The organism is Actinomycetospora sp. NBC_00405 (genome assembly GCF_036044095.1).
GTDB lineage: Bacteria > Actinomycetota > Actinomycetes > Mycobacteriales > Pseudonocardiaceae > Actinomycetospora > Actinomycetospora callitridis.
This window is the reverse complement of record NZ_CP107938.1, coordinates 4,483,043-4,540,146: the sequence shown is the minus strand read 5'-3', so window position 1 is coordinate 4,540,146 and position 57,104 is coordinate 4,483,043. Positions and strand designations below refer to the sequence as shown.

The following is a 57,104-nucleotide window of genomic DNA, read 5'->3' as shown; positions in this document are numbered from 1 at the left end:
AGGCGTCCGGCCGTCCCGACGGACCTGGACGAGTGAGGGCCGATCACCGCGCGAGGGTTCGAGAACGTCGTTTCCGCTGCTCAGCGCAACGCACGCGATTGAGCACCGCCAGGGCTCCCCGACACGCCGGAGCGACGCGCCGATCACCCGTATGACGTTGCGTAGCAGGGCGTCACCGTCCGCTGACCATCGTGCAGCGACGAGGAAACGGGTACCAAACACTCGCAGCACCGGAGTACCTACTCCCGGTGTGCACGACCGGTGCGGTGGGACCGAGCGCTCCCTGATTCACGGCTCGATCCCGCCGCGTGCCGCACGGTTCCCCGTGGGCCCCGACGGGACGCCACCCAGGCCTCCCGACCGCACGGAGAGGAGGCCACGACGTGTCGATGGCCGTGGTCATGTCCGAGATGCCCGACCTCTGGCGCAAGGTGCTCGCCGAGCACGTGCCGGACCCTCAGGGGAACTGTCGCGAGTGCTACCACGCCGGCGGTCGGGCCAGCTGGCCGTGCCAGACCTACCGCATCGCCGAGGAGGCGAAGTGGGTCGCCGAGGGCGGTCTGCCCGGCACCGGGCCGCACGGCCCCGGCCCGAGCCGCACCCGGCTCAGCCCTCCGGAGCCCCATGCCGCGCGCCGGGATGACCCGCTCGAGGGCCCTCTCGAGAGCACCGACGCACCGAGCTCGACCCCGAGTTCCACCCCGTTCCCCGCGACCGGGGGCTGGCGCTCGCCGTCGACCGGCTCCACGCCCCTGCCCTGGCTGACCGGTGAGAGCATCCCGGACGACCACCGTCGGTTCGCGGGCGACCCGCTGGCCTCCGGACCGATGCCGGCCGCCCGGGACGACGCCACCGGGGAGCGCCCCTACGGCTCGACGTTCGACGCGCCCTACGGCGCCTCGTTCGGCATCGACGACCGGCCCCGCGCCGCGCACTAGGCAGCGCACCCGGGCGCGTCGCCGGCCCCGGAGACAGGAAGGCCCCCGGAGCGCTCCCTCCCGCACCGGCGATGCCGGGCGGTCGGGCCCCGACTGGACGAGGGTCGGGGAACTCCGGGGGCTGGTGTCCTGCCTGGATTCGCTGGCCGCCCTGCCGCAGGATCATCGCCTGCGGACCGGCCACTCCACGGCCTTCGAGCAGCTAGCTGACGGACACCTCACGAGTCCTGTCGTTCTTCAACGCTGGACCACCTCCTCTCCCGTGTACCGACCACGCTAGGCGCGCTTCGATCACCTCGCAAACGGCTTCCGGCACGTTCCTTGACGAGCAACCGATAGGTTGCCTATGGTAGGACAGGCAACCGCAGGGTTGCCTGATCGGAGGCGTGATGGACGAGGTGTTCCGCGCACTCGCCGACCCCAGTCGACGGGCTCTGCTCGACGCGCTGCACGCCCGCGGCGGCCAGTCGCTGCGGGAGCTCGGCGAGGGTCTGGAGATGTCCCGCCAGGCCGTCGCCAAGCACCTCGGGGTGCTCGAGACCGCGGGTCTCGTCGTCACCTCGTGGCAGGGGCGGGAGAAGCACCACCACCTCAACGCCGCGCCGATCAACGACGTCGCCGACCGGTGGATCCGGCGGTACGACCGGGCGCGGGCGCAGACCCTCGCCGACCTCAAGCAGGCACTGCAGGAGAACTCCGAGGAGACCGAGATGTCCGACGACTTCGTCTACGTCACCTACATCCGCACGACGCCCGAGAAGCTCTGGCAGGCGCTCACCGATCCCGCGTTCATCGCGAAGTACTACGACGGCGGCGGTCCGACGTCGGACTGGGCGGTGGGCTCGAAGGTCCTCTGGTCGATGGGCGGCGAGGAGCCGAACGACTGGGACCAGCACGTCCTCGAGGCCGATCCGCCCCGGCGGCTGTCCTTCACCTGGCACAACTACCAGCCCGAGATGCAGGAGATGTTCGGCTGGAGCGACGAGCGCCTGGCCGAGCTGCAGCAGGAGAAGCGCTCGAAGGTCACCTTCGACATCGAGCCGGCGGGGCAGGCCGTGAAGCTGACGGTCACCCACGACGACTTCGTGCCCGACAGCGAGATGCTCAAGGGGGTCTCGGGCGGCTGGCCGGCGATCCTGTCGAACCTCAAGTCGGTGCTCGAGACCGGCGAGGCCGTGGTGACCGACTGAGCGCCGGGTCGAGGAAGCGGATTTCCTGGCGTTGAGTGCCAGCGAGGACGCAGGGCTTGCACTCGGAGAGTGCTGACTGACTAGCCCCGAGAACGCCAGGCGGCCAGGTCGTCGACGGAGCGGGTGTTGACGATCCGCTCCACCGGCACCTCGCACTCCTCCGCGCGCTCGCAGCCGTAGGGCTGCCAGTCGAGCTGGCCGGGGGCGTGGGCGTCGGTGTCGACGACGAACTCGCAGCCCGCGGCGAGGGCCTGGCGCAGCAGGGGGCGCGGCGGGTCGAGGCGCTCCGGGCGCGAGTTGATCTCGACCGCGACGCCGTTCTCCACGCAGGCGTCGAACACCGCCTCGGCGTCGAACGTCGAGGGCGGGCGGGTGCCGCGGCCCCCGGTGACCAGGCGCCCGGTGCAGTGCCCGAGCACGTCGACCAGCGGGTGCGACACCCCGGCGACCATGCGGGCGGTCATCACGTCGCTCGGCGCCCGCAGCTTGGAGTGCACGCTGGCGACGACGAGGTCGAGCTCCTCGAGCAGGTCGTCGGGAGCGTCGATGTCGCCGTCCTCGAGGATGTCCACCTCGATGCCGCGCAGGAGGCGGAACGGCGCCAGCTCCTCGTTCACCGCGGCGATGACGTCGAACTGTCGGCGCCGGCGCTCGGGCGTGAGGCCGTTGGCGACGGTCAGGTTCTCGGAGTGGTCGGTGAGCACCATCCACTCGTGTCCGAGGTCGCGCGCGGTACGAGCCATCTCGAGGATGTCGCTGCCGCCGTCGGACCAGGTCGAGTGCGTGTGGCAGTCGCCGCGCAGCGCGGCGCGGAGGCCCGTCCCGCCCGCGACGGGCTCCGTGTGCCGGCTCTCCAGGTCGGACAGGGTCGCCGACGTCCCGCCGTCGAGGACCTCGGTCACCACCGCCGCCGTCTTCTTCCCGACCCCCTTGAGGTCGGTCAGCGTGCCGGCCCGCGCGCGAGCCGCGACGTCGTCGGGGTCCAGCTCGGCGAGCCGCTCCGCCGCGGAGCGGTAGGCCTTCACCCGGTAGGTCTCGGCCCGCTCACGCTCGAGATAGAAGGCCACGGCGCGCAGTGCGGCGATCGGGTCACCGTCGACGGGAAGGGCGGTCACGTGGTCAGGGATACCCCACCCGAGGCGGTCGTGGGCCGCGCCACCACGCACAATCGGTGGTGAGCACTGTGATGGAGGTGGTCTGCTCGTGCGGGTGACCGGAGTCGGGCACGCGGGGATGCATTTCGAGACGACGGGCGGCAGCGTGCTGTGCGACCCGTGGGTGAACCCGACGTTCTTCGCGTCGTGGGTGCCGTTCCCGGACAACACCCAGCTGGACTGGGACGCCCTCGGGGACTGCGACTACCTCTACGTCTCGCACCTGCACCGCGACCACTTCGACGCGGTCAACCTGCGCGACCACGTCTCGAAGGACGCCCGCGTCCTGCTGCCGGACTACCCCACCGACGAGCTCGAGAACGAGCTGCGCGCGCTGGGCTTCCGGCACTTCGTACGCACCGAGAGCGGTGTCCCGCAGGAGCTCGACGGCGGCCTGCGGTTCATGATCACGTCGTTGAAGGGGCCGGGCGACGGCCCGATCGGCGACTCCGCGCTCTCCCTCGACGACGGCACCGCGCGGATCGTCGACCAGAACGACGCGCACCCGCTGGACATCCCGAAGCTGCTGGAGTTCGGCGCCTACGACGCGCACTTCACGCAGTTCTCCGGCGCCATCTGGTGGCCGATGGTCTACGACCTGCCCAAGGCGGCGAAGCGTGAGTTCGCCCGCCGCAAGCGCATCGGCCAGGAGGACCGGGCGATGCGCTACATCCGCGAGGTCGGCGCCCCGCACATCTTCCCGACGGCCGGCCCGCCCTGCTTCCTCGACGACGAGCTGTTCCAGTGGAACGGCCTGGGCTACGAGGGCGTCGAGGACGAGTCGATCTTCACCGACCAGTGGGAGTTCCTGGGCCGGATGCGGGAGCTCGGTCACGACGCCGGGAGCGACCAGCAGGGCCACCTGCTCCTGCCCGGCACGACCGCCGAGATCGGCCACGGCACCGTGGACGACCTCGCGCACCCGATGTCGGACGCCGACATCGAGACGATCTTCCTCGACAAGGAGCGCTACCTGCGCGACTTCGCCGAGCGCGCCCGGCCGGCGATCGAGGCCCAGAAGGCGCAGTGGGCGGCGCCGCAGCCGGACATCCTGCGCCAGCTCAAGGAGTGGATCGAGCCGCTGATGAAGCGCGCCGACCACATGTGCGACGGCATCGGCGGCCCGGTCCGGATGGACCTGCACGGCATGCCCGACGACACCCCCGGGGTCGACGAGGACGGCACGCTGTCGCTGGCGTTCGACTTCACCGCCCGCGAGATCCGCGTCTACAACGGCGAGCAGGCCCGCTACCGCTGGGGCGTGCCGGCGACGCTCGTGCAGACCAACATCGCCACCGGCGAGGTCGACTGGTCGAACTCGCTGTTCCTGTCGGTGCGCTTCACCGCGACGCGCGTCGGTCAGTACAACGAGTACCTCTACACGTTCTTCAAGTGTCTGTCCGAGGAGCGGATGGACTACGTCGAGAACTGGTACGACACGCAGAACGACGACGGTCGCGACATCGAGCTCGACGGCTGGGCGGTGCAGGCGCGCTGCCCGCACCTGTCCGCGGACCTGTCGAAGTTCGGCGCCGTCGACGGCGAGGTGCTCACCTGCACGCTGCACAACTGGAAGTTCAACCTCCGGACCGGTCGGTGCCTGACGTCCGCGGGGCACGAGATCCGGGCGCACAAGCTGGGAGACTGAGGTCGTGCTCCGCATCGGTCCCCTCGAGCTGCCGACGCCCGTCGTGCTCGCGCCGATGGCCGGCATCACCAACGTGGCGTTCCGCCGCCTGTGCCGCGAGCAGGGCGCGGGGCTCTACGTCTGCGAGATGATCACCGCGCGGGCGCTGGTGGAGAAGCACCCCGGCACCGCCGAGATGATCGCGTTCGACCCGGACGAGACCCCGCGCTCGATGCAGCTCTACGGCGTCGACCCCGTGACGATCGGCCGCGCGATCGACCGGATCGTCGACGAGGACCTCGCCGACCACGTCGACCTCAACTTCGGCTGCCCGGTGCCCAAGGTGACGCGACGCGGCGGCGGGGCGGCGCTGCCCTACAAGCGGCGGCTGTTCGAGTCGATCGTGCGGACGGCCGTCGCCTCGGCGTCCCGCGGCGGGCTGCCGCTGACGGTGAAGATGCGCGTCGGCATCGACGACGACCACGTGACGTTCCTCGACGCCGGTCGCATCGCCGCCGCCGAGGGCGCCTCCGCCGTCGCCCTGCACGCGCGCACCGCGGCGCAGCGCTACTCGGGCCACGCCGACTGGGACCGCGTCGCCGAGCTGCGCGAGGCGGTGCCCGCGGACGTGCCGGTGCTCGGCAACGGCGACATCTTCGCCGCGACCGACGCCGTGGCCATGATGGAGAAGACCGGCTGCGACGGCGTCGTCGTCGGGCGCGGCTGCCTCGGGCGGCCGTGGCTCTTCGGGGAGCTCGAGGCCGCGCTGGCCGGTCGCCCGATCCCCACGCCCCCGCGCCTCGGCGAGGTCGCGGCGGTGATGCGGCGCCACGTGGAGCTGCTGATCGCCCACCACGGCGAGCGCAAGGGCGTGCGTGACTCCCGCAAGCACATGTCCTGGTACCTGCACGGCTTCGCCGTCGGCTCGGAACTGCGCCGCGAGCTCGGGATGATCGACGGGCTGGAGCGTCTCGACGCGCTGCTCGCGCAGCTCGACCCCGACCTGCCGTTCCCGCCCGACGCCGACGGTCCGCGCGGTCGGCAGGGCTCGCCCGGGCACGTGACCCTGCCCGAGGGATGGCTCGACGACCCCGAGGACGACACCGTCCCGGCGGGCGCCGACGTCATGCACTCCGGCGGCTGACCCCCTCACCGGACGCTACTCCCCGTATCGAGGCCCGGCATCACGTCGATCACACGTCACGGCCGGCATGCGCGTGTCCGCCACGACCACCGTCGCGGGCGACTCAAGGTGGGCCGAACGTGTCGGCACGGGATCCGTCTACGCAGCGTCACGTGCGCCGACCGAGCGAAGTTGTCGGCGTCGCGGCGAAGGACCGTTACAGAACCATGATCGAGGGCGACACTAGAGGCAGGGACGGAGGTGATGTGTGTGCGCTTGGCCGGGCTGCTGCCGAGACGCGGGACCGTGGCGACGACGACCGCGGAGCCGGTGCTCGACACCGGGGTCGCGACCCCCGCCGCACACCCCACCCCCGACGAGGGCACCGTCACCTGCGGTTTCCCCACCTCCCCGATCGTCGGGCTCGATGCGGCGCCCTCGGTCACACCATCGGGGGCGCCGACCGTCGCCGGCCGGTCCGACCAGGCGCGGGCCCACGAGGCGGCCGCCGAGGTCCTCGCCGACCGCGGCGACTGGCGCCGCGCGTACCAACATCTCAAGGCCGCCGTCTCGCTCGTGCGGGACGAGCGGACGACGCCGGACGAAGTGCCCGATCAGTTACGCCTCGAGGTCGATCGTCTCCGTCGCGAGCGCGCCGAGGCCCGCGAGCAGAGCCGTCGGGACAGCCTCACCGCCACCTGGAACCGCCGCTACCTCGACGAGCGGCTGAGCACGCTGCGTGGTGACGGTGGCGACTCCCCCGCCTGCGTGGCGCTGGCCGACGTCGACCACTTCAAGGGCGTCAACGACACGCACGGCCACGCCGTGGGCGACCAGGTGCTGCGCCGCCTCGTCGACCTCATGAACGAGGAGCTGCCCGCCGAGGGCTTCTGCGCGCGCTACGGCGGCGAGGAGTTCGCGCTCGTCCTGCCCGGCCTGGCGCCCGCCGAGGCGGTGCGGGTGTGCGAGGAGGCCCGCGCGCGGGTCGACGCGTACCCGTGGCACGAGCTCGCCGACGACCTGCGCGTCACGGTCAGCGTCGGCGTCGCGTGCCTCGACGCCGGCGCACACCCCGGCGCGCCCGGCCTGGACGCCGCCGACGCCCTGCTCTACGTCGCCAAGCGCGCCGGCCGCAACGCCGTGGCCTACCGCGACGCCGACGACGGCACCGTGCGGCTGGCCGGAGCGGCTGCCGCCCGTCGCGGGATCGCCACCGCTGCCCGCGGCGCGTTCCCGACGTCCTGACGGCCTCCGACCGCTCACCGGGCACCGCCGCGTCCGGGGGCCGGCCGGATCGCCCGTCCGCGGCGCCGCTGAGCCGGACCTGAGCACAGCAGTGCCCGAACGGGTGTCCCGTATCGCCCGGTCGTGTGGCGACCGTTGTGCTCCGGTCACCGCGTGGCGTAACGGCCCCGGAACCGTCGGGGTCCGTCCCGGCCGTAGTATCCCGCTGCTGACCAGCACGTGTCCGGGCTGCCCGCCCGAGATCATCAGCCACGAGGAGATGCGTGACCGACGACCGCGCCGGCGACCCGGCCCGGGGCTCCCGCCCCGGGGCTCCCGGGTCCGACGCGGTCCGCTCCCCCGCGGCGCGCTCGGGCCCGGCGTCGGCGCCGTTCCGTATCCCCGTCGCGACGCCGACGGCCCAGGCCGGCCGCCGCCCGACGATGGTGCCGCTGACCCGCAAGCGCGGGCCGCGTCTCGGTCTCCGCCCGCCCGGCGCCGGGCTCGTGACCGCGCCGTCCGCGCTCCCCACCTCGCCCGGCACCCCGTCGGCGGGCATCCCGTCGCCTGCCGCGGCGAAGGCGCCGTCCACGCGGGGTCCGGTCGACGCGGTGACGCTGCCCGCGGGGCGCATCCCGGCGCGCGCGGCGCCGCCTCCGCAGACGGGACCCCCGCCCAGTCCCCCGGTGGCGCCCGCGCCCCGGCGCCCGTCCACCCCCGCCGTCGTCGCGACCACCGTCGCGCCCGTCCCCCCGGCCCGTCCCGACGTCGCGCGGCCTGTCGACCCGCCTCCCCCCGAGGAGCCGGACGAGCCGGAGGCGGACGAGCCCCGGGCCCCCGAGCCCGAGGCCGCCCCCGCGGAGTCGCCCGCGGTCCGTCACGTCCGTGCCGCGGCGGCGACGAGCGAGGCCGCGCCGCGCCGCCCGGCCGCCACCGAGGCCCGCGCGGGCGAGACCGAGTACGCCGCCACGTCGGCGGTGCTCGCGTCGGTGGGCAGCCGCTTCACGACGTGGCGACGACGGTGGACCTGGCGCCGGACGGCGAGGCTGCTCACCGCGACCTGCGCGGTCCTCGTCGTGGTCGTGTGCGGGCTCGGGTGGGGCGCGGCGTCGTGGGTCGAGGCCGCGGTGCGCCAGATCGGCGCGCTGGACCCGAACTCGTCGGCCATCCAGAACGCCGCTGCGCAGGCCGGCGACCAGAACTTCCTCGTCGTCGGCTCGGACAGCCGCGCCGGCGCGCCCCCGTCGGAGGACGCAGGCGACACCGCCGGCGTGCCCGGGGCCCGCACCGACACGATCATGGTCGTGCACGTCCCGGAGGACCGATCGACGGTCACGGTGGTGTCGTTCCCCCGCGACCTCGAGATCACCCGACCGGCCTGCGAGCGCTGGGACCCCGTCTCCGGCGCCTACTCGCCGCAGATGCTGCCGCCGACCCCGCGCGTGAAGCTCAACTCGGCCTACGCCGCGGGCGGGCCGCGCTGCGTGACCCGCGCGATCCAGGAGCTCTCGGGCCTCGCGATCAACCGCTTCCTCGGCATCGACTTCCAGGGCTTCCAGGGCATGGTCGACGCCGTGCGCGGCGTGCCGATCTGCGTGGAGCGCCCGGTGCGCGACTCCGTGCTCGGCACCGTCATCCCCCAGGCCGGGCCCACCGTGCTGAGCGGGCAGCAGGCGCTCGACTACGTCCGCGCCCGCCACGTCGAGGGCGACCCGTCGAGCGACTACGGCCGCATCCAGCGCCAGCAGCGGTTCCTCGGCGCGCTGCTGCGCTCGGTGCTCTCGGCCGGCACGCTGCTCGACCCCAGCCGTCTCGAGGGGCTCGTCGAGGCCGTCTCGCGCTCCACGTTCGGCGAGAACATCGGCTCCGACCAGCTGCTCGCGCTCTCACAGTCGCTAGGCAGCCTGGACCCGCGCACGGTCAGCTTCGTGACGGTGCCGACCACCGGGCTCGCCAACGACCGCGGCAACGAGGTGCTCCGCCGCGGCGACGAGCGGGCCATGTTCGACGCGATCATCCGCAACGACCCGCTGCCCGGCAGCGGCGCGCCGGCACCCGGCGTGCCGGCCGCGCCCGTGCCCGCCCCGGCACCCGCCGACATCCGGCTCGTGGACGCCCGCTCACCGGCCGAGGACCTCGGTGACGACGGGGGCGACGACGAGGGGGAGGACGGCGGCGACGGGGGCGGCGACGAGGGCGGGGCGTCGGACGGCCCGTCGGCCGAGCGGGTGGCGGATCGTCTGCGCTCCGCCGGCTTCGTCGTGACCAGCGACGACGGCGGCTCGTCGTCGGGCGGGGGCGGGACGACGATCCGCTACTCGCCCGACCAGGCCGCCGCCGCCTCGGCGCTGGGCGCGGCCGTGCCGGGTGCGCGTCTCGAGCCCGGCGGCGCGGGGCGCAGCACGCTGACCCTGACCCTCGGCGACGACTTCGACGGCGACGTCCGCTCGGACGCCGCCCCGGACGGGGCGACGCCTGCCGCGCCGGTCAACCCGACGATCACGGCCGCCGACGCCACCTGCGCCTGACCCGGTCGCGTTCATCCCTGGTTCATGCCGTCGTCGGACGGGCGACCGGCCGTCCGCGTACGTTGCGCGACATGCGCACGGCCTACAACGAGAAGCTCGCCGCCCTCTCCGAAGAGCTCGCCGAGATGTCCCAGATGGCCGGCGAGGCCATGAAGAAGGCGACGACCGCCCTGCTCGAGGGCGACCTCGACCTGGCCGAGGAGGTCATCTCCTCCGACACGAAGATCGACGCTCTGCGCAGCCAGGCCGAGGAGCAGGCGTTCGGTCTGCTCGCCCTCCAGGCGCCGGTGGCCGGTGACCTGCGCTCGGTCATCGCGGCGATCCACTCCGCGGGCGACCTCGAGCGGATGGGTGACCTCGCCCTGCACGTCGCCAAGGCCGCGCGGCGTCGTCACCCGGCCAAGGTGCTGCCCGAGGACGTCGCCCCCTACTTCGCCGAGATGGGCCGCGTGGCGCTCGACCTGGCCCAGGACGCCCGCCAGGTGATCCTCACGCGCGACGTCGAGCTCGCCTTCACCATGGAGTCCGACGACGACGCCATGGACGACCTGCACCGCCACCTGTTCACCCTGCTGCTGAGCAAGGACTGGCCGAGCGGTGTCGCGCCCGCCATCGACGTGACCCTCCTGGGCCGCTTCTACGAGCGCTTCGCCGACCACGCCGTGGCCGTTGCCCGCCGCGTGGTCTTCATGGTCACCGGCAAGATGCCCAACACGCCCGAGGCCTGACCGACCGGCCGCGCACACACGAAGAGCCCCTCCCGCAGCCTGCTGCGGGAGGGGCTCTCGTGCTTGCCGACCACCGGAGCGCGCCGGAGGTCGGTAGACAGCGCGACGAAGGAGCGCTGTCTACCGCATCTCCTTGGCGCGACTAACCGAAGCGGCCGGAGATGTAGTCCTCGGTGGCCTGCTCGCGCGGGTTCGAGAAGATCTTCTCGGTGTCGTCGATCTCGACCAGCTTGCCGGGCTTGCCGGTGGCCTCGAGGTTGAAGAAGGCCGTCTGGTCGCTCACCCGCGCCGCCTGCTGCATGTTGTGGGTGACGATGACGATCGTGTACTCCTTCTTGAGGTCCCCGATGAGGTCCTCGATCGCCAGCGTCGAGATCGGGTCGAGCGCGGAGCACGGCTCGTCCATGAGCAGCACGTCGGGCTGGACGGCGATCGCGCGGGCGATGCACAGACGCTGCTGCTGACCGCCGGAGAGGCTACCGCCCGGCTTGTCGAGGCGGTCCTTGACCTCCTGCCAGAGGTTCGCGCCGCGCAGCGAGGCCTCGGCGACCTCGTCGAGCTTCTTCTTGTCGCGCACGCCCTGGAGCTTCAGGCCGGCCACGACGTTGTCGCGGATCGACATCGTCGGGAACGGGTTGGGGCGCTGGAAGACCATGCCGATCGTGCGGCGCACGGCCACCGCGTCGGCGCTGCGGGCGTAGATGTCCTCGCCGTCGAGCAGCACCTCGCCGACGACGCGGGCCCCGGGGATCTCCTCGTGCATCCGGTTCAGCGTCCGGAGCACGGTCGACTTGCCACAGCCCGACGGGCCGATGAACGAGGTGACGCTGCGCGGCGACACCGAGAGGTTGACGTCCGACACGGCGTGGAAGTCGCCGTAGAAGATGTCGACGGCCTTCAGGTCCAGTCGCTTGGCCACGGTGTTCCTCTACTTCGAGATGGCGGAGAAGCGCGACACGACGCTCGCCCCGAGCTGCAGGATCATGATGATGAGGATGAGCGTCAGCGCGGCGCCCCAGATGCGGAACTGGCCGGACGGCTCCGGGTTCGAGAGCTCCGAGAACATCAACAGCGGCAGCGAGGCCATGTTCCCGGAGAACGGGTCGAAGTTGATGGACTGCGAGTAGCCGACGAGCACCAGCACCGGCGCCGTCTCGCCCATGACGCGGGCGAGCGCCAGCATCACGCCGGTCACGGTGCCCGACAGGGCGGTGGGCAGGACGATCCGCAGGATCGTCTTCCACTTCGGGATGCCGAGGGCGTAGGCCGCCTCGCGGAGCTCGTCGGGCACCAGCCGCAGCATCTCCTCGGTGTTGCGGATGACCACCGGGAGCATGAGCAGCACCAGCGCCAGCGACACCATGAAGGCGCTCTGCTCGGCGCCGAGGATCGAGATGAACGCCGCGAAGATGAACAGCGCGGCGACGATCGAGGGCACGCCGGCGAGGATGTCGACCATGAAGCTGGTGGTCTTCGCCAGGCGCCCGCGGCCGTACTCGACGAGGTAGATCGCGGCCAGGATGCCGATCGGCACGGCGATGACGGCCGCCAGCGCTGCCTGGATCAGCGTGCCGTAGATCGCGTGGTAGACGCCGCCGGCGTACGACTCCGGCAGCACTCCCGACAGCGACTTGCCCCACCAGTCGGAGGACAGGATCGCGCCGATGCCGCGGACGACGACCGTCGCGAGCACCCACACGAGCGGCACCAGGGCGATGACGAACGCGAGCCCGACGAGGAACGTCGCGACGTTGTTCTTGATCTTTCGGCCGGTGCTCGGGGCCTGGAAGGTCGGCGTGGTGGCGGGGCGCTCCGGGGAGCTGAGGCCGGTCGCGGTGCTCATCACCCGTTCACCTTCCCGCCGGCGACCACGCGGGCGATCGCGTTGACCACGAATGTCAGGACGAACAGGACCAGGCCGGCGGCGATGTAGGCGCCGGTGGGCAGCGGCTGGCTGAACTCCGAGGCCGCGGACGCGATGAGCGAGGCGAACGTGTAGCCGCCGTCGAACAGGCTGAAGCCCGACGGCGTGGTGGCCGCCCGGATGACGATGAGGACCGCGATCGTCTCGCCGAGCGCGCGGCCGAGGCCGAGCATCGAGCCGGCGATGTAGCCGCTGCGCCCATAGGGCAGGACGGCCATGCGGATGACCTCCCAGCGGGTGGCCCCCAGCGCCTGCGCCGCCTCGATGTGGAAGCGCGGGGCCTGGGAGAACACCTCGCGGGTGACCGCGGTGATGATCGGCAGGATCATCACGGCGAGCACGACGCCGCCGGTGAAGATCGTGCCGGTGAGGACGGGCAGGTTGCCCGGCGCGAACAGGAAGAACCAGCCCAGGTTGGTGCTCAGCCATATCGCGATCGGCAGCAGGGCCGGCGCGAGGACCGCGATGCCCCAGAGGCCGTAGATGATCGACGGCACGGCGGCCAGCAGGTCGATCACGTAGCCGAACGGGCGCGCGACCCGCTTGGGCGCGTACTGCGTGAGGAACAGCGCGATGCCCAGGGCGATCGGCATCGCGAGGACCAGGGCGAACAGCGACGACAGCAGCGTGACCACGAGCAGGTCACGGATACCGAAGTTGAGGTTCGCCGGGTCGCGGGTGTCGAACACCGGCGAGGTCAGGAAGTTGGCGTTGTTCGCCAGCAGGGAGGGCACCGCCTGCACGAGCAGGAAGAGCCCGATCGCGGCGATGGCCGCGACGACGAGGAGGCCGGAGCCCGAGGTCAGCCCCCGGAAGATGCGTTCGCCGCGTTTCGGGGTGGCCCCTCGGTCCGTCCCTCCTCTACCGGGGTCGGTGTCGGTCACGGTGTCCAGGGTGGCCGACCCGGCCGCGGAACCCTCGTCCTGAGGGTCTCGCGGTCGAGCCGCCGTGGTGCGTTCGGTCACAGCCGGGGTTCCGTCCGCCTCGTCGTCGCCGGGCAATCGTGTCGCCGGTCCGTTACTGGATGGCGTTGACCGCGGTGGTCATCCGCTGCTTGAACTGCTCGGGCAGCGGGACGTAGCCCGCCTCCGGCAGCGCCTGCTGCGCGCCCGGGGAGAGCGCGGTCTGCAGGAACGCCCGGACCGCCGCGGCGGTCTGGTCGTCGGCGTAGTTCGAGCAGACGATCTCGTAGGTCGCCAGCGCGATCGGGTACGCGCCCGGCGCGCTCGCCTGGTAGAGGCTGTCCAGGTTCAGCTTCAGGTCGTTGCCCTGGCCGCTGACCTGCACGTTGTCGACCGCGGTACCCACGGACTGGGGCGTCAGCGCGACCGGCTGGCCGCCGCCCGAGTTGATGATCTGCGCCGAGCTGAGGCCGCCGCGCTCGGCGAACGAGGACTCGACGTAGGTCACCGAGTTCGGGGTGTTCTTGGTGGCGTCGGCGACGCCCTGGCTGCCTCGGGCACCGGCGCCGACACCGCCGTTGAACGTCTGGGCGGCCTCCTTGCCGTACGCGCCGTTGGAGGCGGCGACCAGGTACTTCTGGAAGTTCTCGGTGGTGCCCGACTCGTCGGAACGGAAGTTGACGATGATCGGGGCGGCCGGCAGCTGCTTGCCCGGGTTGAGGGCGGCGATCGCCGGGTCGTTCCAGGTGGCGACCTGGCCGTTGAAGACGCGCGCGGCGGTGGGGCCGTCGAGCACCAGGTCGGTCACGCCGGGGACGTTGTAGGCGATCGCGACGGGCCCGAAGACGAGCGGCAGGTTCCAGGCCGGCGAGGCGCAGCGCTGCTGGGCCCGGGTGGTCTCGTCGCCGTCCTTGAGCGCGGAGTCCGAACCGGCGAAGTCGGTCTGCCCGCCGAGGAACTCGTTGCGCCCCGCGCCCGAGCCGCTCGGCGTGTAGTTCAGGGTCTGGCCCTGGCAGGTCTGCTGGTAGGTCGCGACGAAGCGCGTCATGGCGTTGTTCTGCGCCGACGACCCGCTGGAGCGCAGGTCGGGCTTGCCGCCACAGGTGACGCCCGGTGCCGCGGACACCCCGCCGCCACCGGCGTTCTCGTCACTGCCGCACGCGCTGAGCACGAGCGCCGATGCGGCGATCAGCCCGATCGCCGCGACGCGTCGCTGATACCTCACAGAAGATTCCTCCGTGTCCGTCCGCCCACCTCCGCGTGGGCACGTCGCAGCGCGGGGTCGCACCACGCCCACGGAGGCTAAGCAGGCCGGATGGACGCTCGGAGCGCTCGGGATGAACGAGGGATGAACGCATCCCGGGAACGTCGCCCGGAGGGCTGAGCGACTGCGACGCCGGTCACTCTCGGCGATCAGCGCTGGTAGGAGACGTCCACCGCGTCGCGCTCGAAGCCCAGGCGGCGGTAGGTCGCGATCGCCGGGGCGTTGTCGCCCTCCACGTACAGGATGGTCGTGCGCAGACCGCGATCGCCGAGATGGTGGAGCCCCGCGAGGGTGAGGGCCCGGCCCAGACCGCGCCCCTGCGCGCCGGGGTCGACGCCCACGACGTACACCTCGCCCAGCGGCTCGGGCACGGTCTCGGAGACGGCGTGCACCTTCGTGAAGTGGAAGCCGAGCAGGTCGCCGGTCGCGGTGTCCCACGCCAGCAGCACCCCGTCGGCGTCGAACCAGGACTCCGCCTCGATCGCGGCGACGTCGCCGGTCGTCCAGCCGCTCTGCTCGGGGTGCCAGGAGAACGCGCGGTTGTTGACGGCCACCACGGCGTCCTCGTCACGCCCCACCCGCAGCGGGCGGATCGCGACGCCGTCGGGCACGACCAGCGCCGGCAGCGGCGGGGCCTCGTGCCCGGGGGCGGGCCGGCGCATGCGCCACAGCTCGCGGGCGCGCCGGCGGCCGGCCCGCTCGGCCAGGCGCGCGGCGCCCGGGTGGTCGCCGTGGGCCCAGAACCGCGCCACGGGCGACTCCTCGAGCACCGCGTCGACCACTGCGGCGCCGACCCCGCGGCGACGGTGGGCGGGGTGCACGGAGAGCTCGGCGACCGGGTCGTCGAGGTTCTCGCCGTCGAGCAGGGCGTGCCCCACCAGGTCGTCGCCGTCGCTCACGAGCAGGTGCCGCGTGCTGGGGCGCCCGCCGTCGACGATCGCGTCGAGGTCGCGACGCGCGGGCTCGGCGTAGGCGTCCACCCCGTCGGCCGCCGCGACCGCGGCGACCAGGGCGTGGACGTCCTGCGCCTCCTGCGGCGTCACCGTCGCCACCCACCGGCTCTCCAGCACGGCGGTGACCGTAGCGCTCCTCGCCTCAGACGCCCCGGGCCCACGCAGCGGGACGCACCACACGGGCGTCGTCCCAGGACCCGGCCGACCGCGGGACCGGCGTGGCGGGGGTGCTCCGGGGGCTCGTGGCCGGTGCGTCCTCCTCGGCGTCGTCGGACTCGTCGGCCGAGGTCTGCGCCGTCCCGAGCACGCCGCGCATGGGGCGGACGAACTTGTAGCCGACGTTGCGCACGGTGCCGATGAGCTGCTCGTGCTCCGGGCCGAGCTTCGCCCGCAGCCGCCGGACGTGGACGTCGACGGTGCGGGTGCCGCCGAAGAAGTCGTAGCCCCAGACCTCCTGGAGCAGCTGCGCGCGGGTGAAGACCCGACCGGCGTGCTGGGCGAGGTACTTGAGGAGCTCGAACTCCTTGTAGGTGAGGTCGAGCGGCCGCCCGCGCAGACGGGCGGTGTAGGTCGCCTCGTCGATCACGAGCTCACCGAGCACCAGCGCACCGTCGGCACCGGAGCCGTCGGAGGCGCGCTTGGCCCGCAGCAGGCGCAGCCGGGCGTCCACCTCGGCCGGTCCGGCACCGGGCAGCAGCACCTCGTCGACGCCCCACTCGAGGGACACCGCCACGAGGCCGCCCTCGGTGAGGATGGCGATCACCGGGACGTCCAGGCCGGTGGAGCCCAGCAGACGACAGAGGCTGCGGGCGGCGGCGAGGTCGTGCCGGGCGTCGACCAGCACGGCGTCGTGCGGGCCGGCATCGAGCAGGGCCGCCACCTCGGGGGCGGCGGTCCGGAGTCCATGGGGTAGCAGGGTCAGCGACGGCAACACTGACGTCGGCTCGGGGTCGGCGGTGAGCAGCAGCAGCTCCACGCGAATCTCCCTCCGCGATCGTGGGGTGGACCCTAGACCAGTTCACCGCGCCGTCACCCTGCCGAGCGTTCCATGTCACGTCGGGTCCGCAAGCCCGTCGGCCCCGGGAAAGTGCCGGTCAGGGGCCACATGCCCGCCGATCCGGTGAGGCGGACCGCGGGCTACGCTGCGTGAGCGGGACAGGTCGTGCGGGGCGGGGGAGGATTCCGGGTGTCGGGCTGGGTGCTGGTGGCCGCCGCCGCGGCCCTGGCGGTGGTGCTCGTCGCGGGGCTCGTCCTCGCGATCGTCCGGCTCCGGCGCTCCCGCCGCGCGCCGATGGCGGCCGGTGGGCCCACGCCCGTCCCGTCGGCCCCCGACCCGGGTCCCGAGGGCACGCGCCGCGACCTCCGCCCGGTGGGCCCGCAGCGACCGGGCGGTGCCGTGACCGGCGTCCTCCCGCGCGACCTCGCCGGCCCACCCGGCGGGCTCGCGCTGCTGCAGCTGTCATCGCAGTTCTGCGCCGACTGCCGCGCCTCCCGGGCCGTGCTCACCGACGTCGCCGGCGAGCACCCCGGGCTCACGGTGCGCGAGGTCGACGTCGCGATGCGCCCCGAGCTCGTGCGGCTGCTGGGGATCCGCCGCACCCCGACGACGCTCGTCGTCGACCCTGCGGGGGTCGAGCTGGCGCGCCACGTGGGGGTGCCCCGACGGGCCGATCTGCTGGACTCGCTCGCCCCGTGGCGTCGCACCGGGTGAGCGCGCTCCACGAGCGTGTGACGTCACCCTCGGGCGACGCCCGATTCTTCGGTAGCGTGGCGCGCGTGGACGGCGGGCTCACCCAGCGACGCGTGGTGGACCTGTGCCGTGTGGACTCCAGCCTCTGTTGCTGACCCGGCCCCCGGACGACTCCGCGCCCGGACCGCCCACCTGACGTCCTTCGCAGTGTGATCGCGGGTCCTCGGCTGTTCGGGGTCGCCGGCGGGGATCCCGTCGTGAGAACCACCAGAAATCCGCAAGCACCCGAGGAGCAACACACATGAGCCGCCAGGACGCCCTGGTCAGTGCCGACTGGGCCGAGCAGAACCTCGACGCCCCCAACACGGTCTTCGTGGAGGTCGACGAGGACACCACCGCCTACGACGGCGGGCACATCCCCGGCGCCGTCAAGCTCGACTGGAAGACGGAGCTGCAGGACCAGGTCCGCCGCGACTTCGTCGACAAGGCCGGCTTCGAGAAGCTGCTGTCCGCCAAGGGCATCGGCAACGACGACACCGTCATCCTCTACGGCGGCAACAACAACTGGTTCGCGGCCTACGCGTACTGGTACTTCAAGCTCTACGGCCACCAGGCCGTCAAGCTGCTCGACGGCGGCCGCAAGAAGTGGGAGCTCGACGGGCGCAAGCTCGACACCGAGGTCCCGCAGCGCTCGCAGACCTCCTACACCGCGAAGGAGCAGGACACCTCGATCCGCGCGTTCCGCGACGAGGTCGTCAACGCGATCGGCACCAAGAACCTCGTCGACGTGCGCTCGCCCGACGAGTTCTCCGGCAAGCTCCTCGCCCCGGCGCACCTCCCGCAGGAGCAGGCGCAGCGCGGTGGCCACATCCCGTCGGCGCTCAACGTGCCGTGGTCGAAGGCCGCCAACGAGGACGGCACCTTCAAGTCGGACGACGAGCTGCGCAAGCTCTACGAGGAGCAGGGCCTCGACTCCTCGCGCTCGACCATCGCGTACTGCCGCATCGGCGAGCGCAGCTCGCACACGTGGTTCGCGCTGCACGAGCTCCTCGGCGAGACCGACGTCAAGAACTACGACGGCAGCTGGACCGAGTACGGCTCGCTGATCGGTGTGCCGATCGAGACGGGGCCCGGACAGAGTGGGAGTGGTTCCTGATGTGCGGAGCGCCCGAGCAGACCGCCGAGCTGCCCGCCGGCACCGACCTGAGCAAGGAGTCGGTGCTGGTCGGGAAGGTGACCAACGGCGGCTCGCCCGTCGGCGGCGCCTACGTCCGGCTCCTCGACGGCACCGGTGAGTTCACCGCGGAGGTCGTGTCCTCGGCCTCCGGCGACTACCGGTTCTTCGCGGCCCCGGGCACCTGGACCGTCCGCGCGCTCTCGCGCGCCGGCAACGGGCAGTCCGAGGTCACCGTCGGTGGCCCGGGCCTGTTCACGACCGAGGTGTCCGTCGCGGCCTGAGTGTCAGCGGCGTGCCCCGATCGGCGTGCTCCGTCCGATCGGACACCCCAGTGTCCGTATCGGTACGTCGATCACTCGTGACGACCCTCCGCCCGCTCGTCCCGCCCACCGCGACGGGGCGGGCGGGCGGTGGTCGTTAGGGTGGGCCGGTGGCGTGGTTCTACACCGTCCTGCTCGCTGCGTGCAGCGCCGGAATCCTCGGCGCCGGCGTCGTGCTGACGCGGCGGCTCTTCCGCGACGAGGCACTCACCGGCGAGGAGGAGCGATGAGTTCGTCCATCAACCCCGACGAGGCCGACCTGCCCGAGGGCAGCAGCGGCAACGAGGCGATCCGGGCGGCCGCGGAGCGCGCCGAGCGCACCCGGGGCGCCAACGTGCCCGGGTGGGACGACCTCCCGGTCCCGAACGACACCGCGAACCTGCGGCTCGGCCCGGAGCTGAACGACGCGCTCCTGGGCCTGCTGCCGCTGGTCGGGGTGTGGCGCGGCGAGGGCGAGGTCGTCTACCCGACGATCGACGGCCCCTTCCACTTCGGGCAGCAGATCACCGTCGCGCACGACGGCAGGCCGTTCCTGTCCTGGGAGGCCCGCTCCTGGATCCTCGACGGGCCGGGCGGGGCCGTGGTCCGTCCCGCCGCCCGCGAGGTCGGCTGGTGGCGCGCGCAGGAGGACGGCACGCTCGAGCTCCTGCTCGCCCACCACACCGGGATCATCGAGCTCTACTACGGCGAGAGCCGCACGCAGACGTCCTGGGAGCTGCAGACCGACGCGATCGCCCGGACCTCCACGGCGAAGGAGGTCAACGGCGCGACCCGGCTGTACGGCATCGTCGACGACGGCGACCTCGCCTACGTCGAGGAGCGCGCCATGGAGGGCCAGCCGATGCAGCCGCACACGTCCGCGCGGCTGCAGCGCGTCGTCGGCTGAGCCCCACCCGCCCGTGGACGTCCGGCCCGTCGGTCCCGAGGCACTGCTCGTCGACCTCGACGGGCTCGCGGCCGTCGACGCGGTCGGCGCGGCCCTGCGCGGCGCCCTGGCGCGCGGCGAGCTGCCCGGCGTCGTCGACGTCGTCCCCGCGGCCCGGACCGTGCTGGTGACGGCCCCGGGCGCGCCCGACGCCCTGCCCGCTGTCCGGGCGCTGCTCGAGGGGATCGACACCACGGCCCCGCGCGGCGACCGCGACGCGGGCAGCGTCGAGCTGCCGGTGCACTACGACGGCGAGGACCTCGAGCTGGTCGCCCGGGACGCCGGCTGCTCGGTGGACGAGGTCGTCGACCTGCACACCGGCGCCACGCTCACGGTGGCCTTCGGCGGCTTCGCGCCCGGCTTCGCCTACCTCGCCGGGCTCCCCGAGGCCCTGCAGCAGCCGCGTCTGGACACCCCGCGTCCGCGGATCCCGTCCGGCTCGGTGGGGGTGGCCGGCGAGTTCGGCGGGGTCTACCCCCGCACCTCGCCCGGCGGCTGGCGGCTGCTGGGGCGACTGACCGACGACGCGCCGACATTGTTCGATCCCGACCGCGACCCGCCCGCGCTGCTGGTGCCGGGGACGACGGTGCGCTTCCGGGACGCGGGGCGACGATGAACGGGGAGTCCGGGAGCCGGGAGCTCGTCGTCACCGAGGTCGGTCCCCGCGCCCTCGTGGTGGACCGCGGGCGGCCCGGGTGGGCCCACATCGGCGTCCCCCCGGCCGGCGCCCTGGACGGACCCGCGCACGCGCTCGCGCAGCGGCTCGTCGGCAACCCGCCGGAGGCGGCCGGGCTGGAGATCCTGCTCGGCGGGCTCGCGCTGCGGGCCTCCGCCGCGACGACCGTGGCGCTCACCGGCCCGCCCGGCGGGCTGGTCGTGCGGACCGGGGCCCGCGAGCGTGTGGCGGCGTCGCACCAGCCCGTCCACGTGCACGCCGGCGACGTCCTCGTCGTGCCCGCGCCGACCAGCGGCCTGCGCGGCTACCTCGCCGTGAGCGGCGGGGTGGCGGTCGAGCCCGTCCTGGGGAGCCGCAGCGCCGACACGCTCTCCGGGCTCGGGCCGGCGCCGCTGGAGGTCGGCGCGCGGCTGCCGCTCGGCCCGCCCACGTCCACCCCGCCCGTCGGCACCGGGGCGGTCGGCGTGTCCGCGGCGCCGGACGCCGTCGGGATCCGGCTGCACCTGGGCCCGCGCGCGGAGTGGGTCGACGACGCGGCGGGACGGCTGCGCGGGGGCACGTGGACGGTGGGCCCGACGAGCGACCGGGTCGGGGTGCGCCTGGAGGGCCCCGCGCTCGAGCGGGCGGAGGCGTTCCGGGGCGTGGAGCTGCGCAGCGAGGGCCTGGTGGGCGGCGCGGTGCAGGTGCCGCCGGACGGGCAGCCGGTGGTGTTCCTCGCCGACCACCCGACGACCGGGGGCTATCCCGTGGTCGGCGTCGTGGAGCCGGCCGAGCTACCGGCGTTCGCCCAGCTCCGCCCCGGCTCGTCGGTGCGGTTCGTGCCGCTCGGGGGCTGATCGTCGGGGAGCAGCCCCAGACGCCGGGCCACGAGCGCCGCGAGCCGGGACTCGTCGACCCCGACCAGGCGGGCGACCTGGCTCGGGCTCAGCCCGGCCCGCAGCAGGGCCGTGACGTCGCCGTCGGAGGCCGTCGAGCCGGCGTCGATGTCCGCGGCGGAGAGGGCCGCCACCGCGGCCTCGGGGTCCCCGAGGAGCACCGCGAGCAGCCGGTCCTTGGCCGACTCGGTGTCGGGGCCGGTCTCAGGGTCGGTCTCGGGCCCGGCCTCGCCGTCCGCCGCCGCCGCGTGCCTGGCGCGGTGCGGTTCCTCCGGCGGAGTGTCCTCGGCGACCCCGGCCCGCACCGCGCCGACGTCGAGGGGATCGGTCGGCGGGTCCGAGTACGTCGCCAAGGCCGTCGCGTCCGGCGCGTCGTCCAGGTTCGACACCGGCGAGCCCGCCGTACGTGCATCTGCCGCTGGGCGGCGGCGCGCCGTGGCCGGGTCGCTCCACGCCGCCTCGGGGTCCGGACGGCCCGATTCGAGCGCCGGGGGCGGCCACGCCGCGGCGGCGGCCGCCCGGCGGGCCCGACGGCGCCGGGCCGACGACACCACGATGAGCACGATCGCCACGACCAGCAGGACGGCCGCGAGCACGATCCACGTGATCGGGGACTCGAGCACGCGCATGAGTGGGCACGGTACGCCGTCCGGCCGCGACACGCGGCGTCATCCGGTCACCGACGGTCTCACGAGGCCCCGCGCCCGTCACCCGTCTGCCGCACGCTCCGGCGAGGACGGCGCCGGACGCGCCGCACTCGCGGCGGGCTGGGTGCCCTCCGTGACGTCGACCTGGGACTCGGGGGACTCCGGCGTTCCCGGCTCGTCGGTGGCCTCGGTGGCCTCGGTGCCGTCGGTGCCGTCGGTGCCGTCGGTGCCGTCGGGCTCGACCGCGGCGTCGACCGACACGGTGTCCGCGGCGGTCGCGTCGGCGTCGACCGGGTGGGCGACGGGATGCATCGTCGGCTGGTCCAGCGACCCGGGCGCGAACCCCGGAGGCCCGCCGTACGGCCCGGGCGGCCGGTGCCCCGGGCGCGGCGGACCGGGCGGCCGGGCGGGACCGCGCCACGGCCCGCCGGGCCCGGGACGGGGTGGCGCGGGCGGCGCCGCGGAGGGGCGCGTCGGGCCGGAGACGATGTCGTCGAGCCGCCCGCGCAGGCGGACGAGCTCGTCGACCACCGCGTCACGCTGCGCCCGCAGCTCCGCGAGGGCGGCGCGCGACTCGGCGTGCTCGGCGAGCAGCGACTCGGCGGCCTTGCTGCGCACGAGCTGGGCCTCCTGCTCCGCGGCCTGCAGGATGCCGCGCAGCCGGTCGTTGAAGGCGCCGACCATGTCGGGGCTGCCGGGCGCTGCGTCGCCGGTCTCGTGCTGGTCCCCGGCGGGCGCGCGGCGCGCCTCGGGGACGGTGTCCGAGACCGGCCCCTCCAGCCCCGAGGACGCCGGCGCCTCGGGGGCGGCGCTGCGCCGGCGCTCGCGCACGGCGAGCTGGGCGCGGAGCTGGGCGTTCATCCGGCGGAGGCCGGCGACGTGCTCGTCGACCTGCCGTCGGTCGTATCCCCGCAGCACGACGTCGAAGTGCGGGCCGGGACTGTCCTCCTCGATGCCGGACAAGTCCAGATAGTGCTCGGCGTCGGGCGGTGTGCGTCCCTGCTCACCGGTCGTCATCGTCACCTGCCTGCAGCCGGGGTCCACGGAGCGCGCCGGGTGTCGGGCGCAGAACCCTCCCGATCGTAGGGACCGCCGCCCGCCGACGCACGGAGCCGCCCCCGCCCACCCGGGGGTTCCCGACGCGTGCGAGGCCTACCATCGACCGGGTGGACACCGAACTGCGGCAGACGCTGCATCGCCGTGGCCTGCGCATGACCCCGCAGCGCCAGCTGGTGCTCGACGCGGTCACCGAGCTGGGCCACGCGACGCCGGAAGCCGTCTGCACGCGGGTGCAGGAGACGGCGCCCGCGGTGAACATCACCACGGTGTACCGCACGCTGGACCTGCTGGAGCAGCTCGGCGTCGTGAAGCACACCCATCTCGGGCACGGCGCGCCGACGTACGCGACGTCCGAGCACGAGCACGTCCACCTGGTCTGTCATCACTGCGGCGCGGTCGACGAGATCGACGTCGACGCGCTGGAGGCCCTGGCGGAGTCGCTGCGCGCGTCGCACGGCTTCCGCCTGGACGCCACCCACGTCGCGCTCTCCGGCACCTGCCGGGCGTGCGCCGACCGCGCCGACGCCGAGCTCGCGAAGGACGCGTAGTGACCTCTCCCCTGACCCCGTCCCCGACGTTCGACGAGCCGGGCGCGGTCGCCCCGCAGCCCCCGATGGGTCCCGACGGCGACGAGGGCCCCGACGGTGACACCGACGCCGGCCCCGACGCCGCCGTCCCCGCCCACTTCGGCGACCCGTTCGGCGAGCAGCGCGCGCTGATCCGGCGCGCCGGCGTCGTCGACCGCTCCCACCGCGGCGTCGTGCGCGTCTCCGGTCCCGAGCGGCTGAGCTGGCTGCACCTGCTGCTGACCCAGCAGGTCGCCGACCTCGGCGAGGGCGCCGGCACCGAGACGCTGGTCCTCGACGCGCAGGGCCGCGTCGAGCACCACGCGGTGCTCGCCCACGTGGACGACACGGTGTGGTTCGACGTCGAGCCCGGCCGCGCCGCGCCGCTGGCGGAGTACCTGGACCGGATGCGCTTCTGGTCGCAGGTCACCGTGGCCGACGAGTCGGACGACTGGGCGGTCCTCTCGCTGGTCGGCCCCGAGATCGACGAGGTGCTCACCGCCGCAGGCGTCGTGGCCCCGCACGGCGACCACGCGTGCGCGGCCCTGCCCGACGGCGGCATCGTGCGGCGCATGCCGTGGCCCGGGCCGGGACCCGAGGCGGCCGTCGACCTGATCGTCCCGCGCGCCGAGCTCGGCTCCTGGTGGTCGCGGCTGCGCGGCGCGGGCGCCCGCCCCGCCGGGCACGACGCCTTCGAGGCGCTGCGGGTCGGCGCCGTCCGGCCCCGCCTCGGTCTCGACACCGACGAGCGCGCCATCCCCCACGAGATGGGATGGATCGGCGGCGCGGTCCACCTGCACAAGGGCTGCTACCGGGGCCAGGAGACGGTCTCGCGCGTCGCGAACCTGGGCCGCCCGCCCCGCCAGCTGGTGCTGCTGCACCTGCAGGCCGGGGACGACCCGCTGCCCCCGCCCGGAACGCCCGTGCTCGCCGCCGAGGGCGGCCGGTCGGTGGGGCGCATCGGCACCGCCGTGCGTCACCACGAGCTCGGCACGGTCGCGCTGGCCCTGCTCAAGCGCTCGGCGGTCGCCGCCGCGTCGGCGGACACGCCGCTGTGGGTCGCGGCCGAGGGCGAGCAGCAGGTGCCCGGCCCCGCCGCCGTCGACCCGGACTCGATCCCGCCGGACACGGGCGAGCCGCCCGGCCGCGCGGCGATGCGCCGCCTGCAGGGGTGACCCTGCTCGGTCCGTCCGACGTCGCCGCGGCCGCCGCGGTGCTCGAGGGCGTCGCGGTGCGGACGCCGGTCCAGGAACTCGCGCCCGGCTTCGCGGTGAAGCGCGAGGACCTCCAGCCGATCGGCGCGTTCAAGCTGCGCGGCGCCTTCCACGCCGCGAGCCGCCTCGCACCCGAGCGCCGGGCGGCCGGCCTCGTCACCCACTCCTCGGGCAACCACGGCCGCGCGCTGGCCTGGGTGGCGCGGAGCCGCGGTGTGCCGTGCACCGTGGTCGTGCCGGACGACGCGGTCGAGGCCAAGGTCGAGGCCATGGCCGCGCTGGGCGCCCGGCTGGTGCGCGTGGCCGCCGACGAGCGCGAGTCGGCCGCCGAGGCCGCGGTCGCCGAGACCGGCGGAACGCTGATCCCGCCGTACGACCACCCGGACATCATCGCCGGTCAGGGCACCGCGGGCGCCGAGATCCTCGCCGACCGCGCGGGGGTGGAGCAGGTCGTGGTGCCGATCGGCGGCGGTGGACTGATCAGCGGGATCGCCGCCGCGCTCCGCGGCTCCGGGGTGCGGGTGATCGGCGCCGAGCCGGCCCTCGCGGGCGACGCCGCCGCCAGCTGGCACGCCGGCGAGCGGCAGCGCTGGCCACGCGAGCAGGTGGCCCGCACGGCCGCCGACGGCCTGCGCTCGACCGCGCTGGGCGAGCTGACCTGGCCCCACGTGCGCGACCTGGTCGCCGACGTCGTCACCGTCGACGAGGACGCCATCGCCGACGCCACCCGCCGCCTGCACGCCGTGGGCGTGCCCTGCGAGGCGAGCGGGGCCGTCGCGACCGCGGGATGGCTCGCCCTGCCTCCCGGCGACCGTGACCGGAGCACGGTCGCGGTGGTCAGCGGCGGCAACGTCGACCCCGCCTGGCTGGCCGGGGTCCTCGCCGACCGGACGCCGGTGCCGACGTTCGGGTGAGGCCCGTGCCCGTCGCCGACCGGCGCACGCGCCGCACGCACCTCTCGACGCGCCGACCCGCCTGCCGCGTGACAGCGGACCCCCTGGTCGCGCACCATGTGAAGCCATGATCGAGTTCCGGCAGGGCGGTCGCCGACGCCTCGACCGCGTGCTCGACCCCGCCTTCCTCGCCGACCTGGCGACGTGCCCGATGGACGACGCCCGGGCCAAGCGCGACGACGCGGCGCAGGAGGAGACGGACCTCTCCTACCTGCGCCGGCTCCTGCACGCGCGCATGGACATCGTCCGGTTCGAGCAGCGACGCCGGGCGGCCGCCGCCGAGGGCGAGGAGGGTCCGTCGCTCGTGGACGAGCTCCCGCGCATCCTCGCCGACAACGCGCTCGGCCCGGCCGCGGGCCGCGGGCGTCACCACACGGTGCAGCCCTCGCGGGCCGAGTCGCACCGCCGGCACGTCGAGGCACTGCTCGCCGACACGGGTCTCTCCGACGTCGCGACCCTCTCCGACGACGACCTCACGGCCGCCGCCACCGCGTACGCGGAGGAGGAGCGCTCGGTCTCCGAGCACCGCAGCATGGTCCAGCAGGTCATGGACGCCTGCAACGACGAGCTCGGCCGGCGCTACCGCGACGGCTCGGCGTCGGTGGACGACCTGTTGCGCAAGGAGATGCAGTAGACGACCGCCGGAGCGCGCCGGAGATCGGTAGGCAGCGCGACGCAGGAGCGCTGACTGCCGCATCTCCTTGGCGCGGCTGACTAGTTGGCGCGCTGGTGGGCCGCCCGGCTCGCCCAGAAGTCCCGCAGACGCCGGTAGCTCGCCATCGCGCGCTCGGCGTCGCCGCCCCGCAGCGCCTCGAGGGCCTCGGTGACGTCCTCGGCCGACGTGTCCGCGGCGAGGGTCTGGTCGTCCATGAGCGTCACGAGGCCGCCGTAGTCGAGCTCGACCAGCGAGCCCGGGTCGAAGTGCCGCAGCCACCGCGCGGTGTCGCGCAGGACCTCGGCGGGGCCGTCGTCGCCGAGCGTCTCGGTGAGCAGGTCGGCGGCCGCGTCCGCCCGCGTGAGCGCGTCACCGACCGGCACGCGCCAGTAGCAGCGGCGGGCCGGCGCCTCGGGCGCGGTGACGGCGTCGTCGCTGGGCAGGACGAGGATCCGCTCGGCGGGGTCCACCAGCGCGAACCACGGCAGCGGCACCGTCCAGTTGGCCGACACGATGTGCGTCGCGGACTCCCCGAGCTCCGCGACGGCGGCCTCGGCGCGCGAGCGCACCGCCGACTCCTCGGTGGCGAGCGCCGCCGAGCGCAGGATCGGCACCTCGCTGGTGAGGAACCCGACGAGCGCCGCCGCGGCCCGCGGGCGCGTCTCGAGCGGGCAGACCAGCGTCTTCGGCCCGACCGGCTCGCCCCCCGTGCCCCCCGGTCCCTCCGCGAGCAGCACGTCGGCCGGCCCGTCGAGCGGGGTGCCGTCGGCACGCTCGCCCGGCAGGAGCCGGGACGGCACGGCCAACTGTGCGCGGAGACACACTTCGCGATCGCGACGGCCGGCGTCGAGCACCGGGACCGCCCCGCGGGCCAGTCCGGCTCGCACCCGCGCGGCCAACGGGGCCTTCAGCGCCCCCAACGGCTCGTAGACGCGCAGGTAGCAGACGAAGGGAGCGGGCACGGCCGCCGATGGTGCCATGTCACGTCGCGACCCCGATCGGACACACGGTATTGTCGTGGGTACGAGAGTTACCTCAGATTTCAGGGGGCCGTCGGAGATGCTCCGGCCGCCCCCGCCCTGTGCGAGGGGGTCCAGACATGGGACGCGGACGAGCCAAGGCCAAGCAGACGAAGGTGGCCCGAGAGCTCAAGTACAGCTCCCCGAACACGGACTTCGACGCGCTGCAGCAGGAACTGGGCAGCGGCGACGACCGGTTCGCCGCCCGACGCTCCGACGACGACGAGCAGGTCGACGCACGCTGGGGCGAGTACAGCTACGACGAGCGTTGACGGCTCTGTAGGACCGTCGATCGTCGCCGGCCGACCACACGGCCACACCACGGTTCGACCCGCTCCGGACGGCACGCTTCACCGCCGCCCGGGCGGGTAACCGCGCGCCATCGGCCGCTCGACCACGAGCGGCCCGGCGTGCGAGGAGCGAGGCGTGACGAAGGCGTTCAGCAAGGGCGACGACGTCAAGTGGAACTGGGGTCCGGGCCAGGCCGAGGCCACGGTCTCGGAGGTCCACACCGAGCGCGTCGAGCGCACCATCGACGGCAAGAAGAAGACCCGCAACGGCACCGACGAGAACCCGGCCTACGTGCTGGAGCAGTCGAACGGCCAGACGGTGCTCAAGCTCCACTCCGAGCTGATGCCCGACTGACCGGGGCGACCGGCGGAACGCGCCGGAGGTCGGTAGGTACGCCGCGATATCCGATTCAGTACGCCGATGGGGAGCGCTGACTGCCGCACCTCCTCGGCGCGGAAGGCTAGAAGCGGGGATGGTCACCGCGGAGCAGGGCGTGCCCGGCGTCCGGGGCCGCGTCGTCGGCCTCGGTGGTGGGGCGCACCTCGCCGATCACCCACGACGGCACGTGCTTGGCCGTGAGGACGGCCATGGCGCGGTCGACGTCGTCGGGCGGCAGCACCGCGATCATGCCGACGCCCATGTTGAAGGTGCGCTCCATCTCGTCGCGGGTGACGCGTCCCCGCGAGGCGATGAGCTTGAACACCGGGGCCGGGGTCCAGCTCGAGCGGTCGAGCTCGGCGGTCAGGCCGGCCGGCAGCACGCGGGCCAGGTTGGCGCACAGGCCGCCGCCGGTGACGTGGGCGAACGTGCGCACGTCGGTCTCGGCGGCGACGGCGAGGCAATCGCGCGCGTAGATGCGCGTGGGCTCGAGCAGCTCGTCGCCGAGCGTGCGGCCGAACTCCTCGACGTGCCCGTCGAGCGACATCCGGCCGATCTCGAGCAGCACCTGGCGGGCCAGCGAGTAGCCGTTGGAGTGCAGGCCGGACGAGCCCATGGCCACCACGGTGTCGCCGGGGCGCACGCGGTCGGGCCCGAGCATCCCGTCCGCCTCGACGATCCCGACGCCCGTGGCCGAGAGGTCGTAGTGATGGGGCTCCATGACGCCGGGGTGCTCAGCGGTCTCGCCGCCGAGCAGGGCGCAGCCGGCGAGCCGGCACCCCTCGGCGATGCCCGAGACGATCTTCTCGACCTTCTCCGGGACGAGCTTCCCGATCGCCAGGTAGTCCTGCAGGAACAGCGGCTCGGCGCCGCAGACCACGAGGTCGTCGACGACCATGGCCACGAGGTCGCGGCCCACGGTGTCGTGGCGGTCTGCGGCCTGGGCGACGGCGAGCTTGGTGCCCACGCCGTCGGTCGACGCGGCGAGCACGGGCTCGCGGTACTTGCCCGCGCGCAGCGCGAACAGGCCGGCGAAGCCGCCGATGCCGCCGAGGACCTCGGGGCGCGAGGTCGACTTCGCCAGCGGCTTGAGACGGTCGACGGCCCGCTCCCCCGCCTCGACGTCGACCCCGGCGGCCGCGTAACTGGCCTGCTGGCCCGCGAGCTCGGGTGCCGTGTCGTCGGGGGCGTGGGTCATCGGTGGAGTTCCTCGCAGAGCGGGAGTAGGCGGGGGTGAGGGCCGTCAGGGACGGCTGAGCGCGTCCTCGGCACCGTATCCCGGCGTCCCGAGCGGCATCCCGGTGCCGTTCGAGCGCCCGTGCTCGAACACGACGGGTCCGCCCGATCCGCCGTCGCCGCAGCTCGCGCCAGTGACGTCCTCGAGCAGGTGCTTGCCGACCATCGCCTCCTCGGGCAGCGGGATCGGGTACTCGCCGGAGAAGCACGCCGTGCACAGTCGCGAGCGCGGCTGATCGGTGGCCGCGATGAGGCCGTCCTGCGAGATGTAGCCCAGGCTGTCGGCGCCCACGGAGCGGCGCACGCCCTCGTCGTCGAGGCCGTTGGCGATGAGCTCGGCCCGCGAGGCGAAGTCGATGCCGTAGAAGCAGGGCCAGCGCACGGGCGGGCTCGCGATGCGGACGTGCACCTCGAGCGCCCCGGCCTCGCGCAGCATCCGCACGAGCGAGCGCTGGGTGTTGCCGCGGACGATCGAGTCGTCGACGACGACGAGGCGTTTGCCCCGGATGACCTCGCGCAGCGGGTTGAGCTTGAGCCGGATGCCCAGCTGGCGGATCGTCTGCGAGGGCTGGATGAACGTGCGGCCCACGTAGGCGTTCTTGACCAGGCCCATGCCGTACGGGATCCCCGAGGCCTCGGCGTAGCCGACGGCGGCCGGCGTCCCGGATTCCGGGACGGGGATCACGAGGTCCGCCTCCGCCGGGTGCTCGGCGGCGAGGCGGCGCCCGATCTCGACGCGCGCCGAGTGCACGCCACGGCCGGAGATCGAGGTGTCCGGGCGGGCGAGGTAGACGTACTCGAAGATGCAGCCCTTGGGCTCGGGCGCGGCGAACCGTGAGCTGCGCAGGCCCTCGGCGTCGATGGCGATGAGCTCGCCGGGCTCGACCTCGCGGACGAACGACGCCCCGACGATGTCGAGGGCGGCGGTCTCGGAGGCGACGACCCAGCCACGGTCGAGACGGCCCAGCACGAGCGGGCGCACGCCGTGGCGGTCGCGGGCGGCGTAGAGCGTGGTCTCGTCGCAGAAGGCGATGCTGAAGGCGCCCTGGAGGTCGGGCAGCAGGCGCAGCGCCGCCTCCTCGACCCCGAGGTCGGCCGCCGCGTCGGCGAGCAGGCCCGTGACGACGTCGGAGTCGGTGGTGGCGCCGACGAGGGCCGACGAGCGCCGATTGCCGCCGCCGTGCCCGTTGCGCGGGCCGCCGTTCACCGCGAGGGCGGCGTCGCGACGCCGCACCAGCTCGGCGGTGTTGACGAGGTTGCCGTTGTGCCCCAGCGCGAGGCCGGTGCCGGCCGCGGTGGTGCGGAACGTCGGCTGGGCGTTCTCCCAGGTGGGGGAGCCCGTCGTCGAGTACCGCGTGTGGCCCACGGCGAGGTGGCCGCGCAGGGACGAGAGCGTCTGCTCGTCGAAGACCTGGCTGACCAGCCCGAGGTCCTTGAAGACGACGATCTGGCGACCGTCGCTGACGGCCATGCCCGCGGCCTCCTGGCCGCGGTGCTGGAGGGCGAAGAGCCCGAAGTAGGTGAGCTTCGAGACCTCCTCGCCGGGCGCCCAGACGCCGAAGACGCCGCACTCCTCCTTGGGCCCCTCGTCGTACGCGGGGGCCTCGGGGGGTGTCGAGGTGGATGACGTGGGCCGTGAATCAGGTCCGGCTGGGTCCACCGGGACGGCTCCTTGTCGACGGTGATGCCACGAGTCGTGCCGCTGACAACCCTACGCGCCCCGACCGTCCCGGCGGGGCCCTGCGCGCCGTCGGGGACGCGATCCCGCTCTCAGCCCGGCCGGCCTCGACGGTGAGGCGTTGGTCAGTTCGCCCAGCGGCTCTCCGCGGCGCAGCATCGTGGCGACGTCCCCGGCGGGCAGCGCGGGCGCGAACAGCCAGCCCTGCCCCTCGTCGCACCCGAGCTCGCGCAACCGCGCGGCCTGCGCCGCGGTCTCGACGCCCTCGGCGGTGACCGTCAGGTCCAGCGCGTGACCGAGGTCGACCAGCGTCCCGACGATCCGCTCGTCGACCTCGTCGTAGAGCTCCTCCTCCCGCAGCCCCTCGCCGAACGACCCGTCGAGCTTGATCACGTCGACGGGGAGTTTGCGCAGGTAGGAGAGGTTGGAGTAGCCGGTGCCAAAGTCGTCGACGGCGATCCGGACGCCCATCGCCCGCAGCCCGTCGAGGGCCTTGAGCGGGGCGCCCTCGTCGGTGGTGAGCGCCCGCTCGGTGAGCTCCACCTGCAGGCGGTCGGGGGGAAGGCCGGTGCGGTCGAGCAGGGCGGCCACCTCGGCGACAAGGCCCGGCTCGTGGAGCTGGCGCGGGGCGACGTTGACGCTGACGAACGGGGCCGCCGACCCGAACTCGGCGTGCCAGTCGCGGGCGTCGCGGCAGGCGGTCTCGAGCACCGAGCGCCCCAGCGGCACGATGACCCCGGTCTCCTCGGCGGGCCCGATGAACAGCGCGGGCGAGAGCACGCCGAGGCGGGGGTGCTGCCAGCGCACCAGCGCCTCGACGCCACGGACGCGGTGGTCGGACAGCGAGACCAGCGGCTGGTAGAGCACGAAGAACTCGTCGTGCGCGACCGCCATGGGCAGGGCGGCGGACAGCGTGAACCGCGCGGTCTCGGCCTCGTCGCGATCCGGGTCGTGCACCGCCCAGCGGCCGCGCCCCTCCGCCTTGGCCGTGTAGAGCGTGATGTCCGCCGCGCGCATGAGCTCGCTGGCGGTGGTGTCGGTGACGGCCTGCTCCACGACGCCGATGCTCGCGCCCACGGCGAGCTCCTGGCCGGCCAGGCGCAGCGGCGGGGCGAGGGCCGCGAGCACGCGGTCGGCGAGGCCCACCAGGCGGTCGACGCCCTGGGAGTCCTCGACCAGCACGACGAACTCGTCGCCCCCTGTGCGAGCCACGAGCTCGCCCTCGCCGGCGCAGGCGCCGAGGCGGCGGGCCACCTCCTGGAGCATGAGGTCGCCGATGTGGTGGCCGAGGCTGTCGTTGATGGTCTTGAAGCCGTCGAGGTCGAGGTAGCAGACCCCGACCCGGCGCGTGGACTGCGGCCCGGCGTCCGCGAAGACCCTCTCGAGGCGCTCGGTGAACCGCGCGCGGTTGGCCAGCGTGGTCAGCGGGTCGTGATACGCCTGATAGGTCAGGTGCTGCTGCAGGCGGTGCCGCTCGGAGACGTCCTCGAGCATCGCCAGCTGGTAGGACGGCCTGCCCTCCTCGTCGCGCACCAGCGAGAGCGTCAGGTGCCCGACGATCACCTCGCCGTCGCGGCGGAAGAAGCGCTTCTCGATGCGGAAGTTGTCCAGCTCGCCGCGCAGCAGGCGCTCGTAGAGCCGCCACACCGCCGGGGCGTCGTCGGGGTGGGCCAGCTCGCCGACGGTGAGTGTCCGGAACTCGTCGGCGGTGTGCCCGAACATCCGCGTCATGGCCGGGTTGACCTCGAGGATCCGCCCCTTCATGTCGCCGAGGCCGATCCCGATCGCGGCCTCGTGGAACATCGCGCGGAACCGGGCCTCGCTGGCGTGCAGGGCCTGCTCGGTGTGCTGGCGCGCGACGAGCACGGCCCGCCGGATGGCCTCCTGCTCGTCGAGGGTGCGGTCGCGCAGCGTGGCGGCGTAGCCGGCGGCGAGCGCCCCGGTGAGCGCGTGCACGGCCGGGAGCACCTCGGGGCCGTAGAGCACGGGCAGCCGCTCCGCGAGCAGCACCACCGTGCGCTCCAGCGTCGAGGGGCCCGTGAAGTGCGCCGCCACGAGGCGCCGGCCGACCTCGGCACCCACCTCCGGGCGGGGCGGCTCGGCGCGCACGGCCTCGACGACCAGGCCGGCGAGCTCGAGCAGGTGCTCCTGCAGCTCGTCGGCGGCCATCGGCACGTAGCTCGTGCCCTCGACCTCCTCGGCCCACCGGGCGGCGAGCGCGTCGAGCGTGTCGCGGTCCGGGGCCGCGGGCCCCGCCGCCCGACGCTCAGTCACGACGACCCACGGCGGCGTGACCGGTGAACCGTTCCGGGTTCTCCAGCGGCGCCGACGGGTCGTCGGGACGCCACTGCGGGAGGTACACGATCCCGGGCTCGACCAGGGTGAACCCCTCGAGGAGCCCGGCGACCTCGTCGCGGGAGCGCATGGTCATCGGGGTGGCGGTGCGGCGGTAGAGCGCCCGGTGCTCGTCCGCGCGCTCCGGGGCGCCGTCGGCGCTGGCGTGGCTGAGGACCAGATAGCTGCCCGGCGCCATCGCCTCGCGGTAGCGGGCCAGCACCTCGCCCGGCCGCCGGTCGTCGCCGACGAAGTGCAGCAGCGCGACGACGAGCACCCCGACCGGGCGGGAGAAGTCGATCAGCGAGCGCGTCACCGGGTCGTCGAGCACGGACGGCGGGTCGGTGAAGTCGGCCTCGACGACGCCCGTGGTGGGGTCGTCGGCGAGCAGGGCCCGGGCGTGCGCGACGGCGATCGGGTCGATGTCGACGTAGACGACGCGGGCCTCGCCCAGCGCGGCCTGGGCGACCTCGTGGACGTTGCCGGCCGTGGGGATGCCGGACCCGATGTCGAGGAACTGGTCGATGCCCTGCGCGGCGAGGTGGCGCACGGCCCGCCGCAGGAACGCCCGGTTGGCCTGCATGATGCGCGGCAGCTCGGGCCAGTCGGCGACCGCGCGCGCCGCCATGTCGCGGTCGGCCGAGAAGTTGTGCAGGCCACCGAGGTAGTAGTCGTACACCCGGGCCGCACTCGGCCGGTCGACGTCGATCTCCTCGGGAGCCCAGCTCGGCCGCTGCACCCGGTCCCCTCTCCGTCGACCGCCACCGCTCGTGTCGGTCACGTTCCGGTCATCGGGATGATACGGGTGCTACCGGGTCGGCTCAGTCGTTCTCACACCTTCGATGCACGTCCACCACCGGGAGCCATCGGGCGATGTCCGCCGCGCGGTGCCCCGACGCCGTCACGCGATCGGCCGCGGCGTCCCACGTCGTCAGGCCGAGAGCGAGGGCCAGCCACGTCGCCGGGTCGGTCTCGACGACGTTGGGCGGCGTGCCCCGGGTGTGGCGCGGGCCCTCGACACACTGCACCGCGCCGAACGGCGGCACGCGGACCTCCACCGAGTGGCCGGGGGCGTGGTGCTCCAGCGTGCGCAGCGACGAGCGCACGGCGGCGGCGAGCGCGGGACGCGGCGGGCGCTCGACGCCGTCGGGGTCGCGGACCCAGCCGGCGACCGCCAGTAGGTCGGCCCGCACCTGCGCGGGGTCGGGGGCTCGTCGGGGCACGGTCGTCCAGGGTAGCGACGGCGGGGGCACCGGAGGGGCGGCTTGCGGTGGTCGAGCTGCGGTGGTCAACCAGCCCAGGTGGTCGGTGTCGATCTCCCAGGTGACCGGTGGGCTCGTCGACCACGGGACGGTGCCTGCACCCTGCGCGGCTACGGTGCCGGTCCGTGCCGCGCGTCCGCTCCCTCGTCCTCGCCGGGTTCCTCGGGTTCGCCGCGGTGCAGGCCCGCCGCCTGTGGCTCGCCACGACCATGGAGGCCGATCACGCCGCCTACTGGCGCCGGCGCGGACGCAGCCCCGGGGACGTGCTGCTGGTGGCGCTCGGCGACTCGCTGGCCCAGGGGCTCGGCGCCGTGCACCCGGAGCGGTCCTGGGTGGGCCGGCTGGCCGACGCGATCGAGGCGCGCGACGGGGTGCGTGTGCGCGTGGTGAACCTGGGCGTCGTCGGGGCGACGGCGGCCGAGGTCCTCGCCGAGCAGCTCCCGGTCGTGCCCCCGGAGGCGTTCACCGACCCCACGGCGATCCTCGCCCTCGCCGTCGGCACCAACGACGCCGCCCAGGACGTCCCGGTGCAGGAGTACCGGCGCGACCTCGAGGCCCTCTGCGCCGCCCTGCCCGCGGGCGCGCTCGTGGCCGACGTCCCGGACCTCCAGCGGGGCGTCGTGCGCGAGCGCGGGATGCGCCTGTCCGCCGTCGCCCGCGAGGTCGTCGCCGCCCACCCGGAGCTGCGGCCGGTGGCACTCGAGGCCGCGACGCACCGGATCCGGCTCTGGGAGGCGGGGCCCGACCTCGCCCACCCCAACGGCCGCGGCTACCGGCGCTACGGGCGCGCGTTCGTCGAGGCGCTGGGCGAGCGAACGGGGACTTCGCGCGCGTAGAAGCAGCGAACGGCCCGTTCGCTGCACCCGCCGCTCAGTCGAGCGCCGCCGGGAGGGTGGCCTCGGAGAGCGCGCGGAGCTCGGCGAGCGGGAGCGGGTCGACGCCCTCGATCTCGAGCACCTCGCCGCCGACCTCGCCGAGGCGCGCGGCCGCCTGGCCGGCGTCGGCGCAGCGGCGGGCGAGCTCGGCCTCGTCGCCCGGGGCGACGGTGACGAGCATCCGCGCCCCGGTCTCGGAGAACAGGACCGCGGCGGGGTCCAGGCCCGGCGCCGGGGGCAGCGTGACCCGCGCGCCGCAGCCGGTGGCCAGCGACGCCTCGACGAGGGCCTGCGCCAGCCCACCGTCGGAGAGGTCGTGGGCGCCCGAGAGCAGGCCGTCGGCACCCGCCGACGCCATGAGCGCGGCGAGGCGCGACTCGGCGGCGAGATCGACCCGCGGGGGCCGCCCACCGAGGTGGTCGTGCACGACGCCGGCCCACGCCGAGCCGTCGAGCTCGTCGCGGGTCTCGCCGAGCAGCCAGACCGCATGGCCCTCCGGGCCGAGGCCGTGGCGCACCGCCCGCGTGACGTCGGTGAGGATGCCGAGCACGCCGACCACCGGCGTCGGCAGGATCGCCGCGCTCCCGGTCTGGTTGTAGAAGCTGACGTTCCCGCCGGTGACGGGCAGGCCCAGCGCCGCGCAGGCGTCGGCGAGCCCTCCGACGGCCTCCGCGAACTGCCACATGACGGCCGGGTCCTCGGGCGAGCCGAAGTTCAGGCAGTCGGTGACCGCGACCGGGACCGCGCCCGAGGACGCGACGTTGCGCATCGACTCCGCGAGGGCGAGCTGGGCCCCGGCGCGCGGGTCGAGCTGGCAGAAGCGGGCGTTGGCGTCGATCGACACCGCGACCCCGCGACCGCTCGCCTCGTCCACGCGGACCACGCCGGCGTCCGCGGGCGTCGCGGAGGTCGTGTTGCCGCGGACGTAGCGGTCGTACTGCTCGGTGACCCACGTCCGCGCGGCGAGCGCAGGCGACGCGACGAGATCACGGACCTGGGCAGCGAGCTCGGCGGGCGCCGACGGCCGCGCGCGGCCCCCGACGCCGTCCGCCTGCAGCGCGTCCTGCCGGTCGGGGCGGGCGTAGGGCCGCTCGTACACCGGGCCGTCGTGCGCGACGGTGCGCGGCGGGACGTCGACCACCGTCTCGCCCCGGTGCGTGATCCGCAGCCGGTCGCCGTCGGTGACCTCGCCGATCACCGTCGCCGTGACGTCCCAGCGCCGGCAGACGGCCATGAAGGCATCGACGTTCTCGGGGGTGACCACCGCGCACATCCGCTCCTGCGACTCGCTGGAGAGGATCTCGGCGGCGGTCATGTTCTCCGCGCGCAACGGGACGGTGTCGAGGTCGACGTGCATGCCGCCGTCGCCGGCGCTCGCGAGCTCGCTCGTCGCGCAGGACAGCCCGGCGCCGCCGAGGTCCTGGATGCCGACGACCAGCCCGCCGCCGAAGAGCTCGAGGCAGCACTCGATGAGGACCTTCTCGGCGAACGGGTCGCCGACCTGGACGCTGGGCAGCTTCTTGCGCCCGGTGCCCTCGACGAAGGTCTCCGAGGCGAGCACCGAGACCCCGCCGATCCCGTCGAGGCCCGTGCGGGCCCCGAAGAGCACGATCTTGTTGCCGGCGCCGGAGGCGAACGCCAGGTGCAGGTCCTCGTGGCGCAGCACCCCGACGCACAGGGCGTTGACCAGCGGGTTGCCCGAGTAGCTCGGGTCGAAGACGACCTCGCCGCCGATGTTGGGCAGGCCGAGGCAGTTGCCGTAGAAGCCGACGCCGGAGACGACGCCGGGCAGCACCCGGGCGGTGTCGGGGGCGTCGAGCGGGCCGACGCGCAGCCCGTCCATGACGGCGACCGGACGCGCGCCCATGGCCATGATGTCGCGGACGATGCCGCCGACCCCGGTGGCCGCACCCTGGTGCGGCTCGACGTACGACGGGTGGTTGTGCGACTCGATCTTGAAGGTGACGGCCCAGCCGTCGCCGACGTCGACGACGCCCGCGTTCTCGCCGATGCCCGCGAGCAGGCGCGCGCGCATCGCCTCGGTGGTCGTCTCGCCGAAGCGGCGCAGGTGGACCTTCGAGGACTTGTAGGAGCAGTGCTCCGACCACATCACCGAGTACATGGCGAGCTCGGCCTCGGTGGGCCGGCGACCGAGGATCTCCCGGATGCGGGCGTACTCCTCGTCACGCAGGCCGAGGGCGGCGTGCGGCTGGGGCTCGTCGGGCGTCGCCTCGGCGTGCGCGACGTCGTCGACGGGCGGGAGGGCCGGGGGCGCCTCGGGGACGGGGTTCACAGGGGCCGGACCGGCGGGAACGGGCACCCCTCCGAGGGTAGGCGCCCCGCGCGACCGGCTCCCGGGCCCGTGCGCAGGGCCTCACCAGGGGCTCCCGACGGCCTCACCCGCGGTGAGCGTGCCGCTACCCACGACGTGCGGTCGACAAACGGCGATCCGCCGATGTCACCGACTCCACACGGCGCTGTCCACCACACGCCCACCGTGCGCACCGCCACTAGGTGGAGTTGACTGGACCGTTAGCTCGATCGGATGGCCGTTCGTGGGCCAACACGGTCGTTTCGCCGCGACACGGTGCGGGCGTGTCATGCAATACCCGGGGGTGTCGGACCCTCGATACATCATGGAGCCATGACCACCGCCTCCGTCTCCCCGGCCGCCGGTGCGACGTCGGACGACGCGCCCGCGTCGACCGCCGATCCGCTCACCCGGCTCGGCCTGGTGCTCGACCGCGAGCTGATCGGGGTCCGCCGGCACGACCTCGAGCTCGCCGGGCGCGTCCCCGAGAGCGTCCGCCCGCACGTCGACGCGTCCGCCGGCATGCTCGAGTTCCTCGTCGACGACGGCTCCGGGGGTGTCGTCGTGCTCGCCCTGGCCCCGGGGGCCCGCGGCGACACGGTGGTGCCGCTGCTCCCCGCGGTGCAGCCCACCGAGCCGGGGGGTCACGACGTCAGCGCGGCGGCCCCGTTCGACGAGGTGGTCGGCGAGGCGATCGAGGACGTGTCGCGCCTGCTCACCCACGTCGAGGCCCCCGACGAGATGCGCGGACTCGTGCTGCACCTCGGCGGCCAGATGCTCATGGTCTACGCCGACCTCTGGGAGCTCCGGGTCACGCTGCTGCCGTGAGCCTCGTCAAGACGGAGGTGAACAGGCCCAGGCCGTCGGTGCCGGGGCCGGTGAGCGCGTCGATGGCGTGCTCGGGGTGCGGCATGAGGCCGACCACGCGCCCGTCGGCCGAGCTGATGCCCGCGATGTCGCGCAGCGCACCGTTGGGCGCGGGCTCGGTGTAGCGGAACACCACGCGGCCCTCGCCCTCGAGGGCGTCGAGGGTGGCGTCGTCGGCGACGTAGCGCCCCTCGCCCGACTTCAGCGGCACGCGGATGTCCTGGCCGACGGCGAACGACGACGTCCACGCGGTGTCGGCCTCCACGCGCAGCCCGACCTCGCGGCACACGAACCGCAGGCCGTGGTTGCGCACGAGCGCGCCCGGCAGCAGGCCCGCCTCGCAGAGGATCTGGAACCCGTTGCAGATGCCGAGCACCGGCATCCCGGCCCGGCCCGCCTCGACGACGGGGCCCATCACCGGCGAGCGCGCGGCGATGGCGCCGGCGCGCAGGTAGTCGCCGTAGGAGAAGCCGCCGGGCACCACCACGGCGTCGACACCCTTCAGGTCGGCGTCGTCGTGCCAGAGCCCGACGGGCTCGCCGCCCGCGTAGCGCACGGCGCGGGCGGCGTCGACGTCGTCGAGCGTCCCCGGGAACGTGATGACCCCGACACGCATCGATGGTCGACTCCCCCTCTCAACGTGCTCCCCTCGACGCTCCGTCTCCGAGGTCACTGGACCCTCCGCACGACCCACTCCTCGATCACCGGGTTGGCCAGCAGCGAGCCGGCGATGCGCTCGAGCGCGGCGTCGTCGACGGTGTCGTCGACCTCCAGCTCGAAGTGCTTGCCCTGGCGGACGTCGGCGACGCCGTCGACCCCCAGACGCCCCATCGCCCGGGCCACCGCCTGACCCTGGGGGTCGAGGATCTCGGCCTTCGGTAGGACGTCGACGATCACGCGAGCCACGCCGTCCAGGTTACCGGTGCGCCGGGAGGGGAAGGCGGTGGCGTGGAACTCGTACACCTCGGCCACGCCTGCGTCGTGGCGGACACCGGCTCGGCCCGGATCCTGCTCGACCCGGGCGCCTTCTCCTCGGGCTACGAGACCCTCGAGGGCCTCGACGCCATCCTGATCACCCACCAGCACTTCGACCATCTCGACCTGGACAAGCTGCCGGCGCTCCTGGCGCAGAATCCCGGCGCCGAACTGGTCGTCGACACCGGCACCGCCGAGCAGCTGGGTGAACGGAAGATCGCCCACACCATCCGCGAGCCCGGTGAGACGTTCACCGTCGGCGGTGCGACGGTCGAGGTCGTGGGCGGGGGCGAGCACGCGGTGATCCACCCCGACATCCCGACCATCGCCAACAACGGCTACCTGATCGACGGCAGCGTGCTGCACCCCGGCGACGTGTTCACCGTCCCCGAGCGCACCCCGGACGTCCTGCTGCTGCCCACCGCCGCGCCGTGGCTCAAGGCGTCCGAGGCCGTCGACTACCTGCGCGCCGTGGCCCCGCCGCTCGCCGTGCCGATCCACGAGGCCGTGCTGGCGAACCCGGACCTGCACTACAACCTCTTCTCGAACCTCGGGCCCGAGGGCACCGACGTCCGGATCGCTCCGCGCGGGGTGGCTTTCACCACGTGAGCGATCTGGGTCGCCCTGGCGACCCGGATCGCTCACGTGCGCCGGAGGCGCCTCACGCCGTGATCGACCAGCCCTCCGGGTCGCCGGTGGCGCCGGCGCGGCGCGGGGCACGGCGCCCGACGAGCTCGCCCGCGCCCAGCGGGGTCGCGCCCGCGACGAGGGCGTCGTCGACGAGCGCGCCGGCGGCCGCCGCGGGCGTACCGGCGTGCAGCGCGAGGTGGACGAGCCCGGGCTCGGCACGCCCACGGGTCGGGCGGACGCGACGCGGTACACCCACGCCCGGGCCGGTCACGGGTCCCCGCCACGAGGTGGCCGGCGCGCCGTCGGCGCCGAGGCGGTGCACCCCGGCGTCGTCGAGCACCAGGCCCACGCCGGCGGCGGCGAGGGCGGTCCGGATGCCGTCCGAGGTCGACCACCCCGGGGCGGCGAACCCGTCGACGGCCGGCCCGAGGACGTCGCGGCTGCGCAGCGCGGCGGCGAGGCGCAGGCCGGCCTCGTGCGCGGGCAGGCGACGGTAGGGACGCCCGGGCCCGACCTCGGTCCGCGTGCCGTGCAGCAGCACCGCGTCGCCCACCCGGCGCCGTGCGGTGGCCCACGCGGCGACCTCGGGGTGGGGCTGCGGGCCGATCAGCCAGGTCGCCGGCACGCGACGGGCGTCGAGGGCGTCGGCGAGCGCGACGGCGGCCGTCAGCGGCGCACCCGGCCCGAGGCCGGAGACGGAGACGATCAGGCGGGGAGTCACGCCCCCCATGAGGCCAGTCGGAGGTGCCGCCCGTGCGTCCGGGGGGTGAACACCTCGGCTCGGGTGGACGACGGCTGAGATCGACGACCGCGCCGGCATCGACGCAGGTCAGATCACATGGCGGGGGGCCACTCCCGCCCCGTCAAGCGGGTGTAGGCCTCGACGTAGCGCGCCCGCGTGGCGTCGATCACGTCGTCCGGCAGGGGCGGCGGGGCCTCGCCGGAGTGGCGGTCCCAGCCCGAGGCGGGTGAGGTCAGCCACTCGCGGACGTACTGCTTGTCGAACGAGGGCGGCACCGACCCCGGCGCGTAGCCCTCGGCGGGCCAGAAGCGCGACGAGTCCGGGGTGAGCACCTCGTCGCCGAGCACCAGCGCGCCGTCGGGCGAGAGGCCGAACTCGAGCTTCGTGTCCGCGAGGATCAGGCCGCGCGAGGCGGCGTAGGCCGAGCCGCGCGCGTAGATGGCGAGGGTCTGGTCGCGCAGCGCGCCTGCGAGGTCCGCCCCGACCTGCGCGGCGACGGTCTCGAAGCTGACGTTCTCGTCGTGCTCGCCCTGCGCGGCCTTCGTCGCCGGCGTGAAGATCGGCGACGGCAGCATGCTCGCCTCCTCGAGCCCCGCGGGCAGCGCGACACCGCAGATGGCGCCGTCGCGGCGGTAGTCGACCGTGCCGGAGCCCGCCAGGTAGCCGCGGGCGACGCACTCGACCGGGACCATCTCCAGCCGGCGCACGAGCAGCGCGCGGCCACGGAGGTCGTCGGGGATGCGGTCGTCGCGGGCGGCGATCAGGTGGTGGCCCACCGGCGGCGCGGCGACGTCCGGGCCGCTGAGCAGCTCGAACCAGAAGACGCTCATCGCGGTCAGCACCCGCCCCTTGTCCGGGATGGGCGTCGGCAGGACGTGGTCGAACGCCGAGATCCGGTCCGACGCGACGAGCAGCAGCGTCTCGTCGTCGACCTCGTAGAGGTCACGGACCTTCCCGGAGGCGACGTGCCGATAGTCGGCGAGGGAGACCACGGGCCGGGAGGCTAGAGGATCGGCCTAGAGAATCGGTGACGGCGTGTAGCCCGCCGCGTCGGGATGCTGCGCCACGAGCGCGTCCACCCGTCGGGTGATCTCCGCGACCTGCGCGCCCGCGGCCCCGACGAACGCCCGCGGGTCGCCGACGGCGGCGTCGAGGTCGCCGGCGGAGAGGCCGAGGCGGGCGTCGCCGCCGAGTCGGGCGAGCAGGCCGTTGCCCTCGGCGCCCTTCTCGCGCATGTCCAGCGCCACCGCGCGGGCGTGCTCGGAGATGATCTCGTGGCCGGTCTCGCGGCCCACCCCGGCGCGCACCGCGCCCATCAGCACGGCCGTGGTGGCGAGGAAGGGCAGGAACCGGTCGAGCTCCCGGGCGATCACCGCGGGGTAGGCGCCGAACTCGTCGAGGACGGTCAGGAACGTCTCGAGCAGGCCGTCGATCGCGAAGAACGCGTCGGGCAGCGCGACGCGGCGCACCACCGAGTCGGAGACGTCGCCCTCGTTCCACTGGCCGCCGGCCAGCTCGGAGACCATCGCCGCGTTGCCGCGCAGCACCACGGCCAGGCCGTTGACGCGCTCGCAGGAACGGGTGTTCATCTTGTGCGGCATGGCGCTCGAGCCGACCTGGCCCGCCTGGAACCCCTCGGTCACGAGCTCCTGCCCGGCCATGAGGCGGATCGTGGTGGCCAGCGAGGAGGGGCCGGCGGCGAGCTGGACCAGCGCGGTGAGCACGTCCTGGTCCAGCGAGCGCGGGTAGATCTGCCCGACGCTGGTGAGGACCTCGGAGAAGCCCAGGTGCTCGGCGACCCGGCGCTCGAGCTCGGCGAGCTTCCCGGCGTCCCCGCCGAGCAGGCCGAGCATGTCCTGAGCGGTGCCGACCGGTCCCTTGATCCCGCGCAGGGGGTAACGGGCGATCAGCTCCGTGACCCGGCGGTGCGCCACCAGCGTCTCGTCGGCGGCCGAGGCGAAGCGCTTGCCGAGCGTCGTGGCCTGCGCCGCGACGTTGTGGCTGCGCCCGGCCATGACCAGCTCGGAGTACTCGCCGGCCCGGCGCGCGAGGCGGGCGAGGACCGCGACGGTCTTCTCGGCCACGAGGCGCAGCGAGTCCCGGACCTGCAGCTGCTCGACGTTCTCGGTGAGGTCGCGGCTGGTCATGCCCTTGTGGGCGTGCTGGTGCCCGGCGAGCGCGTCGAACTCCTCGATGCGCGCCTTGACGTCGTGGCGCGTGACCCGCTCACGGGTGGCGATGGAGGCGAGGTCGACGTGGTCGACCACGGCGCGGTAGTCGTCGAGGACGCCGTCGGGGACGTCGACACCGAGCTCGGCCTGGGCGGCGAGCACCGCGATCCACAGCTCGCGCTCGAGGGTGACCTTGCGCTCGGGCGACCACAGCGCCGTCAGCGCGGGAGAGGCGTACCGCCCGGCGAGCACGTTCGGGACCATCGGTGCACTCACCTGGCCGAGCCTACGGCCCCTGTCGGCGCACGGACTGCGCCCGCGGTCGGCCCGGTGTCACCAGCGGCTACCGTTCCCGCTGAGCCGTGACCGGGGAGGAGGGGCTGATGGAGCCGGTGGAGCCGGACGCGTCCGCCCCGCTGCGGGTGCTGCTCGTCGAGGACGATGACGCCGACGCCGTCCTGGTCACCGAGCACTTCACCGACGCCGACCTCGCCGTCGACCTCCAGCGCGCCGAGTCGCTCGCCGAGGCCGAGGCCGCGCTGCACGACCCGGAGGCCGTCGACTGCGTGCTGCTCGACCTGGCGCTGCCCGACGCCCACGGCTTCGAGGGCCTGCGACGCCTGCTCTACACCGACGGCCCGGCGGTGCTCGTGCTCACGGGCCTGCGCGACGAGCAGCTCGGTGCCGACGCGGTGGGGGTCGGCGCGCAGGACTACCTGGTCAAGGACCTCGTCGACGGTCCCTCGCTGGCCCGCGCCGTGCGCTACGCCGTCGAGCGCCGCCGCTCCGACCGGGTGCGCCGGGCGCTGCGCGACGCACGCCTGCGCGCCGACGAGAACGCCCGCCTGGAGCGCGGTCTGCTCCCCACCCCGCTGATCGGGGACCCGGAGGTGCGGGTCCTCGCCCGCTACGAGCCCGGCACCGAGCAGACGCTGCTGGGCGGCGACTTCTATGACGTCGTCGAGGGCAGCGACGGCACGCTGCACGCGGTCATCGGGGATGTCTGCGGGCACGGGCCCGACGAGGCCGCCCTCGGGGTGAGCCTGCGGATCGCGTGGCGGACGCTGGTGCTCAGCGGGATCGACCCCGACCGGGTGCTGCCGACGATGCACGAGCTGCTGGTGCACGAGCGCAACCAGCCCACGCTGTTCACCACGCTCGCCACCGCGACCGTCGAGCCGGGGCGGGAGCGGATGACCCTGCGGCTCGCCGGGCACCCGCCGCCCGTGCTCGTCGGCGAGGGGCAGGACACGTCGATGCTCTCGACCGAGCGTCTCGGCCTGCCGCTGGGCGTGGGCGACGGCGCGTCCTGGACGCCGCTCGAGGTCGAGCTGCCCAAGAAGTGGGCGCTGCTGCTCTACACCGACGGGCTCATCGAGGGCCGGCAGGTCTCCGGCGACGTCCTGTGGACCGACGGCCTCCTGGACCTCCTGCGCGAGGTCACCGCGGGCCCGGCGCCGTGGCGGGACGACCCGGGGACGATGCTGGACGCCGTGATGGAGCGGGTGCGGTCCCTGTCGACGGCGCGCCCCGACGACGTGGCGGCGGTGCTGCTGGTGTCCGACAAGTGAGCGCGCCCACCGGGACCGCCGAGGACACCACCGACGCCACGTCGGACGTCGACGACGCGCCCCCGGCGGCCGCGCCGGTCCCGCGCCCGCGCCGCCGCGACGGCCTGAGCCGCTGGCCGCTGCAGCGCATCCTGCTGGTCACCGGCGCCGCACTCGGGGTGCTGCTCCTGGTCGCACTGCTCGTCGGGATCGCCGGGCTGACGGCCCTGGCCGGGCAGCGCAGCGAGCTCGTGGACCGCCTCGACCCCGCCCTGCTCACCGCTCAGCAGCTCGACGCCGCCACCGTCGACCAGGAGACCGGGGTCCGCGGCTACGTCCTCCTGCCGCGCCCCGAGCTCCTCGACCCCTACACCCGCGGACGCGCCGACGAGGCCGAGCTGGTCGCCGGGCTCCGCGCGCTCGTCGGGGGCCGGCCCGAGGCGCTCGCGCAGCTCGAGGCCGTCGAGCAGGCCATCGCACAGTGGCGCACGACGTACGCCGAGCCCTCGATCGCCGCCGCCGGGCAGGGCGTCCCCGGCCCGTCGATCGAGGTCGGGAAGGTGGCCTTCGACCAGGTCCGGGCCGCGCTCGACGCCCAGCGCACGCGGCTGTTCGACCTGCGCAACGACGCCCGCGACGGCCTCGACGGCGCGGCCGGCGCGCTCGCCGTCAGTGGTGCGGTGACCCTGGTGGTGGTCGCGCTCGGCGTCGTGGCGCTGCTCGAGTGGCTGCGCCGGGTCGTGGTCGCGCCGACGCACCGCCTCGCCCGCGAGGTCCGGCAGGTGGCGGACGGCGACCTCGACCACCAGGTGCTCGCCGCCGGCCCCCGCGAGATCACCGAGCTCGGCGAGGACGTCGAGGCGATGCGCGTGCTCATCGTCCGCGAGCTGGCCGACACCGAGCGGGCCCGCCAGGAGCTCGACAGCCGCAGCCGCGAGCTCGCACGCTCGAACTCCGACCTCGAGCAGTTCGCCTACGTCGCCTCGCACGACCTGCAGGAGCCGCTGCGCAAGGTGGCGAGCTTCTGCCAGCTGCTGCAACGCCGCTACGCAGGCCAGCTCGACGAGCGCGCCGACCAGTACATCGAGTTCGCCAGCGACGGCGCCAAGCGGATGCAGGTGCTGATCAACGACCTGCTCGCCTTCTCGCGGGTGGGGCGCCAGGGCGACGCGATGGAGACGGTGGACCTCAACCGGCTCGTCGACCGGGCCGCCGAGAACGTCGCCGGAGCGCTCGAGGAGTCCGGCGGCGCCGTCGAGCACGGCGACCTGCCCCGGGTGCACGGCGCACCGGCGCTGCTCACCACGGTGTTCCAGAACCTGCTCGGCAACTCGCTGAAGTTCCGGGGGGAGGACCCGCCCCGCGTGCGCGTCGACGCCGAGCGCGACGGCGACCGCTGGCTCCTGCGCTTCAGCGACAACGGGATCGGGATCGACCCGGAGTACGCCGAGCGGATCTTCGTCATCTTCCAGCGCCTGCACGGGCGGAACACCTATCCCGGCACCGGGATCGGACTGGCCATGTGCCGGAAGATCCTCGAGCACCACGACGGCTCGATGTGGCTCGACACCGACGCCACCCCCGGCACCACGTTCGTCGTGGCCCTGCCCGTCCTGACCGACCCCGATACCGACCGCGGGCCCGCACCCGAGCCCGGGCCCGACCAGGAGGCCGCTCCGTGACCGACCCCGCCGACGAGATCCACGTCCTGCTCGTCGAGGACGACCCGGGCGACGTCCTGATGACCCAGGAGGCGTTCGAGCACCACAAGCTGCGCAACCAGCTGCACGTCGTCTCCGACGGCGTCGAGGCGCTCGCGTTCCTGCGGCGCGAGGGCGAATTCGCCGACGCACCCCGCCCCGGCCTGGTGCTGCTCGACCTCAACCTGCCGCGCAAGGACGGTCGCGAGGTGCTGGAGGAGGTCAAGAACGACCCGTCGCTGCGCAGCATCCCGATCGTGGTCCTGACGACCTCCCAGGCCGAGGAGGACATCCTGCGCAGCTACGACCTCTACGCCAACGCGTACGTGGCCAAGCCGGTGGACTTCGAGCGCTTCATCGAGGTCATCCGTCAGATCGACGACTTCTTCGTGTCGGTGGTGAAGCTGCCGCAGTGAGCGGGACGATCGATCTGCGCTCCGACACGGTCACCCGCCCCTCGCCCGCCATGCGCGAGGCGATGGCCGGGGCGGACGTCGGCGACGACGTCCTCGACGGCGACCCGACCCTCGGCGCCCTCCAGGCCCGTGTCGCCGACCTGCTCGGCGTCGAGGCCGCCCTCTGGACCCCCACCGGCTGCATGGCGAACACCGTCGCGCTCATGCACCACCTGACACGCGGTGACAGGTTCCTCGCGCCCGCCGGGGCGCACGTGCTCGAGGCCGAGCTCGGGACCGCGGCGTGGCTCGCCGGCGGGCTCCCGTTGCCGCTCGAGCACGACGGTGGCCCCGGACGCCCGACACCGGCCGCGGTGACGCGCGCCGCGGGCGCCGCCGGGCCCTACTTCGGGCTGCGCACGTCGCTGCTCTGCCTCGAGAACACCCACAACGGCGCGGGAGGGGCCGTCACCGGCGTCGACGAGCACCGCGCGCTGGTGGCCGCGGCGCGTGACGCCGGGCTCGCCGTGCACCTCGACGGCGCGCGGATCTGGCACGCCGCCGCCGCGCTCGAGGTCGCGCCGCACGAGCTGACGGCGGGCGCCGACACGGTGAGCGTGTGCCTGTCGAAGGGCCTCGGCGCGCCGATGGGGTCGGTGGTCGCCGGCTCGGCGGCGTTCGTCGACCAGGCGTGGCGGCTGCGCAAGATGCTCGGCGGCGGTATCCGGCAGGGCGGCGTCATGGGCGCCGCGGGGCTCGTCGCGCTCGGCCAGGCCCGCGACCTCCCCGCCGACCACGCGCGCGCCGCCCGCCTCGCCGCGGGCCTGCGCGCCCTCGGCTGGCCGGCGACGACCCCGGACACCAACATCGTCCTCGTCCCCACCGCCGACCCGGCCACCCTCGTCGCCGGGCTCGGCGCCGCGGGCGTGCGCGCCGTGCCGTTCGGTCCCGGTGTGCGCTTCGTGACCCACCGGGACGTCGACGACGACGACATCACCCACGTCCTCGACCGCGTCGCGGGGATCGCGGCGCCCTGAGGCGCTACCGCGGTGCCTGCTCCCGGTCCTCGAGCACGTCCAGCCGGGCCCGGAGCGCCCGGATCTCCGCGAGCAGCTCGCCGTGGCGCGCCTCGGCCGGATCGCGCTGCACCGCGGGGGCGACCGCCTCGGACGCGTCGCGGGCCCCGACCTGCTCGAGGAACCACGTCGCGATCGCCGCGGTCACGGTGCCGAGGATCGCGATGCCGGCGAGCATCAGGCCGCCCGCGACCAGCCGGCCCTCGACGGTCACCGGGTAGAGGTCGCCGTAGCCGACGGTGGTGATCGTCGTGAGCACCCACCACAGGGCGTCGCCGAACGTCGTGATCGAGGCCTCCGGGGCGTCCCGCTCGGCCTCGAACACCCCGAGCGCGGCGACGATGCTGAGCAGCGACACCGAGACGATCAGATAGCTGCCGACGCGGCCGCGGAAGTCGTCGCGCAGGACCCGCCCGAGCGTCGAGATGGCGGCGACGAGGCGCAGCAGGCGCAGGAACCGGAAGAACGGCGCAGCCACGATCAGCAGGTCCAGCGGGTGCCGGACGATGAAGCGCAAGCGGCGGTTCGCCAGGACGATCCGGATCACGTAGTCGACGACGAACAGCGCCCACACGCCCCACAGCGCGACCTCGAGCCACCACCACACGGCCTGACCGGGGCGCGTGGCGAGCACCTGGACTGCGTAGACCGCGAGGTAGAGCACCGCGAGCCCGGTCAGCGGGTAGTCGGTGCGGCGCTCCCAGGCCTCCAGCCGAGGCTCGCCGTCGTCGTCCATGGCCACCGACAGTAGTGCGCGACGGTGCCGGACGGGAGCGGGCTCAGAGCGTCGGCAGCCAGTGACCGAGCCGGTCGAGGGCCTCGTGCACGTCCGCCGTGGCGCCGGCGAACGACAGCCGGATCCACGTGTGGCCGTCGACGGGGTCGAAGTCGATCCCCGGGGCCACCGCGACGCCGGTCTCGGCGAGCATCCGCTGCCCGAAGGAGAGCGTGTCGTCGGTGAGGTGGGCGACGTCGGCGTAGACGTAGAACGCGCCGTCGGCAGGGGCGAGCCGCGTGATCCCGAGACGTGGGAGCCCGTCGAGCAGCAGGCGGCGGTTGATCGCGTAGTGCTCGACGTGCGCGTCGGCCTCGATGACCGAGGCGTCGGTGAACGCCGCGAGCGCCGCGTACTGCGCCGGCACCGGCGGGCAGACGGTGAAGTTGCCGGCGATGACGTCCACCGCCCGCCGGAGCCGCTCGGGCACCAGCAGCCAGCCGAGCCGCCAGCCCGTCATCGACCAGTACTTCGAGAACGACGTGACGACGAGCGCCTCGTGCGAGGTGCTCCAGGCGCTCGCGGTCGGCGGGGCGTCCCCGTACTCGATGCCGTGGTAGATCTCGTCGCTGATCAGCTGGATGCCGCGCTCCTCGCAGTACCTCGCGAGGGCGGCGAGCTCGTCGGGCTCGATGACGCTGCCGGTGGGGTTCGCGGGGCTGGCGACCACGAGGCCCTTCGGCGTCGTGTCGAGAGCCTCGAGCATCGCTACGGTTGGCTGAAACCGCGTCCCCTCGCCGCAGGGCAGCTCGACGACGTCGCAGCCCAGCGCGGCGAGGATGTTGCGGTAGCAGGGGTAACCGGGGCGGGCGAGCACGACGGTGTCGCCCACGTCGAACGCGGCGAGGAACGCGAGCAGGAAGCCGCCGGAGCCGCCCGTGGTCGCGATGACGTCCTCGGCGCGCACGGTGTCGTCGCCGTAGCGCCGGCGGTGGTGGGCGGCGATCGCCTCGCGCAGCTCCGGGGTCCCGAGCGAGCTCGTGTAGCCGAGGATCTGCTCGTCGAGCGCCCGCGCCGCCGCCGCGCGGACGTCGGCGGGCGCGGGGGTCGAGGGCTGGCCGGCCGAGAGGTTCACCAGGTCGCCGTGGGTGCGGGCCCGTTCGCCGGCGGCGGCCCAGACGTCCATCACGTGGAACGGGGGGACCGTCGCCCGCACGGCCGGGCCGAGGCGCGCCAGACTCGTCACCGCCCCACCCTAGGTGCGCCGCTCAGTAGCCGACGTACGCGTCTCCGCGCGCGAGCGCCTCGACGCCCGGGACCGCGGACACCGAGCCGTAGCGGTCCACGGCGTAGCGCACCCCGGCGATGATGTTGTCGACCGGATCGGTGATCTCCTCGTGGCCGGGCAGCTTGTACGCCTCGAACGTCGGCCCGATCGTCTGCATCAGCCCCTGCGACGGCGTGCCCCTCTCGGCGTTCGAGTCCCAGGTGTTGACCGCGTCCGGATCGCCGCCGGACTCGCGCTGGATGATCGTGGCGATCGCGCCCGGGTCCATCTTCTCGGGCGGGATCCCCGCGGCGGTGAGGATCGCGAGGGCCTGGCGGATCCAGTCGCCGACCCGGCCCGCAGGCGCCTGACCAGCGGCGCTCCTGACGACCGTCGACTCGGCGCCGGACGGCGGGGCGTCGAGACCCTCGAGCGCCGCGAACGACGTGAGCCCGTCGGCGAGGTCGCGGATACGGGCCGCCGACGCCGTCAGCTCGGCCTCGGCGCGCCGGACGGCGGTGCGCGCCGCCTCGGTGGGTCCGCGCACGGCGTCGCCCGCGAGCCGGTCGGCGAGATCCGGCGGCGCGTCGGGCACGGTCGCCGCCTGCGCGCGGGCGCTGCCGGCCAGGGCCAGGGCGCGCGCCACCTGCTGGTCGATCTCGCGGCGCAGGTCCTCGAGCACCACCCCGACCTGGTCGAGCACCGGGCCGGCCTCGACGATCGCCGATCGGTCGCGCACGCCGGCCGCCGCGAACGCGCGGGCCCAGTCGCCGAACGCCGTCGCCCCCGCGCCCCGCCAGCGGCCCTCGACCGCCGCCGCGCCGCGTCCCACCGCGCGCATCGACCCGTCAACCGCGTCGCCGACCGCGACGATCTGCGCCGCGGACGCCCGCAGCGCACCCGGATCGACGGTGCGGACCCGACCCGCGATCGCCGCGAGCTCGGCGGCTGCGGGCTCCCCGGCGAGGGCGTCCCCGAGATCCCCGGGCACGGCTCAGCCCCCGGCCGGCGCGAGCAGCTCGCGGTTCGCGCCCTCGGTCCCGCGGACGAGGCGCACCGTCGCGTCGAGAGCCCGCGCGGCCTCGCGGAGCCGGGCGCCGGCGGCGTCGAGGTCGGCGACGAGCGCCCGCGTCAGGGCGGCCAGGGCGTCGAGCAGGGCGCGCGCGGCGTCCAGACCCCCGAGGTCCGGCGGCGGCGTCGCGGCCCACCTGTCGGCCAGCACCGGCATCCGTTCCGCCTCGCCCGCCACGATCGTGCGCGCCTCCTCGAGGGTGTCGGTGTCGTAGGCGATGTCGTCCACGGGGAGGACGTTAGGTCGCCGCACGGACGTTCGGGTGCGGTTCCGGAGAAGTGGCCGACGTCAGTAGCCGACGTAGGAGTCGCCGCGGGCCACGGCCTCGACACCCGGCACCTGCGAGACCGATCCGTACCGGTCGATGGCGTAGCGGACCCCGGCGATGATGTTGTCGATCGGGTCGGTGATCTCGCCGTGCCCGGGGAGCTTGTGCGCGTCGAACGTCGGTCCGATGGTCTGCATCAGCCCCTGCGACGGCGTGCCCTTGTCGGCGTTCGAGTCCCAGTTGTTGGTCGCCTCGGGGTCGCCACCCGACTCGTGCTCGATGATCGTGGCGATGTCGTCGGGATCCATCTTGTCGACGGGGACGCCCTCGGCCTGGAGCACGGCCATCGCCTCGCGGATCCAGTCCCCGACCTGACCCTGCGGCCCACCCGTCGGCGCCGCCCCGGCGTCGGTGGCGCTGCCGCTGCCGTCTCCCGACGTTCCGGTCACGGCCCCGTCCTCGCTCTCGGCGTCGTCGGTCTCGACGTCGTCGGACGCGGTCTCGGCGTCGGCGTCGGCGTCGGCGTCGGCGTCGCTATTCGCGCCGCCGGCCTCGTCCTCGTCGGCTGCCTCCGAGCTCGACCCCTCGTCGCCGCCGGTGTCGCCGCCGGTGTCGTCGCCCTTGTCGTCGCCCTTGTCGTCCTCACCCTCGGACGCCGAGTCGTCGGACCCGGAGTCGTCGGACGCGGGGGCATCCGCGTCGGAGGTGTCCTCGAGGAAGTCGTCCCCGAGGTCGCTGGAGTCGCCCACACCCCCGGAACTCGAGCCCTCTGACCCGGACGCTTCGGAAACCGAAGCATCCCCACCACCCGAGCCCGACCCCTCGGACTCCGGAGCCTCCTCGAGGAAGTCATCACCCAGATCACTCGAGTCACCCACACCCCCAGAATCCGACTCCTCCGACTCGGACGCTTCGGAAACCGGAGCATCGCCACCACCTGAGGCCGACCCCTCCCCCAGATCACTCGAGTCGCCCACTTCTCCGGAACCGGACTCGTCCCCACCGGACGCTTCGGAATTCGAAGCATCCCCACCACCCGAGCCCGACCCCTCCCCGAGGTCACTCGCGTCGCCGACGTTCCCGGAACCCGAATCGTCCGCCTCCGACGCCCCGGACTCCGAGCACTCGGACGACTCCCCGCCGGAGGACCCGGACGCGTCGTCGGCCGAGGACGACTCGCTGACGGACGAGACGTCCGACGAGGCGCTACCGCCGACGAGATCGATGCCCTGCGTACCGACATCGCCGTCGACGGAGGCGGGAACGGTGGCGAGCGACTCGGCCGGGATCGCCGACCAGCCGAGCGGACCCCCGCCCGCGGCCGGGGCGATGAGGCGCGCATCGGGGGCGGGCAGGCGGGAGAAGCCCACGACGTCGGCCGTCATCTCGCGGAGGGCCCGGGCGGCGTCGCCGAGGGCGGTCTCGGCGCGCTCGACGGCCGTGCGGGCGGCGGCCGTGGGCTCGGCCATGGCCTGGACGGCGAGCTGGTCGGCCATCGGGGCCCGGGTCGGGTCGGCGAGGGCCTCGGAGCGGACCCGGCGGGCGGCGTCGAGGGCGCGGGAGACCTGGGCGCCGACCTCGCCGCGCAGCGCGGCGAGCTCCCGGCCGGCGTCCTCGATGCGCACGCGGATCCGCCCGGCCGCGTCGAGCGTCTGCATACCCGCGCGACCGAAGCCGTCGAGGTACCCGGTGAGGGCCTCGGCGCCCCGTCCCTGCCAGGCGCCCTGCACGTCGTCACCGTGACGGCGCACCGCGCGCAGCGACCCGTCGACGCCCTCGACCATCGATCCGAGCCGGCGGCCCATCCCGTGCAGCACCTCGGGGTCGACCTGCTGTACCCGGGCGACGAGCGCGCTGAGCTCCTGCCCCCCGGGCTGTGCGGCGAGCTCGCCGACGGCGTCGAAGGCCATCACCGACTCACGCGGCGGAGAGCGACGCGGCGGCGTCGCGGTCGTCGGCCTGGATCGCGGTGAGCGCCGCGTCGAGGGCCCGGTCGAGCCCGTCGAGCCGTGATCCGGCGGCCGCGAGCTCGCCGTCCAGGACGCGCACGACCTCGTCGAGCGCGCCGAACATCGCCCCGGCGGAGGCCAGGTCGCCGAGCCCGGCGCGGGGGACGACGACCTGGTCGATCATCGCCGGCACCCGGCGCGCCTCGGCGGCGACGGCGGTGCGCGCCTGCTCGAGGGCCGCCGGGCCGAGGACGAGATCGGGCATGGCGGGAGGGTAGGTCGGCGCGTCGCCCGGCTGGGGCCGATTCGAAGAACCCGTGTCAGGCGCGGACGGGCATCGCGATGTGTCCGGCGGCCGCCTCGCGGGCGATATCGGTGCGGTGGTGGCCACCGGGCAGGCGCACCGCCGCGAGGCGTTCGTAGGCGTCGCGGCGGGCGGCGTCGAGGTCCTCGCCCGTCCCGACCACCGACAGGACGCGGCCGCCGCTCGAGACCACGGCCCCGTCGTCGCGTCGCCGGGTCCCCGCGTGCAGCACGCCCGGTCCGTCGGCGCCCTGCAGGACGTCGCCGGTCCGGACCGAGCCCGGGTAGCCCTCGGCCGCCACGACGATCGTCACGGCGGCGCCCTCCGCCCAGGTCAGGGGCGGTTCGCCGGCCAGCTGGCCGGTGGCGGCGGCCGACAGGAGACGCGCCGTGGAGCTGCGTAGGAGGGCGAGCACGACCTGGGTCTCGGGGTCGCCGAAGCGGCAGTTGAACTCGATCACCTGCGGGCCCGCCGAGGTCAGCGCGAGCCCGGCGTAGAGCAGGCCGGAGAACGGGGTGCCGCGGGCGGCGAGCTCGGTGACGACGGGGGTGACGAGGCGCTCGACGATGTCGTCGACGAGGCCCGCAGGCGCCCAGGGCAGGGGGGCGTAGGCGCCCATGCCGCCGGTGTTGGGGCCGGCATCGTCGTCGCCGAGTCGCTTGAAGTCCTGGGCGGGCAGCAGCGGGACGACCGTCGTGCCGTCGACGACGCAGAACAGCGAGGCCTCGGGACCGTCGAGGAACGACTCGAGGAGCACGGGGTGCCCGCCCTCGAGCACGGCGGCGGCGTGGCGGCGCGCGGCGTCGAGGTCCTCGGTGACGAGGACGCCCTTGCCGGCGGCGAGCCCGTCGTCCTTGACGACGTACGGCGGGTCGAAGCGGGCGAGCGCGGCGTCGAGGTCGCCGGGGTTGTCGACCACTTCGCTGCGCGCGGTGGGCACGCGGGCGGTGGTCATGACGTCCTTGGCGAACGCCTTCGAGCCCTCGATGCGCGCCGCGGCGGCGCTCGGTCCGAAGCAGGGGACGCCGGCGTCGCGCAGCGCGTCGCCGACGCCCGCGACGAGCGGGGCCTCGGGGCCGACGACGACGAGGTCGGCGCGCCACTCACGGGCCAGGGCGACGACCTGCCCGCCGGAGGTGGGGTCGGCGAGGCCCGGGTGCTCGGCGAGCGCGGCCGTGCCGGCGTTGCCGGGGGCGGCGGCGAGGGCCGTCACCTCGGGATCGCCGGCGAGGGCGAGGAGGAGGGCATGCTCGCGGGCTCCGGAGCCGATGACCAGGACGCGCACGGGCGCCACGCTACGGGTGCACGGTGCGCGCCGACGATGTGGCTTTCCTGGCGTCCAGTGCCAGCGTGGACGCAGGGCTTGCACCCGCGGTGCACCAGCAGTTCACCGCACCGTCGGAGGGCGAGGTGGCGGCGAGGGCGCGGGGCGGGCGAGGATGCGCAGCGATGTACACGCCGGGGTGGGTGCCGTCCGCGTTGTCCCGCCGGAGCGCGCTGTGGGGAGGCCTCGCCGCGGCCGGGGCGCTCGCCGCCGGGTGCTCGAACACCCCCGTCACCGGCCCCGCACCGCCGCCGACCGGGACGCCCGCCCCGTCACCGACGCCGACGCCCGCCCCCACCGCGCCGGCGCCGACGGGCCCGCCGCGGGTCCTGGTCGTCGGGCATCGCGGCGCCTCCGGGTACCGGCCCGAGCACACGCTCGCGGCCTACGAGCTCGCGATCCGGATGGGTGCCGACGCCGTCGACGTCGACCTCGTGCCCACCCGCGACGGCGCGCTCGTCGCGCGCCACGAGCCCGAGATCGGCGGGACCACCGACGTCGCCGAGCGCCCCGAGTTCGCCTCGCGCCGCACCACCAAGCAGATCGACGGCACCACCTACACCGGCTGGTTCACCACCGACTTCACGCTCGCCGAGATGCGCACGCTGCGCGCGAAGGAGCGCATCCCGCAGACGCGCCCGCACAACACGCTCTACGACGGCCGGTTCCCGCTGGTGACGTTCGACGAGGTCCTCGACCTGCTCGACCGCCTCGTCCTCGAGCTGCGCCGCCCGGTCGGCGTGCTGCCCGAGGTCAAGCACTCCACCTACTTCGCGAGCCTCGGCCTGCCGGTGGAGCCCGGGCTGGTCGAGACCCTGCGCCGGCGGGGCCGTGACGGCGCGGACTCCGGGGTGATCATCCAGTCGTTCGAGACCGCCAACCTCCGGGCGCTGAGGACGCAGGTCGCCTGTCCGCTCCTGCAGCTCGTCGACGCCGCCGGCACCCGGCCCGCCGACCTCGTGGCCGCGGGCGACCCGCGCACCTCGGAGGCCCTGGTGACCCCGCAGGGCCTGCGGGAGATCGCCGGCTACGCGACCTGGCTCGGCCCGACCAAGGAACTGATCATCCCGCTCGGGCCGGACGACGCCGCAGGCGCGCCGACGTTTCTGGTCCGCGACGCGCAGGCGGCGAACCTGCGGGTCATGCCCTACACGTTCCGCAACGAGAACGAGTTCCTGCCCGCGGGGCGGCGACGGGGCGGACCAGCCGCGCCCGCGGACACCTACGGCGACGCGTTCGGCGAGTACCGGCAGTACGTCGCGCTGGGCGTCGACGCCGTCTTCAGCGACGACCCCGACACCGCGCTGGCCGCGGTGACGACCTAGGGCGCCAGCCGGCGGTCGATGTAGCACCAGCGCCACGTCTCGTTCGGCTCGTGCGAGCGCATGACCGCGTGGCCGGTGTCCTCGTGGTGCTTCGAGGCGTGGCGGTACGGGCTGGAGTCGCAGCAGGCGACGTGCCCGCAGTCGAGGCACTTCCGCAGGTGCGCCCACGCCGTGTAGCCCTCGGCCCGGCAGTCCGGGCAGATCAGCGCCTCGCCCTCGCTCGCCACGGCGCTCGGAGCCGGGTCCGTGGCGATGCCCTCGGGACCGATGGTCAACAGGTGTTCGCAGGCTCCCACCCGGACCAGTCTACTGGCCGACGTCCCTCGTCACGGTCTCGTCGCGTCCCGGACCGACGCCGATCGCCGAGACCGGCGCCCCGGAGAGCTGCTCGATCCGCTCGACGTAGTCGCGCGCCTTGGCCGGCAGGTCGGCGAAGGAGCGGCAGGCCGAGATGTTCTCGAACCAGCCCGGCATCGTCTCGTACACCGGCACCGCGGTGGTGACGTCGGCCTGGGTCATCGGCATCTCGTCGACCCGCTGCCCGTCGACCTCGTAGCCCACGCAGATCGGCACGTTCTCCAGACCGGAGAGGACGTCGAGCTTGGTGAGGAACAGGTCGGTGATCCCGTTGACCCGCACCGCGTACCGGGCGATCACGGCGTCGAACCAACCGCAGCGCCGACTGCGCCCCGTGGTCACGCCGAACTCCCCGCCGGTCTTGCGCAGGTACTCGCCGTCGGCGTCGAAGAGCTCGGTCGGGAACGGGCCGGAGCCGACCCGCGTCGTGTAAGCCTTGAGGATCCCGATCACGCGGCTGATGCGCGTCGGGCCGATCCCCGAGCCCGCCGCGGCGCCGCCGGCCGTCGGGCTCGACGACGTCACGAACGGATAGGTCCCGTGGTCGACGTCGAGCAGCGTGCCCTGCGAGCCCTCGAGCAGGACGGTCTCGTCGCGCTCGAGGGCCTGGTGCAGCGCGAGGCGGGTGTCGGCGATGCGGTGGGCGAAGCCCTCGGCGTGTCCGAGCACGGTGTCGGCGACCTCGTCGACGTCCAGCGCGCGCCGGTTGTAGATCTTGACC

57 protein-coding genes (1 of these 57 cut by a window edge) are annotated in these 57,104 nt (G+C 74.4%); 27 read left to right on the top strand and 30 right to left on the bottom strand.

The features are described 5' to 3' along the window. Positions 1 to 383: 383 nt before the first annotated feature. Both OG774_RS22360 and OG774_RS22355 read left to right on the top strand, forming a co-directional pair. A complete protein-coding gene (locus OG774_RS22360) occupies positions 384 to 938 on the top strand; it encodes a hypothetical protein (protein ID WP_328304435.1) in 555 nt (184 codons plus the stop codon). 389 nt (positions 939 to 1,327) lie between these two features. Further along, entirely contained in the window at positions 1,328 to 2,128 is an 801-nt protein-coding gene (locus OG774_RS22355; RefSeq protein ID WP_328304433.1) for an ArsR/SmtB family transcription factor, read from the top strand. A gap of 80 nt (positions 2,129 to 2,208) precedes the next feature. On the opposite strand, the gene OG774_RS22350 is transcribed toward OG774_RS22355, so the two are convergent. Next, on the bottom strand, positions 2,209 to 3,243 hold the full coding sequence (locus OG774_RS22350; protein WP_328304432.1) for a PHP domain-containing protein: 1,035 nt from the start codon (positions 3,241 to 3,243) through the stop codon (positions 2,209 to 2,211). 88 nt (positions 3,244 to 3,331) lie between these two features. Here OG774_RS22350 and OG774_RS22345 point away from each other — a divergent pair, with 88 nt between their 5' ends. The 5 genes from OG774_RS22345 (at position 3,332) to phoU (ending at position 10,512) form a co-directional block, all read left to right on the top strand. After that, positions 3,332 to 4,930, top strand: a complete 1,599-nt coding sequence (locus OG774_RS22345) for a Rieske 2Fe-2S domain-containing protein (protein ID WP_328304430.1) — start codon at positions 3,332 to 3,334, stop codon at positions 4,928 to 4,930. Between the two features lie 4 nt (positions 4,931 to 4,934). Next, on the top strand, positions 4,935 to 6,053 hold the full coding sequence (dusB, locus tag OG774_RS22340; protein WP_328304428.1) for a tRNA dihydrouridine synthase DusB: 1,119 nt from the start codon (positions 4,935 to 4,937) through the stop codon (positions 6,051 to 6,053). Positions 6,054 to 6,338: 285 nt separating this feature from the next. Next, on the top strand, positions 6,339 to 7,277 hold the full coding sequence (locus OG774_RS22335) for a GGDEF domain-containing protein (protein WP_328304426.1): 939 nt from the start codon (positions 6,339 to 6,341) through the stop codon (positions 7,275 to 7,277). Between the two features lie 263 nt (positions 7,278 to 7,540). Beyond that, on the top strand, positions 7,541 to 9,784 hold the full coding sequence (locus OG774_RS22330) for an LCP family protein (RefSeq protein WP_328304424.1): 2,244 nt from the start codon (positions 7,541 to 7,543) through the stop codon (positions 9,782 to 9,784). 71 nt (positions 9,785 to 9,855) lie between these two features. Continuing rightward, a complete protein-coding gene (phoU, locus tag OG774_RS22325) occupies positions 9,856 to 10,512 on the top strand; it encodes a phosphate signaling complex protein PhoU (RefSeq protein ID WP_274188743.1) in 657 nt (218 codons plus the stop codon). A 142-nt stretch (positions 10,513 to 10,654) separates the two neighbouring features. Here the strand turns inward: phoU and pstB are convergent, their stop codons facing one another. The 6 genes from pstB to OG774_RS22295 form a co-directional block, all read right to left on the bottom strand. Then, the gene (gene pstB, locus OG774_RS22320; protein ID WP_328304422.1) at positions 10,655 to 11,431 is read right to left on the bottom strand and encodes a phosphate ABC transporter ATP-binding protein PstB; all 777 of its coding nucleotides are present in this window, start codon (positions 11,429 to 11,431) and stop codon (positions 10,655 to 10,657) included. 9 nt (positions 11,432 to 11,440) lie between these two features. Then, positions 11,441 to 12,355 carry a phosphate ABC transporter permease PstA gene (gene pstA, locus OG774_RS22315; protein WP_328304421.1) on the bottom strand — a complete coding sequence of 305 codons (915 nt, stop codon included), beginning with the start codon at positions 12,353 to 12,355 and terminating at the stop codon, positions 11,441 to 11,443. Further along, a complete protein-coding gene (gene pstC / locus OG774_RS22310) occupies positions 12,355 to 13,320 on the bottom strand; it encodes a phosphate ABC transporter permease subunit PstC (protein ID WP_328304420.1) in 966 nt (321 codons plus the stop codon). Before pstC ends, pstA begins: the two co-directional genes overlap by 1 nt. Positions 13,321 to 13,453: 133 nt before the next feature. Further along, the gene (pstS, locus tag OG774_RS22305; protein WP_328304419.1) at positions 13,454 to 14,563 is read right to left on the bottom strand and encodes a phosphate ABC transporter substrate-binding protein PstS; all 1,110 of its coding nucleotides are present in this window, start codon (positions 14,561 to 14,563) and stop codon (positions 13,454 to 13,456) included. 188 nt (positions 14,564 to 14,751) lie between these two features. Next, entirely contained in the window at positions 14,752 to 15,672 is a 921-nt protein-coding gene (gene mshD / locus OG774_RS22300) for a mycothiol synthase (protein WP_328304418.1), read from the bottom strand. Between the two features lie 25 nt (positions 15,673 to 15,697). Further along, a complete protein-coding gene (locus OG774_RS22295; RefSeq protein WP_328311094.1) occupies positions 15,698 to 16,537 on the bottom strand; it encodes a winged helix-turn-helix transcriptional regulator in 840 nt (279 codons plus the stop codon). A 204-nt stretch (positions 16,538 to 16,741) separates the two neighbouring features. Between OG774_RS22295 and OG774_RS22290 the strand changes: the two genes are divergently transcribed. The 6 genes from OG774_RS22290 (at position 16,742) to OG774_RS22265 (ending at position 21,179) form a co-directional block, all read left to right on the top strand. Next, positions 16,742 to 17,266, top strand: a complete 525-nt coding sequence (locus OG774_RS22290; RefSeq protein WP_328304417.1) for a TlpA family protein disulfide reductase — start codon at positions 16,742 to 16,744, stop codon at positions 17,264 to 17,266. Positions 17,267 to 17,546: 280 nt separating this feature from the next. Beyond that, positions 17,547 to 18,401, top strand: a complete 855-nt coding sequence (locus OG774_RS22285) for a sulfurtransferase (protein WP_328304416.1) — start codon at positions 17,547 to 17,549, stop codon at positions 18,399 to 18,401. Then, positions 18,401 to 18,703 (top strand): DUF1416 domain-containing protein, encoded by a 303-nt coding sequence (locus tag OG774_RS22280; RefSeq protein WP_328304415.1) that lies wholly within the window; start codon positions 18,401 to 18,403, stop codon positions 18,701 to 18,703. Before OG774_RS22285 ends, OG774_RS22280 begins: the two co-directional genes overlap by 1 nt. 265 nt (positions 18,704 to 18,968) lie before the next feature. Next, positions 18,969 to 19,628, top strand: coding sequence for an FABP family protein (locus OG774_RS22275; protein WP_328304414.1), 660 nt, complete (start codon positions 18,969 to 18,971; stop codon positions 19,626 to 19,628). Positions 19,629 to 19,641: 13 nt separating this feature from the next. Further along, entirely contained in the window at positions 19,642 to 20,283 is a 642-nt protein-coding gene (locus OG774_RS22270) for a 5-oxoprolinase subunit B family protein (protein WP_328304413.1), read from the top strand. After that, a complete protein-coding gene (locus OG774_RS22265) occupies positions 20,280 to 21,179 on the top strand; it encodes a biotin-dependent carboxyltransferase family protein (protein ID WP_328304412.1) in 900 nt (299 codons plus the stop codon). The genes OG774_RS22270 and OG774_RS22265 overlap by 4 nt, the downstream gene beginning before the upstream one ends. Here OG774_RS22265 and OG774_RS22260 read toward each other — a convergent pair. Together OG774_RS22260 and OG774_RS22255 are read right to left on the bottom strand one after the other, a co-directional pair. After that, complete coding sequence (locus OG774_RS22260; protein WP_328304411.1) at positions 21,083 to 21,847, bottom strand: hypothetical protein; 765 nt, start codon at positions 21,845 to 21,847, stop codon at positions 21,083 to 21,085. The two genes, OG774_RS22265 and OG774_RS22260, sit on opposite strands and share 97 nt — an antisense overlap. Positions 21,848 to 21,925: 78 nt before the next feature. Further along, positions 21,926 to 22,882 carry a hypothetical protein gene (locus OG774_RS22255; RefSeq protein ID WP_328304410.1) on the bottom strand — a complete coding sequence of 319 codons (957 nt, stop codon included), beginning with the start codon at positions 22,880 to 22,882 and terminating at the stop codon, positions 21,926 to 21,928. Between the two features lie 149 nt (positions 22,883 to 23,031). Between OG774_RS22255 and OG774_RS22250 the strand changes: the two genes are divergently transcribed. From OG774_RS22250 to OG774_RS22235, 4 genes are all read left to right on the top strand, one after another. Then, a complete protein-coding gene (locus tag OG774_RS22250) occupies positions 23,032 to 23,472 on the top strand; it encodes a Fur family transcriptional regulator (protein ID WP_442873901.1) in 441 nt (146 codons plus the stop codon). A 65-nt stretch (positions 23,473 to 23,537) separates the two neighbouring features. After that, entirely contained in the window at positions 23,538 to 24,665 is a 1,128-nt protein-coding gene (gene ygfZ, locus OG774_RS22245) for a CAF17-like 4Fe-4S cluster assembly/insertion protein YgfZ (RefSeq protein WP_328311090.1), read from the top strand. Further along, on the top strand, positions 24,662 to 25,618 hold the full coding sequence (locus OG774_RS22240; RefSeq protein ID WP_328304409.1) for a threonine ammonia-lyase: 957 nt from the start codon (positions 24,662 to 24,664) through the stop codon (positions 25,616 to 25,618). The genes ygfZ and OG774_RS22240 overlap by 4 nt, the downstream gene beginning before the upstream one ends. 106 nt (positions 25,619 to 25,724) lie before the next feature. Further along, positions 25,725 to 26,291, top strand: coding sequence for an RsiG family protein (locus OG774_RS22235; protein ID WP_328304408.1), 567 nt, complete (start codon positions 25,725 to 25,727; stop codon positions 26,289 to 26,291). Between the two features lie 80 nt (positions 26,292 to 26,371). Here OG774_RS22235 and OG774_RS22230 read toward each other — a convergent pair whose 3' ends face one another. Beyond that, complete coding sequence (locus OG774_RS22230) at positions 26,372 to 27,274, bottom strand: hypothetical protein (RefSeq protein ID WP_328304407.1); 903 nt, start codon at positions 27,272 to 27,274, stop codon at positions 26,372 to 26,374. Positions 27,275 to 27,411: 137 nt separating this feature from the next. On the opposite strand from OG774_RS22230, the gene OG774_RS22225 reads away from it, so the two are divergent. Continuing rightward, positions 27,412 to 27,603 carry a DUF3073 domain-containing protein gene (locus OG774_RS22225; protein WP_274188761.1) on the top strand — a complete coding sequence of 64 codons (192 nt, stop codon included), beginning with the start codon at positions 27,412 to 27,414 and terminating at the stop codon, positions 27,601 to 27,603. 154 nt (positions 27,604 to 27,757) lie between these two features. Further along, positions 27,758 to 27,976, top strand: a complete 219-nt coding sequence (locus OG774_RS22220; protein ID WP_328304406.1) for a DUF2945 domain-containing protein — start codon at positions 27,758 to 27,760, stop codon at positions 27,974 to 27,976. A 106-nt stretch (positions 27,977 to 28,082) separates the two neighbouring features. Here the strand turns inward: OG774_RS22220 and purM are convergent, their stop codons facing one another. The 5 genes from purM to OG774_RS22195 all read right to left on the bottom strand — a co-directional run bounded on the left by purM (position 28,083) and on the right by OG774_RS22195 (position 34,471). Then, the gene (purM, locus tag OG774_RS22215; protein ID WP_328304405.1) at positions 28,083 to 29,198 is read right to left on the bottom strand and encodes a phosphoribosylformylglycinamidine cyclo-ligase; all 1,116 of its coding nucleotides are present in this window, start codon (positions 29,196 to 29,198) and stop codon (positions 28,083 to 28,085) included. A gap of 45 nt (positions 29,199 to 29,243) precedes the next feature. Further along, a complete protein-coding gene (gene purF, locus OG774_RS22210) occupies positions 29,244 to 30,896 on the bottom strand; it encodes an amidophosphoribosyltransferase (protein ID WP_328304404.1) in 1,653 nt (550 codons plus the stop codon). Positions 30,897 to 30,947: 51 nt separating this feature from the next. Further along, complete coding sequence (locus OG774_RS22205; protein WP_328304403.1) at positions 30,948 to 33,188, bottom strand: putative bifunctional diguanylate cyclase/phosphodiesterase; 2,241 nt, start codon at positions 33,186 to 33,188, stop codon at positions 30,948 to 30,950. Beyond that, entirely contained in the window at positions 33,181 to 33,987 is an 807-nt protein-coding gene (locus tag OG774_RS22200; RefSeq protein WP_328304402.1) for an SAM-dependent methyltransferase, read from the bottom strand. Before OG774_RS22200 ends, OG774_RS22205 begins: the two co-directional genes overlap by 8 nt. Before the next feature lie 82 nt (positions 33,988 to 34,069). Further along, complete coding sequence (locus tag OG774_RS22195; RefSeq protein WP_328304401.1) at positions 34,070 to 34,471, bottom strand: sterol carrier family protein; 402 nt, start codon at positions 34,469 to 34,471, stop codon at positions 34,070 to 34,072. A gap of 164 nt (positions 34,472 to 34,635) precedes the next feature. Between OG774_RS22195 and OG774_RS22190 the strand changes: the two genes are divergently transcribed. After that, a complete protein-coding gene (locus OG774_RS22190) occupies positions 34,636 to 35,346 on the top strand; it encodes an SGNH/GDSL hydrolase family protein (protein ID WP_328304400.1) in 711 nt (236 codons plus the stop codon). Positions 35,347 to 35,380: 34 nt separating this feature from the next. Here the strand turns inward: OG774_RS22190 and purL are convergent, their stop codons facing one another. Continuing rightward, positions 35,381 to 37,678: a phosphoribosylformylglycinamidine synthase subunit PurL gene (purL, locus tag OG774_RS22185; RefSeq protein ID WP_328311088.1), complete on the bottom strand. Its 2,298-nt coding sequence runs from the start codon at positions 37,676 to 37,678 to the stop codon at positions 35,381 to 35,383. A 351-nt stretch (positions 37,679 to 38,029) separates the two neighbouring features. Here purL and OG774_RS22180 point away from each other — a divergent pair, with 351 nt between their 5' ends. Further along, positions 38,030 to 38,524 (top strand): hypothetical protein, encoded by a 495-nt coding sequence (locus OG774_RS22180; RefSeq protein ID WP_328304399.1) that lies wholly within the window; start codon positions 38,030 to 38,032, stop codon positions 38,522 to 38,524. Here the strand turns inward: OG774_RS22180 and purQ are convergent. Continuing rightward, entirely contained in the window at positions 38,508 to 39,179 is a 672-nt protein-coding gene (gene purQ / locus OG774_RS22175) for a phosphoribosylformylglycinamidine synthase subunit PurQ (protein ID WP_328304398.1), read from the bottom strand. The genes OG774_RS22180 and purQ overlap by 17 nt on opposite strands. A 53-nt stretch (positions 39,180 to 39,232) precedes the next feature. Continuing rightward, positions 39,233 to 39,469 (bottom strand): phosphoribosylformylglycinamidine synthase subunit PurS, encoded by a 237-nt coding sequence (gene purS, locus OG774_RS22170; protein ID WP_274188771.1) that lies wholly within the window; start codon positions 39,467 to 39,469, stop codon positions 39,233 to 39,235. 42 nt (positions 39,470 to 39,511) lie between these two features. Here purS and OG774_RS22165 point away from each other — a divergent pair, with 42 nt between their 5' ends. Next, entirely contained in the window at positions 39,512 to 40,147 is a 636-nt protein-coding gene (locus tag OG774_RS22165) for an MBL fold metallo-hydrolase (protein WP_328304397.1), read from the top strand. A gap of 52 nt (positions 40,148 to 40,199) precedes the next feature. Here the strand turns inward: OG774_RS22165 and OG774_RS22160 are convergent, their stop codons facing one another. The 3 genes from OG774_RS22160 to purB all read right to left on the bottom strand — a co-directional run bounded on the left by OG774_RS22160 (position 40,200) and on the right by purB (position 43,345). Then, entirely contained in the window at positions 40,200 to 40,889 is a 690-nt protein-coding gene (locus OG774_RS22160) for a hypothetical protein (protein WP_328304396.1), read from the bottom strand. 113 nt (positions 40,890 to 41,002) lie between these two features. Further along, on the bottom strand, positions 41,003 to 41,902 hold the full coding sequence (locus OG774_RS22155) for a phosphoribosylaminoimidazolesuccinocarboxamide synthase (RefSeq protein ID WP_328304395.1): 900 nt from the start codon (positions 41,900 to 41,902) through the stop codon (positions 41,003 to 41,005). Positions 41,903 to 41,926: 24 nt separating this feature from the next. Then, positions 41,927 to 43,345 carry an adenylosuccinate lyase gene (purB, locus tag OG774_RS22150; protein WP_328311086.1) on the bottom strand — a complete coding sequence of 473 codons (1,419 nt, stop codon included), beginning with the start codon at positions 43,343 to 43,345 and terminating at the stop codon, positions 41,927 to 41,929. Between the two features lie 98 nt (positions 43,346 to 43,443). Between purB and OG774_RS22145 the strand changes: the two genes are divergently transcribed. Genes OG774_RS22145 through OG774_RS22130 form a run of 4 tightly spaced genes read left to right on the top strand, consistent with a single transcriptional unit; the run spans position 43,444 to position 47,763 of the window. After that, positions 43,444 to 44,652, top strand: coding sequence for a PP2C family protein-serine/threonine phosphatase (locus OG774_RS22145; protein WP_328304394.1), 1,209 nt, complete (start codon positions 43,444 to 43,446; stop codon positions 44,650 to 44,652). Further along, positions 44,649 to 46,313, top strand: coding sequence for a sensor histidine kinase (locus tag OG774_RS22140; RefSeq protein ID WP_328304393.1), 1,665 nt, complete (start codon positions 44,649 to 44,651; stop codon positions 46,311 to 46,313). Before OG774_RS22145 ends, OG774_RS22140 begins: the two co-directional genes overlap by 4 nt. Beyond that, the gene (locus tag OG774_RS22135; protein WP_328304392.1) at positions 46,310 to 46,747 is read left to right on the top strand and encodes a response regulator; all 438 of its coding nucleotides are present in this window, start codon (positions 46,310 to 46,312) and stop codon (positions 46,745 to 46,747) included. The genes OG774_RS22140 and OG774_RS22135 overlap by 4 nt, the downstream gene beginning before the upstream one ends. Then, positions 46,744 to 47,763, top strand: a complete 1,020-nt coding sequence (locus tag OG774_RS22130; protein WP_328304391.1) for a threonine aldolase family protein — start codon at positions 46,744 to 46,746, stop codon at positions 47,761 to 47,763. The genes OG774_RS22135 and OG774_RS22130 overlap by 4 nt, the downstream gene beginning before the upstream one ends. A 4-nt stretch (positions 47,764 to 47,767) precedes the next feature. Here the strand turns inward: OG774_RS22130 and OG774_RS22125 are convergent, their stop codons facing one another. The 7 genes from OG774_RS22125 to purD all read right to left on the bottom strand — a co-directional run bounded on the left by OG774_RS22125 (position 47,768) and on the right by purD (position 54,662). Further along, positions 47,768 to 48,538 carry a potassium channel family protein gene (locus OG774_RS22125; RefSeq protein WP_328304390.1) on the bottom strand — a complete coding sequence of 257 codons (771 nt, stop codon included), beginning with the start codon at positions 48,536 to 48,538 and terminating at the stop codon, positions 47,768 to 47,770. 43 nt (positions 48,539 to 48,581) lie between these two features. After that, positions 48,582 to 49,703, bottom strand: a complete 1,122-nt coding sequence (locus OG774_RS22120) for a pyridoxal phosphate-dependent aminotransferase (protein WP_442874009.1) — start codon at positions 49,701 to 49,703, stop codon at positions 48,582 to 48,584. An 82-nt stretch (positions 49,704 to 49,785) separates the two neighbouring features. Then, positions 49,786 to 50,775, bottom strand: a complete 990-nt coding sequence (locus OG774_RS22115; protein WP_328304388.1) for a transglycosylase SLT domain-containing protein — start codon at positions 50,773 to 50,775, stop codon at positions 49,786 to 49,788. A gap of 3 nt (positions 50,776 to 50,778) precedes the next feature. Continuing rightward, a complete protein-coding gene (locus OG774_RS22110) occupies positions 50,779 to 51,084 on the bottom strand; it encodes a hypothetical protein (protein ID WP_328304387.1) in 306 nt (101 codons plus the stop codon). A gap of 60 nt (positions 51,085 to 51,144) precedes the next feature. Then, a complete protein-coding gene (locus OG774_RS22105; protein ID WP_328304386.1) occupies positions 51,145 to 53,034 on the bottom strand; it encodes a transglycosylase SLT domain-containing protein in 1,890 nt (629 codons plus the stop codon). A gap of 7 nt (positions 53,035 to 53,041) precedes the next feature. Next, positions 53,042 to 53,338: a hypothetical protein gene (locus OG774_RS22100; protein WP_328304385.1), complete on the bottom strand. Its 297-nt coding sequence runs from the start codon at positions 53,336 to 53,338 to the stop codon at positions 53,042 to 53,044. Positions 53,339 to 53,393: 55 nt separating this feature from the next. Next, entirely contained in the window at positions 53,394 to 54,662 is a 1,269-nt protein-coding gene (gene purD, locus OG774_RS22095; protein ID WP_328304384.1) for a phosphoribosylamine--glycine ligase, read from the bottom strand. A gap of 164 nt (positions 54,663 to 54,826) precedes the next feature. Between purD and OG774_RS22090 the strand changes: the two genes are divergently transcribed. After that, positions 54,827 to 56,026 carry a glycerophosphodiester phosphodiesterase gene (locus OG774_RS22090; RefSeq protein ID WP_328304383.1) on the top strand — a complete coding sequence of 400 codons (1,200 nt, stop codon included), beginning with the start codon at positions 54,827 to 54,829 and terminating at the stop codon, positions 56,024 to 56,026. Here OG774_RS22090 and OG774_RS22085 read toward each other — a convergent pair. After that, positions 56,023 to 56,322, bottom strand: coding sequence for a UBP-type zinc finger domain-containing protein (locus tag OG774_RS22085; protein WP_328304382.1), 300 nt, complete (start codon positions 56,320 to 56,322; stop codon positions 56,023 to 56,025). The genes OG774_RS22090 and OG774_RS22085 overlap by 4 nt on opposite strands. A gap of 10 nt (positions 56,323 to 56,332) precedes the next feature. Then, on the bottom strand, positions 56,333 to 57,104 hold the 3' portion of the coding sequence (locus OG774_RS22080) for an adenylosuccinate synthase (RefSeq protein WP_328304381.1). The gene runs 515 nt beyond the window's last position; 772 of the gene's 1,287 nt are visible here — the last part of the coding sequence; its start codon lies beyond the right edge, outside the window; the stop codon is at positions 56,333 to 56,335.

Excerpts from the sequence above, each read along its gene's own strand:
- purQ (WP_328304398.1), bottom strand. The coding sequence starts at position 39,179 with ATGCGTGTCGGGGTCATCACGTTCCCGGGGACGCTCGACGACGTCGAC.
- OG774_RS22105 (WP_328304386.1), bottom strand. The coding sequence starts at position 53,034 with ATGGCCTTCGACGCCGTCGGCGAGCTCGCCGCACAGCCCGGGGGGCAG.
- OG774_RS22235 (WP_328304408.1), top strand. The coding sequence starts at position 25,725 with ATGATCGAGTTCCGGCAGGGCGGTCGCCGACGCCTCGACCGCGTGCTC.
- OG774_RS22090 (WP_328304383.1), top strand. The coding sequence starts at position 54,827 with ATGTACACGCCGGGGTGGGTGCCGTCCGCGTTGTCCCGCCGGAGCGCG.
- OG774_RS22120 (WP_442874009.1), bottom strand. The coding sequence starts at position 49,703 with ATGGACGTCTGGGCCGCCGCCGGCGAACGGGCCCGCACCCACGGCGAC.
- OG774_RS22180 (WP_328304399.1), top strand. The coding sequence starts at position 38,030 with ATGACCACCGCCTCCGTCTCCCCGGCCGCCGGTGCGACGTCGGACGAC.
- OG774_RS22280 (WP_328304415.1), top strand. The coding sequence starts at position 18,401 with ATGTGCGGAGCGCCCGAGCAGACCGCCGAGCTGCCCGCCGGCACCGAC.
- purB (WP_328311086.1), bottom strand. The coding sequence starts at position 43,345 with ATGGTCCCGAACGTGCTCGCCGGGCGGTACGCCTCTCCCGCGCTGACG.
- OG774_RS22255 (WP_328304410.1), bottom strand. The coding sequence starts at position 22,882 with ATGACGACCGGTGAGCAGGGACGCACACCGCCCGACGCCGAGCACTAT.
- OG774_RS22285 (WP_328304416.1), top strand. The coding sequence starts at position 17,547 with ATGAGCCGCCAGGACGCCCTGGTCAGTGCCGACTGGGCCGAGCAGAAC.
- phoU (WP_274188743.1), top strand. The coding sequence starts at position 9,856 with ATGCGCACGGCCTACAACGAGAAGCTCGCCGCCCTCTCCGAAGAGCTC.
- OG774_RS22100 (WP_328304385.1), bottom strand. The coding sequence starts at position 53,338 with ATGCCCGATCTCGTCCTCGGCCCGGCGGCCCTCGAGCAGGCGCGCACC.
- OG774_RS22225 (WP_274188761.1), top strand. The coding sequence starts at position 27,412 with ATGGGACGCGGACGAGCCAAGGCCAAGCAGACGAAGGTGGCCCGAGAG.
- purM (WP_328304405.1), bottom strand. The coding sequence starts at position 29,198 with ATGACCCACGCCCCCGACGACACGGCACCCGAGCTCGCGGGCCAGCAG.
- pstA (WP_328304421.1), bottom strand. The coding sequence starts at position 12,355 with ATGAGCACCGCGACCGGCCTCAGCTCCCCGGAGCGCCCCGCCACCACG.
- OG774_RS22260 (WP_328304411.1), bottom strand. The coding sequence starts at position 21,847 with ATGCGCGTGCTCGAGTCCCCGATCACGTGGATCGTGCTCGCGGCCGTC.
- ygfZ (WP_328311090.1), top strand. The coding sequence starts at position 23,538 with ATGGGTCCCGACGGCGACGAGGGCCCCGACGGTGACACCGACGCCGGC.
- OG774_RS22125 (WP_328304390.1), bottom strand. The coding sequence starts at position 48,538 with ATGGACGACGACGGCGAGCCTCGGCTGGAGGCCTGGGAGCGCCGCACC.
- OG774_RS22265 (WP_328304412.1), top strand. The coding sequence starts at position 20,280 with ATGAACGGGGAGTCCGGGAGCCGGGAGCTCGTCGTCACCGAGGTCGGT.
- OG774_RS22275 (WP_328304414.1), top strand. The coding sequence starts at position 18,969 with ATGAGTTCGTCCATCAACCCCGACGAGGCCGACCTGCCCGAGGGCAGC.
- OG774_RS22355 (WP_328304433.1), top strand. The coding sequence starts at position 1,328 with ATGGACGAGGTGTTCCGCGCACTCGCCGACCCCAGTCGACGGGCTCTG.